Source organism: Caulobacter sp. 05L422 (genome assembly GCF_056397765.1).
Window position 1 is genome coordinate 52,600 of the sequence record NZ_JBFTOB010000013.1, and the last position, 53,241, is coordinate 105,840.

Here is a 53,241-nt window from a genome sequence, read left to right on the forward strand (position 1 = left end):
TCGATCAGGGTGGGTCGAGGACCGACGCGGTCGATCAGGCGGCGATACAGCGCCCAGACGGGCTCGGCGATCGGCGCGCCGTGGGTGTCGATCAGGAGGCTCGAGCCGCCTTCATCGACGCCGTGGCCGGCCAAGTGGACCTCGCCGATCACGTCGGCGGGCAGGGCGTCCAGATAGGTCTCGGCCGCGTAGCCCAGGTTGCTGGCGCTGACGAACACGTTGTTGACGTCGACCAGCAGGCCGCAGCCCGTGCGGCGGGTCAGTTCGATCAGGAAATCGGTCTCGTCCAGCTCGTGGCCGGTCAGCGGCAGGTACAGCGACGGGTTCTCGACCAGGATCGTCCGTCCAAGGACGTCCTGCGTGCGCCCGATGTTGCTGGCGATGCGGTTCAGGGCCGCTTGGGTCCGGGGGAAGGGCAGGAGGTCGGGCTGGTGGACGCCGCGGTGGGTGCTCCAGGCCAGGTGTTCGGAGACCACGAACGGCTTGAACCGGTCGGCCAAGGCCTTCAGGGCGGAGAGGTGCGCCGGGGCCGGATCGGCGTCGGCGGCCAGGGACAGGCCCACCCCGTGCAGCGACAGCGGGTGCTTCTCGCGGATCGCCTCCAGCCAACGCAGGCGCGGCCCGCCGGCGGCCATGTAGTTCTCGGGATGGACCTCGAACCACAGGCCCGCGTCCTCGGCCGCCAGGGCCTCGGCGTAGTGCTGCGATTTGAGGCCGAGGCCGACGGTGGGGGACATCGTCTCAATCCAAACCTGTCATCCCGAATGAAGCGAAGCGCAGATCCGGGATGACAGCGTAGGAGTGGCTTACATCGACTTCGGGGTCAGCGAGCCCGTACCGTTCGGCGTCTTGATCGTGGTGCAGGTGCCCTTGGCGACCTTCTTCCAGGCGTCGGCCTGATAGTCGGTCTTCGAGGTGCCCGCGCAGCTGGTGCCGGCGCCGGCCTTGCAGTCGTTCTGGCCGGCCTTGGCGACGCCGTAGCACTTTTCCATTTCGGTCTTGGCCGGCTTCATGTCGTCGCGGGCCATGGCGGCGCCGGCGCTCAGGGCGAACACGGCGGCGAGGGCGAGAGCGGGAGTGCGGTTCATGGGGACGTTTCCTTCGTCAGGGTCTGACCGGGCCCGGCGCCGTTCGTCGGCCCGTCCTGCGCGGTCAAGGGTGAGTTACGGACGGGTGCGACGAAAGGTTACACCGGTATCCGAACAAAAAAGCGGCGGACCAAAAAACACCGGACGATGTCGGGCCCCGGTTCCCGCCGTCCGCGACGCGGTGTAACCATCGGGCCGTCTCGCGCGAACAAGGGGGAGGCGTGACGGAAACCGAGGCCGCCCTGAAGGCGCTGATGCTGCTGGGCCTGGACGGCGACGCCCCGGCCTATCGGCTGTTGCTGTCTCAACTCGGTGGCCGGCTCCGCGTCTATTTCGAGCGTCGCATGCGCGACGCTCCCGGCGATGTGGAGGACCTGGTGCAAGAGACCCTGATGGCGGTGCATACGCGGCGCGCGACCTACGATCGCGCCCAGCCGTTCACCCCCTGGGCCTTCGCCCTGGCGCGCTACAAGCTGATCGACCACTGGCGGCGGCGGAAGGTGCGGGTGACCCTGCCCATCGACGACTATGTCGAGGTCCTGGCCGCCTACGCCCCCGAGCCCGGCTCGGCCATGGACCTGGACAAGGCGCTGGAGACCTTGCCCGAGCGCCAGCGCAATTTGGTGCGCGACGTCAAGATCGAGGGCCTCAGCCTGGCCGAGGCCGGCGAACGGGCCGGCGTGAGCGAGGGCGCGGCCAAGGTCGCCCTGCACCGGGCGCTGAAGAGTCTCGGAGAAAGGATGCGCGGTCGTGCGGACGGATGATCTGATCGATCAGCTGGCGGCCGAACCGCGCGCCATCCCGGCCGGGGCGGTGCAGCGCCGGTTCGTGGCCGTGGCCGTGGCCGGCGGCCTGGCCGCCCTGGTCATGGTGCTGGCCTGGCTGGGCACGCGGCAGGACCTGGCCCAGGCCATGACCGGCCGGATGTTCTGGATGAAGGCGATGTACACCGCCCTGCTGGGCGTGGCGGGCTTCTGGGCGCTGGAGCGCCTGGCGCGGCCGAACGGCGCGCCGCGCAAGGCGTTGCTGTTCGGGGCCCTGGTGCTGGCGCTGTTCGTCGGCATGGGCTTTGGCCAATGGCTGGTCGCCGACTGGGAGCATCGTCGGTCGATGATGATGGGCGGATCGTGGAAGGTCTGCTTCCGCTACATCCTCACCCTGGCCCTGCCGGGCTTGGCGGCGACGCTGGTGGTGCTGCGCGGCATGGCCCCCACCCGCCCGGGTCTGGCCGGCTTCGCGGCCGGGGCCTTCGCCGGCGGCTTGGCGGCCACGGTCTATGGCCTGCACTGCGGCGAGAGCACGATGGTGTTCGTGGGCACCTGGTACACCCTGGGGGTGCTGGGCACCGGGGCGCTGGGGGCGGTGGTGGGGAAGTGGGCGTTGCGGTGGTGACTCCTTCCTTCTCCCCTTGCGGGAGAAGGTGGCCGCCGAAGGCGGTCGGATGAGGGGTTTCTCGGCGGTTGAACGAAGAAGGGCCGCACGGCTTTCACCGGTGCGACCCCTCATCCGTCGGCTGGCGCCGACACCTTCTCCCGCAAGGGGAGAAGGAGGACTGATCGAAGCTTAGTCCTTGGCGCGTTCCTGGTACGAGCCGTCTTCCGTCAGGATGATCACCCGGGTGCCCGAGGCGATGTACGGCGGCACCATGGTGCGCACGCCGTTGCTGAGGATCGCCGGCTTGTACGACGACGAGGCGGTCTGGCCCTTCACCGACGGTTCGGTCTCGACGATCTCGAGCGTCACGGTGCGCGGCAGCTCCAGGGCGATCGGGACGTCGTTGTGGGTCGACAGGACGACGGTCATGTTTTCCTGCAGATAGGCGCCCAGGTCGCCGATCACCTCTTCGGTCGCCACGAGCTGGTCATAGCTTTCCGGGTTCATGAAGTGATAGCCCTCGCCGTCCTTGTACAGGAAGGTGTGGTCGCGCTGGTCGACGAAGGCGCGCTCGACCTGCTCGGTGGTGCGGTAGCGTTCCGACACCTTCACGCCGTCCGCGATGCGGCGCATGTTCAGCTGGGTGACCGGGGTGCCCTTGCCGGGGTGGATGTTTTCGACGTTGAGAACGACGTAGAGCTTGCCGTCCATATCGACGACAAAGCCTTTCCGGAGCGAGCTGGCGGCGACTTTGGTCACGTAGTGCGTCCTTGGATCTCGCGGCGGCCTTGGCCGCGAATTGCGTTAGATATCGCCCTCCTATAGCGATCCTCGCCAAGTTCGCCACCCCCCGACCGGAGCCTTTAGCCTCACGCGAAATCGCGTGAGGCGTCTAAAAGGCTCCTGTTTTAAAGTTTAGAGCGTGGCAGGCGCCGAAACCGCTCACACTTTCGGCTGCCACGCTCTAAGGGACGCCCCGTGCCGACAGCCTTTCCTTCGCCCTGGTGGCGGCCCGAAAACCACGCCGACCGGCGGCCGTTCCTGCTGGCCCGCAACCGGATCAAGAGCGCGTTCCGGGTCTGGTTCGAGGGGCAGGACTTCTTGGAGGTCGAGACCGCGGCCCTGCAGGTCTCGCCCGGCAACGAGGCCCATCTGCACGCCTTCGAGACGGCGGCCCTGACGCTTTCCGGCGAAAGCGCGCCGCTCTACCTGCACACCTCGCCGGAGTTCTCGTGCAAGAAGCTGCTGGCGGCGGGCGAGACCAGGATCTTCGATTTCGGCAAGGTCTGGCGCAACCGCGAGCGCGGGGCGCTGCACCATCCGGAGTTCACCATGCTGGAATGGTACCGGGTCGACGCGCCCTACCAGACCCTGATGGACGACTGCGCGGCGCTGTTGGCGCTTTCGGCGGAAACCGTGGGAACCCTCCAATTCCGCTTTCGGGGCCATGTCTGCGATCCGTTCGCCGCGCCCGAGCGGGTGACGGTGGCGGAGGCGTTCGAACGGCATGCACGCGTCGATCTGCTGGCCTCGATCGACGGGGCTGGGGCGACCGACCGTGACGCTCTCGCCGCTTCCGCGAAGGCCGCCGGCATCCGTGTCGCCGATGACGACACCTGGGCCGACGTGTTCAGCCGGGTCATCGTCGAGAAGGTCGAGCCGAACCTCGGCATCGGCCGCGCCACGATCCTCTGCGAATACCCGACCGCCGAGGCGGCTCTCGCCCGACCCAAGCCCGGCGACCCGCGCGTGGCCGAGCGGTTCGAGCTCTATGCCTGCGGGGTCGAGCTGGCCAACGCCTTCGGCGAGCTGACCGATGCCGGCGAGCAGCGCCGCCGCTTCGAGGCCGAGATGGACGAGAAGGCCCGGGTCTATGGCGAGCGCTATCCGCTGGACGAGGACTTCCTGGCCGCCCTGGCGATCATGCCCAACGCCTCGGGCTCGGCCCTGGGCTTCGACCGGCTGGTGATGCTGGCGGCGGGCGCCTCGCGGGTGGACCAGGTGCTGTGGACGCCGGTGGCGGGTTAGGCCCGCGCCCGCACCATCCAGCAGGCGGCGGTGAACCGCGCCTCGCCGTCGGTCAGGAAGGGCTGGAACCCACGCCATACGGCGTCGATCACCGCGCGGCGGCGATCTTCGTCCAGGTCAGGCAGCGCCAGGCTGACCGGTCCCACGCGGGTCATATAGGTTTCCAGGTCGTCCACCGTCATTGTGCAGGCGACGTCGAGCGGCTGGATGTCCACGTCCCGCCACCCGGCCGTCGATAAGATTCCTTCCACCCGGCCGGGGTCGGCGAAGGCGAACTGGCCCGGCGCGGCGGGATCGCGCGGCGGCGCTTCGGGCAGCAGCGGGGCGGCTGCCCGTTCGGCCGCGGTCATGAACGGGTTGTCCTCGCGGCCGCGCCAGGCGATGCACGCCAGGTCCGCGTCCGTCCGCGAGGCCCGCCGCAGGTTGGCGAAAGCGGCGACGGGATCGTCGAAGAACATCACCCCGAACCGCGAGATCACCGCGTCGAAGGTCTGGGACTGGAAGTCGTGGGTCTGGGCGTCGGCGAGCAGGAAGTCTGTATTCCCGGCGCCCGTCTCGCTCGCCCGCTGTCGGGCCCGCTCAATCAGCGGAACGGAAATGTCTGCGCCGGTGCAGCGGCCCCCCGGATCCAGGTTCCGGGCCACGGCGAAGGTGGTCGCGCCGGCGCCGCAGCCGACGTCGAGCACCGCTTGCGCGCCTTGCACCGCGTCGATCAATGGCCGCTCGAAGGGCGTGAACAGGCGATCGAGCAGGGCGTTCTGCTCGACCCAGTTGTGGCCGGCCTGGCTGTTCCAGAGTTGGGCCTGGGCCTGGTTCGCTTCCGTCACGCGCGGTCCTCCTTGCTTCAATGTGGGCTATCGACGAGGCTACGAATTCAAGCCGACTTGAGGTCAACCGTGAAACTTCTCGACATCGCGCAGGTGGCTCGGGGAACGGGCATGGCGGCCTCCAGGCTCCGTTACTACGAGGAAAAAGGCCTGATCGCCTCGATCGGCCGGCGAGGGCTGAAGCGATTGTTCGAGCCCAGCGTGCTGGAGCGCCTGTCGCTGATCGCCCTGGCCCAGACGGCCGGCTTCTCGCTGGACGAGATCGCCGGCATGTTCGACACGGCAGGCCGGGTCAGCCTCAAGCGCGTGCAGCTCTCGGCCAAGGCCGACGACCTGGACCGGACGATCCGCCGCCTCTCCGGGCTGCGCGACGGCCTGCGCCACGCCGTCGCCTGTCCCGCTCCCAGCCACATGGAGTGCCCGACCTTCCGGCGGCTGCTGAAAGGGGCGGTCGAGAGTCGGCGCCGGACCTTCGTCGAGGACCTCGGCTAGCCCGTCGCATTGCGCCAACGGGCCTAATCGGCCATATCCCGCGCCTCATGACCGCCGCCCGCACCCTCCGCAGCGCCGCCGCGCTGGCCGAAGCCGGCCTGATCGCTCCCGAGCGGCTGCCGGCGCTCGAGGCCGTGGCGGCCCGCTACGCCGTGGCGATCACCCCGGACATGGCCGACCTGATCGACCCGGCCAACGAGTCCGACCCGATCGCCCGCCAGTTCACGCCCAGCGAGGCCGAGCTGCTGGAAAGCCCCGGCGAGGTCGCCGACCCGATCGGCGACGAGGCCCACAGTCCGGTCGAGGGGATCGTCCACCGCTATTCCGACCGCGTGCTGCTGAAGCCCACCCACACCTGCGCGGTCTATTGCCGGTTCTGCTTCCGCCGCGAAATGGTCGGGCCCGAGGGCCTGGCCAACCTGTCGCCTTCAAGCCTGGACGCGGCCTTCGCCTACATCGCCGCCCACCCGGAGATCTGGGAGGTGATCGTCACCGGCGGCGACCCGCTGGTGCTGTCGCCCCGCCGGCTGCGCGACCTGGGCGAACGGCTGGCCGGGATCGACCATGTGAAGGTCGTGCGGTTCCACACCCGCATCCCGGTGGTCGACCCGGCGGCGATCACCGACGCGATGGTCCAGGCGCTGAAGTCCAGCGGCAAGACCGTCTATGTGGCCCTGCACGCCAACCACGCGCGCGAACTGACCGACGCGGCCCGCGCCGCGGTCGCCCGGATCGTCGACGCCGGGATCCCGATGCTGAGCCAGACCGTGCTGCTGAAGGGCGTCAACGACGATCCCGAGACGCTGGGCGCCCTGATGCGCGGCTTCGTCGAGAACCGCATCCGGCCCTACTACCTGCATCACGGCGACCACGCCCCCGGCACCGCCCACCTGCGCACCACGGTCGAGGAAGGCCGCGCCCTGATGCGCGCCATCCGCGGCCGGTTCTCAGGGCTCTGCCAGCCGACCTATGTCCTCGACATCCCCGACGGTCACGGCAAGGTTCCGATCGGGCCGGACTACCTGGCCGTCGAGGGCGAGGTCGAGGACCCGAACGGCGGCGCGCACGCCTATCCGCCCGGCTCGGCGACCTGACCAGAACGGCGTTCCGAACCTTCCGACCCGCAGGGTGTTTGGCTCACGTCGAGCACGTCTGGAGTCGGAGTCGTCGGAGTCCGCCATGTCCCGTCCCATCAGTCCGCCGTCTGCGTCCGGCCCGAGCGGTCGTGAACTGCCCGCCTATGTCAGCAACGGCCTGATCGGCCTGCGCGTGCGCTGTCAGCCTTTGCAGGCGGGCATGACGATCGTCAGCGGCTATGCCGGCGAGGACCCAGAGCGGCGGATCGAGGGCGCGACGCCCGCGCCCTATCCCCTGGCCGGCGACATCGCCATCGATGGGGCCTGGCTGTCCGATCTGCCCCATCAAGTCACCGATCTCGAACAGGCCTACGATTTCGCCGCGGGCGAGCTGACCAGCCGGTTCGTCTTCCAGGCCGGCGAGCGCCGCCTGACCTGCACGGTGCTGACCTTCGCCAGCCGCGAGGACCCGACCCTGGTCTGCCAGGAGACGACGCTCGAGGTCGACGGCGCCTGCGACCTGCAGGTTCGCGCGGGCGTCGAGACCACCGGCGTCCTGGGCCGGGCGCTGAGGTTCCTGCGCGACACGCCCGGCGAGGGGAAGGCCGACGTTGACGGCACCCTGCTGTGGGAGTCGGCGGGCGGCCTTGGCCGTCTTGGCCTGGCCTATGTCACCGAGATTTCCGGCGGCGCGGCGGCGGGCGTCGAGCCGGTGCGTCCGGCCCTGGACGGCAAGGGCCTGATCACCACCTACGCCTTCCGCGCCGGCGCGCGGACCCGCTATCGCCTGCGGCAGATCACCAGCCTCGTGCCCAGCGCCATGCACGGTCGCCCGGACGAGCAGGCGGGGCGGATGGCCGCCAAGGCCCGGCACGACGGCTTCGACGCCATCCGCGCCGAGAACCACGCGGCCTGGGACGAACTGTGGAAGGGCCGGGTGCGGCTGGTGGGGGCCGACGACCGCTGGCAGGCCCTGGCCGACGCGGCCTTCTTCTACCTGAACACCTCGGTCCACGCCTCGTCGTGCGCCTCGACCTCGATCTTCGGCTTGGCCACCTGGCACGACTATCACTACTATTACGGCCACGTGATGTGGGACATCGAGGCCTTCGCCGCGCCGGTCCTGACCCTGGTCCAGCCCCAGGCGGCCCACGCCCTGCTGGACTACCGCTTCCGTTACCTCGAGTCCGCGAAGACGAACGCCCGGCTGATGGGCCGGCAGGGCGCGCAGTTCCCGTGGGAGAGCTCGCCGTCGAAGGGGGAGGAGGCCGCGCCCTTGCCGGGCACGGCGTGCTGGCACGAGGATCACGTCTCGCTGGACGTGGCTCGGGCCTTCGCCCTGTTCGCGGACGCGACCGGCGAGGGCGAGTTTCGGCGCGAGAAGGCCTGGCCGGTCCTGGCCGGCGTCGCCGAGTGGATCGTCTCGCGCGCCCACAAGACCGCCGAGGGCTACGAGATCCGTGCCTCCATGGGCATCGCCGAGCGCGAGCAGCCGGTCGACAACGCCGCCTTCACCAACATGGCCGCCGTGGTGGTGCTGAACGACGCCGTCCGGGTCGGCGAGCGTCTTGGCCGGTCGGTCGACCCGCGCTGGCGGATCGTCGCCGACGGCATGGTCCTGCCGCGCCGCGACCGGGTGTTCGTCTCGCACGACGGCTATCGCAAGACCGAGGAGAAGGGCGGCACGCCCGACCCGCTGATGGGCGTGTGGCCGTTCGGTTACCGCCTGGACCCCGAAGACGAGCAGGCGACCCTGAGGTTCTATCTCGATCTGGCCGACACCTATGTCGGCAGCCCGATGCTGTCGGCCCTGTACGGCGCCTGGGCGGCGCGGACCGGCGACCGGGCGCTGGCGCTGAAGCTGCTGGACGACGGCTACGCCAAGTTCGAGAGCGGCCGCTTTGCCCAAATCCTTGAATACCGCCCCGACCGGTTTCCCGAACAGCCGCAAGCCGGCCCGTTCTTCGCCAACATGGGCGGCTTCCTGTCGAGCCTGGTGCTGGGCTTCCCGCGCCTGGAGCCGGGCGAGGGCGAGCCGGAAACCTGGTCCAAGGCGCCGGTGGTCCTGCCGGCCGGCTGGGAGGCGATCCAGATCGACCGGCTCTGGGTGCGCGGCCGGCCCATGCGCCTGGAGGCGCGACACGGCGAGCTGGCGCGCCTGACGCCGGCGGTGGAAGACTAGCGGCCAAACGAAAAGGCCTCCCAGGTCGCCCTGGGAGGCCTCGTCATTTCAGCGAAAGCGCGAAAGCCTACTCGGCCGCCGCCTTCTTCGCCGTGGCGCCGAACTTGGCGTGCAGCTCGCCCGACGTGTAGCGCTTGGCCATGGTCGCGGTCGACAGCGCCTTGATCTTGTCGGCGTGGCCGGCCGAGCCGAACTCGACGAACCGGGCCTGGCAGACCTTGCGCATCGCTTCCTTGGCGGGCTTGAGATAGGCGCGCGGGTCGAACTCGTGCGGGTGCTCGGTCAGGATCTTGCGGATCGCGCCGGTGATGGCCAGGCGGTTGTCGGTGTCGACATTGACCTTGCGCACGCCGTGCTTGATGCCGCGCTGGATCTCTTCGACCGGCACGCCCCAGGTCTGCGGGATGGCGCCGCCGTACTGGTTGATGATGTCCTGCAGGTCCTGCGGAACGCTGGACGAGCCGTGCATCACCAGGTGGGTGTTGGGCAGGCGCTGGTGGATCTCCTCGATCACGTTCATGGCCAGGACGTCGCCGTCCGGCTTGCGCGTGAACTTGTAGGCCCCGTGGCTGGTGCCCATGGCGATGGCCAGGGCGTCGACGCCGGTCTGCTGCACGAAGTCGACCGCCTGGTCGGGGTCGGTCAGCAGCTCGTCGTGCGAGAGGACCCCCTCGAAGCCGTGGCCGTCCTCGGCCTCGCCCATGCCGCTTTCCAGCGAGCCGAGGACGCCCAGTTCACCCTCGACCGAGACGCCGCAGCTGTGGGCCATCTGGACCACCTTGCGGGTGACCTCGACGTTGTATTCGTAGGTGGCGGGGGTCTTGGCGTCCTCCATCAGCGAGCCGTCCATCATCACCGAGGTGAAGCCGTACTGGATCGCCGTGGCGCAGGTCGCCGGGCCGTTGCCGTGGTCCTGGTGCATGCACACCGGGATGTTGGGATAGATTTCGGCCAGGGCGTCGATCATCCGGGCCAGCATGATGTCGTTGGCGTAGTTCCGCGCGCCGCGCGAGGCCTGGATGATGACCGGGGAGTTCACGGCTTCCGCCGCCTCCATGATCGCCAGGCCCTGTTCCATGTTGTTGATGTTGAAGGCCGGCAACGCGTAGTCATGCTCCGCCGCATGATCCAGCAACTGTCTTAGCGTGATCCTCGCCACGTGGTGTTCTCCTGCAAGCGTGAGTGAATTGGGTCGTTTCTTGTTGTTGGGGCCCGACGCTGATGCGTTCTTTGCCCAAGTTTTCCGGACCTCTGTGGTGTCCGTATTTTCGGTTCGGCGCGCCCTCCTGAGACGCGCCGCGAGCCGTTTCCTCCTTAGACTTCCAAGGCTGAGACACCCGGGAGCGTCTTGCCTTCCATCCATTCAAGAAACGCGCCGCCGGCGGTCGAGACGAAGGTGAAATCGCCCGACACGCCCGCGTGGTTCAAGGCCGCCACGGTATCACCGCCGCCGGCAACGGCGACGATCTTACCCGATTTCGCGAGTTTGGCGGCGTGTTTTGCCGCAGAAACAGTCGCTTCGTCGAAAGGCGGCACCTCGAAAACGCCCAGGGGGCCGTTCCAGATCAGCGTATTGCTCGATTCCATGGCTTCGATAAGCCGCTGGGCGCTCTTGGGACCGGCGTCCAGGATCAGGTCGTCGGGCTGGACGTCGGCCAGCTCGCGGGTCTCGGCGTCGACGCCGGGGGCGACCTTCTTGGCCACCACCACGTCGATCGGCAGCAGCAGTTCGCAGCCCGACTTCTGCGCCGTGGCGATGATCTGGCGGGCGGTGTCGGCCAGGTCCTTTTCACAGAGGCTGCCGCCGACGTCATGGCCCTGGGCGAACAGGAAGGTGTTGGCCATGCCGCCGCCGATCGCCAGGCGGTCCAGCTTGGCGACCAGGTTGTTGAGCAGGTCCAGCTTGGTCGAGACCTTGGAACCGCCGACGATGCCCAGCACGGGCTTGCGGGGATTGCCGAGGGCGGCGTCCAGGGCGTCCAGCTCGCGCTGCATGGCCAGGCCCGGATAGGACGGCAGGATGCGGGCCAGGGCTTCGGTCGAGGCGTGGGCGCGGTGGGCGGCGCTGAAGGCGTCGTTGACATAGAGGTCGCCGTTGGCCGCCAGCTGGGCGGCGAAGTCGGGGTCGTTCTTTTCCTCGCCGGCGTGGAAGCGGACGTTCTCCAGCAGGGCCACGCCGCCGTTCTCCATGGCGTCGACCACGGCCTTGGCCTTGGGGCCCACGCAGTCGGCGGCGAAGGCGACTTCCTGCTCCAGCAGCTTGCCCAGCGGCTCGGCCACGAAGGCCAGGCTCATCTCGGGGACCACCTTGCCCTTGGGCCGGTCGAAGTGGGCCAGCAGGATGACCTTGGCGCCCTTGGTCGACAGGTAGTGGATGGTCGGCAGGGCCGCGCGCAGGCGGGTGTCGTCCGTGATCTTGCCGCCGTCGACCGGCACGTTGAAGTCCACCCGGACCAGGGCGCGCTTGCCGGCGAGGTCGGCGGTGTCGAGGGTGCGGAAGGGCATGACGCTATCCAATCAGAGTGAGGTGCAGACATCGGCGCCGCGGAAGGCCAGCAGCGCGCTCAGCAGGAAAACCCCGGCCGGGACCAGGATGTGGAGAAGGCCCATGCGCCGTCGGCGCGAGGCGTAGGCATGCAGCCCCAAGGCGACGAGCCAGCCGAGGGCGAAGAACGGCATCATGGGTTGGGGGTCGTACGCGAAGTTGGAACCCAAAACCCGGACAGGCGGGATGGCCTGGCCGGGGGCATAGGCGCCGCCCAGCACATGGCATGTCGCCATGGCGCCGCCGAAGGCGCAGCCCAGCGCCGACAGGGTCAGGGCGATCGACACCACCCACGTCCAGAGGCGAGCGCGCCAGGAGGCTCTCAGCGGCGTCTGGACGGAGGTGGTCGACATCGATCCTCGGCGGTCTGGTGAAGAAAAACCCCCGCCCTCTGGAGGGGCGGGGGTTCTTTCGTCTTACAGGAACTTCGCCATCACCAGGGCCGTGTCGGCCATGCGGGTCGCGAAGCCCCATTCGTTGTCGTACCAGCTCAGCACGCGGACCAGCTTGCCCTCGATGACCTGGGTCTGAGGCAGGGCGGCCGTCGAGCTGGCGGCGATGTGGTTCAGGTCCGACGAGACCAGCGGGTCGGTGGTGGTGAACAGCACGCCGTTCATGTCGCCGTCGGCGGCGGCCTTCAGGGCGTTGTTCACTTCCTCGACCGTGGTGTCGCGCGACGGCACGACCTTCAGGTCGATGACCGAGACGTTCGGGGTCGGGACGCGGATCGACGAGCCGTCCAGCTTGCCCTTCAGGGCCGGCAGCACCAGGCCCAGGGCCTTGGCGGCGCCGGTCGAGGTGGGGATCATGCTCAGGGCCGCGGCGCGGGCGCGGTAGAGGTCCTTGTGCATGGTGTCCAGCGTGGGCTGGTCGCCGGTGTAGCTGTGGATCGTGGTCATGTAGCCACGCTCGATGCCGACCAGGTCGTGCAGGACCTTGGCCACCGGGGCCAGGGCGTTGGTGGTGCACGAACCGTTGGAGACGACGATGTCGTCGGCGGTCAGGGTCTCGTGGTTGACCTTGTAGACGATGGTCTTGTCGGCGCCGTCGGCCGGAGCCGAGACCAGCACGCGCTTGGCGCCGGCTTCCAGGTGCAGGGCGGCCTTGTCGCGGGCGGTGAAGATGCCCGTGCACTCGAACGCGATGTCGACGTTCAGGTCCTTGTGCGGCAGGTCCTTCGGGTCGCGGATCGCCGTGACCTTGATCTTGCCCATCCCGACGTCGATCCAGTCCTCGCCCGACGTGACGACGCCCGGGAAGCGGCCGTGGACGCTGTCGTAGCGCAGCAGGTGGGCGTTGGTCTCGACGGGGCCCAGGTCGTTGATGGCGACGACCTCGATGTCGCGGCGCGCGTGCTCGGCGATGGAACGCAGGACGAGACGTCCGATCCGGCCGAAGCCGTTGATGGCGACGCGAATGGCCATGAGGTCTTTCTCCTAACGAGCGTTCGGTCCAGGCGACCGACGTTACCTTGATTTTGCAGCGCGTTTTGCGGTGCGGGGCGGGGAAGTCAACCCCAAGAAACCTCCGCGAGCGCTCACATAGGATGACCTATTGTTATCCGCACGCTTTCATCGCCCAATTGTCGCCATGGCGGGTGGCGAAGCGGGTGGCAGTCTATATGTTGCGCTGCATGAAGTTTGGACGATGCCGATGACCCCGGGCGAAGGGAACGCCCTCGAACTGGCCGCACGGCGCCTGGAGCGCGCCGTCGGCCAGCTGGAACAGAAGATCACGGCCGAGCGCACCGCGCGCCTGGCCGCGTTCTCGGCCGCCGCCGCCGCCGCCGCCGCCGCGGCGTCGGGCGCCTCGAGCGGCGAGTCCGGCGATCCGGGCCTGTTCGATGTCGAGGCCGAGTCCCGGGCCGCGCGCCTGGCTGTCGACCTCGAGGCCGCGCGGGCCCGCGAAAAGGCCCTGGAAGAGGCCGGCGAGCAGGCCTCCGAGGCCCTGGGCCGCGCCATCGCCGAGATCCGCGCCGCCCTGGGCGACGAGAGCCTGATCACCGAAGGCGTCCATGACGACGACGAAGAGGATCCTGGGGAAGACCTCGGGGAAGACGAAGAGGGCGCGCCCGACGCCGAAGACGGGGCGGGCGACCTGTTCGGCGGCCTCGACGACGGCGTCACGGAAAGGGAGGCCTGAGCCATGGCCCAACTGACCATCCAGGTGAACGGCCGACCCTACACCGTCGGCTGCGAGGACGGGCAGGAAGCCCATCTGCTGGAAATCGCCCGCCTGTTCGACCGCCAGGTCCGCCAGGTCAGCCAGGACGTCGGCCAGCTGGGCGAGACCCGGCTGTTCCTGATGGGCGCCCTGCTGCTGGCCGACGAGCTGTCGGACCTGAAGCTGCGCCTGGCCCACGCCCAGTCGGAACTGGCCCGCCTGCAGACCGAACAGACCCGCGTCGAGATCCGCGCGATCAAGGCCCTGGACGCCGCGTCCGAGAAGATCGAGGCCCTGGTCCAGGGCTAGGGGCGGCGGGGGCGGTCCTCCGCCGGCCTCGGTTCAGGAGCGCCTCAGTTCAGGAACAGGGGCAGCTTCCAGCCCGTGCCGAAGCCTGCCACCAGCAGCCAGCCGATCAGGGCGACGGAAATGTCGACGATGCGGTTGGACAGCTTCTCGTTCTCGCCCCAGCCGGGGACGTACTTCTMGTAGAACTCCCAGCCCACCACCACGATGACCACCCACCACAGCGGCATGCACCAGGCGCCGAACGCCAGGCCGGCGCTGAAATGGGCCAGGGTGTAGTAGTCGAACGAGCCGCGATCGATGCCGGGCAGCACGTGCGCCCAGTCGTTCAGTATGGCGATCGTCAGGGTCACGACCCCGAAGCCGATTGTCACGCCCCAGCGCCACTCGGGCGAGATCTGCGTCCCGTGCAAGGGAATGACCGAAAGGCCCAGCCCGACGATGATGGCGAGCAGGCTGACGTAGGCGTACCAGGGGCGTTCAGTGAGCGTCATGGAGGCCTCCCTCGTCGATTGCATCCAGGATGCGCCCGGATGCAATGCTCGCATAGGTCGAGGCTAACACGTCCTGCGCGAACGTCCAGGGGCGGCGCCGCTCAACGTGCGCTGGGGGCGGTCACGTAGTCCATCACCTGCTGGAACGGCGCGACCCAGATGTCGGGGCTGCGCTTGAGATGCTCCAGAAGCTGATGGTGCGCCTCGGCCGAGACCTCGAGATAGTCGCCGCCCACCCCGTGGAACTGCAGCACGCCCAGGCCGCCGGCGGCGCGCACGCGCTCGACATAGGCGATCAGCTGGGCGCCGTCCGGGTGGTCGACGGGACCCCAACTGGGCACGGCGAAGGCGTCCAGCCCCGCCGCGTCCGTCACGACCGAGCGATAGGCGTCGCCGCCGGTCCGCGCGTAGCGGACCAGTCCCGAGCCGCGCAGGCCGTCGTGATAGTCCTCGCCGCCGACCAGGCTCTGGCTGCACGGATAAGCGTAAGTCCGCGCCGTGGCGCCGTCGACACCGAACAGCACGGCGTTCATCACCCCGATCTCGGCCAGCATCGACCGGGCGTCGTAGGTCTCGGTCACATAGTGCTCGGCGCGCGGCAGCATGGCGCGCGGGCAGGGGTGGTTCACCGAGTGGTTGCCCAGTTCGTGGCCGCTCCGCGCCGCGCCCCGCCACCGCAGGATCTCGGCCGGCGTCAGGCTGTCGGCGTCCAGGAAGAAGGTGCCTTTCAGTCCCGCCGCGTCCAGTTGCGGGATCGCGACCGCGAGTTGCGAGGGCATGGCGTCGTCATAGGTCAGCACGATGGCCGCGCGCTTGCCCTTCGGCCAGGCGAAGGGCTCCCGGGCTGCGGCCGGCGCGCCGGCGGCCAGGGCCAGCATCAGCGTGGCGAGCAGGGCCAGGCGCATGTCTTGTTCTCCGACTTGCGTCGTGGGTGACACGCTTTGTGTCGATCACCAAGTCGGAGACCGGCGTTCGGCCCCGCTAATCCCCTAGCAGTTCCGCCAGGATCGCCAGCCCCCGCTCGGCGGCCTCGGGCTCGGCGAGGCTGAAGTTCAGGCGGATCGTCGCGCTGGCGCCGCCCTCGGCCAGGAAGTGACTGCCGGGGGTGAACAGCACGCCGCGCTCGACCGATCGCTTCAGCAGGTCCTCGACGTCGACCTCGCCCGCCAGGGTCAGCCAGAAGAACAGCCCGCCCGGCGGCAGCGACCACGAGGCCCGGGCGCCCAGATGCCGGGTCAGGGCGTCGGCGAAGGCGTCGCGCTTGCGGCGGTAGAGGGCGGCGACCTGGGCCATCCGCTCGGCCCGGCCGGGGTCGTTCAGATATTGCAGCACCATCCATTGGCTGAGCCGGTTGGTGTGCAGGTCGGCCGCCTGCTTCAGCTGGACCAGCAGCGGGAACAGGTCGGGCGAGGCGGTCAGGTAGCCCAGGCGCAGGCCCGGTGCGACGGTCTTGGAGAACGAGCCTTGGTAGATCCACGAGCCGCCCGTCATGCCGGCGCAGACCGGCGTGCGGTCGCTGGGCTCGTAGACCAGGTCGCGATAGGGGTCGTCCTCGAACAGGATCACGTCGTTGGCTTGGCAGGCCGCCGCCATGGCCCGGCGCTCGTCGGCGCTCCAGCAGTGGCCGGACGGGTTCTGGAAGGTCGGGATGACGTAGGCCATCGAGGGCGGGGCGTCGGCCCAGCCGGCGCCGGGGGCGGCCCTATCAATGATCTCGAACTTCGCCCCGTAGAAGCGGAACACCTGCAGGGCGGCCAGGTAGGCGGGCGACTCCACGGCCAGGGTCGTGCCGGCGTCGACCACCAGCTTGGCGGCCAGGTCGATGCCCTGCTGCGAGCCCGACAGCACCATCACCCGGTCGGCCGAGGTGTCGAGCCCCAGGGCGGACAGGTCCTCGGCGATCCTGGCGCGCAGGGCCGGCTCGCCCTCGGTGGGGCCGTACTGCAGCAGGTCGCGGGGCGGCGGGGGCAGGTCCAGGCCGGCGAAGGTCTCGGGCGAGGGCAGGCCGCCGGCGAACGAGATCATGCCCGGGCGCTGCGCCACGTTGAGCATGTCGCGCACCGGCGAGGGCTTGATATCCGCACTTCGCATCGACAGCCGCGCCATCGCCGACCTCCACCGGTGTCCCAAAAACGTGTCAAAGACCTTGACCTATCGACAAGATGCGACCGGGCGACCTATTGTGTCAATATGCTTGACCTAGATAATCCTGCCCCTTCGGACGATATTCGTGACGCGATCGAGCAATTCTATTTCGCCTATCGCGGCTTTACTGATCGTCCTGACCGGATTTTGGAAAAGCGCGGCCTGGGGCGGGTGCACCACCGCATCCTCTATTTCCTGGGTCATCGCCCAGGCGTGTCGGTGCGCGGCCTGCTCGACCTGCTGGCTGTCAGCAAGCAGGCCCTGAACGCGCCGCTGCGCCAATTGATGGAGATGGGCCTGGTCCGCGCCGAGGCCGGGACCGAGGACCGCCGGGTCAAGAACCTTCGCCTGACCCCGCAGGGCGAGAAGCTGGAAGCCGAACTCACCGAAGCCCAGACCCGCCATCTGCGCGCGGCGTTCGATCGGGCGGGGGCGGAGGCGGAGCAGGGCTGGCGGGCGGTGATGGGAGAGATGGTGAAGGGCTGAGGCTCACCCACTTGCCCCCACCTGACCGCTTCGCGGTCTGTCCACCCCCATAGGGGGAGGAGGACGCGCCTCTTCCCCCTCTGGGGGAAGACGGTCGCGAAGCGACCCGTAGGGGGCAAGTGCGACAACGCCCCACTGGCGCAACGCCCCCCGAACGCCTATCTTGTTCAACGGCGGGTCAGCTGTGGCCCTCGTCGAAGATTTCTATTCCCAGGGACCTTAATCTCTCTATCGGGACCTGTTCCCTCCCGTGGCCGTGGCTGCGGGAACACGGGGCCCACCTGTAACTAACAGGTTCGAGTGGATTGAAACGTCTTCACGGTTCTTCACGGCGCCGCCACCTTCCCCCATTCTCGTCCGATCCGAACGCTCCGAGCGCGGGATCCGCATGCAAAAATCCAAGGCCCTGATTGGCAGCGCCGTGTTCCTGGTCGTCGCCCCCGGCGTGGTGGCGGGGCTGGTTCCCTGGCTGCTGACCCATTGGCGGTTCGCGCCGCCGCTGCTGGAGCTGGAGGCCGGGCGCTGGCTGGGCGGGGTGCTGATCCTGGCGGCCGCCCCGGTGCTGCTGGAGGCCTTCGTCCGTTTCGCCCTGGAGGGCCGCGGCACGCCCGCGCCGGTGGCCCCGACCAAGACCCTGGTGGTCGGCGGGGCCTACCGCTTCGTCCGCAACCCGATGTACGTGGCCGTCGTCGCCCTGATCCTGGGTCAGGCGCTGCTGCTGGGCCAGGCCGTGCTGCTGGCCTATGGCGCGGCCGCCTGGCTGACCATGCATCTGTTCGTGGTGTTCTATGAAGAGCCCCGGCTGCTGGCCGACTACGGGCCCGCCTACGAGACCTTCCGCCGCCACGTGCCGCGCTGGCTGCCGCGCCTGCGCCCCTGGCGGCCCGCCGCCTGAGGTGGCAGAGGAAGGCTCATGACGATCGTCGATCCCGCCGCCGCCAAGACCGCCCTGCGCGTGTTCGTCCGCAACCGCCGCAAGGAACTGGCCCTCGAACACCCCGAGGCCGACTGGATGATCGTGGACGTGGCCCGCGCGCCATTGACGCAACGGTTTCCCGATCCGCACGGCAAGGTCGCGGCCGTCTATCACGGGCTGGGCTCGGAGATTCCGGCCCGCGCCCTGGCCGACTGGCTGGCCGAGGCTGGGTGGACCCTGGCCCTGCCCAGCGTGGAGGGCGCCGATCCCGAAGGCCGCGGCGGCCACATGGTGTTCCGGCGCTGGACGCCGGGCGAGGCGCTGGTCCGCGACGCCATCGGCCTGGTCGCCCCGCCGCGCGAGCACCCGCTCGTCCAGCCCGACCTGGTGGTCACGCCCCTGCTGGGCTTCGACCGCGAGGGGCGGCGCCTGGGCCAGGGCGGCGGCTACTACGACCGGGCGCTGGAGGCCCTGCGCGCCCGCAAGAGCGTCTTCGTGCTGGGCCTCGCCTATGTGGGACAGGAGACACAGGGCCTGCCCGATGAGCCCCACGACCAACGATTGGACGCCATCCTGACGGAAAGCGAGTATATCGCCGTCCAAGAGGACTGAAATTCATGCGTTTTGCTTTCTTCGGCGACGTCGTGGGCAAGTCGGGCCGCGATGGCCTGGCCGACCACCTTCCCGCCCTGCGTCGCCAACTCGGGCTCGAGTTCGTGATCATCAACGCCGAGAACGCCGCCGCCGGCTTCGGCATCACCGAGAACACCGCCCGCGAGCTGTTCGAGGCCGGGGCCGACTGCCTGACCCTGGGCAACCACAGCTGGGACCAGCGCGAGGCCCTGACCTACATCGTGCGCGAGCCGCGCCTGATCCGGCCAGCCAACTATCCGATCCTGTCGGACGCGCCGGGCCGGGGCAGCCACCTGTTCCAGACCGAGGGCGGCCGCACCATCATGGTGATCAACCTGCTGGGCCGGGTGCACATGGACGCCATGGACGACCCGTTCGCCGCCGCCGACCGCGAGCTGGACAAGGCCCCGCTGGGCCAGGTGGCCGACGCGGTGGTGGTCGACATGCACTGCGAGGCTACGTCCGAGAAGATGGCCATGGGCCACTATTGCGACGGCCGCGCCTCGCTGGTCGTCGGCACCCACACCCACGTGCCGACCGCCGACGCCCAGATCCTGCCGGGCGGCACGGCCTACCAGACCGACGCCGGGGCCTGCGCCGACTACGACAGCGTGATCGGCAACCAGAAGGAGGAGCCGCTGCGGCGGTTCACCACCAAGATCAGCGGCGGCCGCTACACCCCCGCCTCGGGGCCGGCCACGGTCTGCGGCGTGTTCGTCGAGACCGACGACCGCACCGGCCTGGCCGTCCGCGTCGAGCCGATCCGCGTCGGCGGACGGCTGAAGGAGACTATCCCGGAGGTCTAGGCTTGCGGGACGGCGGGCAGGCTTCGCTGACATGACCCATGGCCCAGAACGTCGGACAGAACCGGGCCATGACCTGATCGTTGAACGACTCCATTCGTCCAGCCAGGCCCGCGTCCACGACCTCGACGGTCCGCGCCGTCGCCGCGCGAAGACGCGCCACGGCGGCCTCGTCCAGACCGGGCGTCTGCTTCATGATCTCGAAGTCGTCGGGAAGGGCGCCGGTCGTGACAACCTGCTGACCTAGCGGGCTCTCATAGAAGGAAACCAGGCGCGTGAGGTCCTCGGGCGTCAGGGTCTGGACGTAGAGGCGGGCCATGTCGTCCATCACCGCGCCGATCAACCACGCCTTCGGCGCCTCCGTCGCGCTCGCGTAAGCATCCAGCATTTCGCGTCGCCGGTTCGAAGGATACGCTTTCGCGTCTTCGGCGAAGCCAGCCTGCGCCTCCTTCAAGTTCCGGTCGAACAGGGTGTCCAGGCCGCGCCTCACACCCAGCGCCACGCCCAAGCGGCGGCCGAGCGCCAATGCTTCGGGCGTGATGGCGGCCTGCGGCGCGAGCGCCGGCTCCGCCGCCTGGGTCGGTCGCGACGTCGCCGTCAGCGCGATTAGCGTCGCCGCAGCGACGGCGCACCAGATCCCATGGCGATCGAGCATCGTGCGCCCCGCGAACGTTCCCGCCGCAGTCATGCCGGGCGCATCGCAAGGGAGCAAGCCTTCGTCTTGCGCCTGTCACGCGTTGGGCCGCAAGATCGCGCCACGACCTCATCCCCGAAGGAGCACCCCCATGCCAGCCATCTACACCGCTCGCTCGCACGCCGTCGGCGGCCGCGAAGGCACCGCCAAGACCGACGACGGCCACCTGGACGTCAAGCTGGGCTACCCCAAGTCGATGGGCGGCAACGGCGAGGGCACCAATCCCGAGCAGCTGTTCGCGGCCGGCTACGGGGCCTGCTTCCTGGGCGCGCTGGGCGTGGTCGCCCGGAGCGAAGGCGTCAAGCTGGGCGAGCACAGCCTCGACGTCGAGGTCGACCTGTTCAAGGAGGAGGCCACCGGCTTCCACATCGGCGCCCGCCTGACCCTCAACGCTCCGGACCTCGACGCCGAGACGGCCGAAAAGCTGCTGCACGCCGCCCACCAGGTCTGCCCGTATTCGAAGGCCACGCGCGGCAATATCGAGGTCGATCTGAAGGTCGCCTAGGCCGGGATACGATTGGGGACAGGCGCATGCGCCTGTCCCCAGCCCTAGCGCCGCGGTTTGGGCTCCGACACGCGGCGCACGATCAGCTCGTCGATCTCCAGCCGTCGGATCCGGGCCTTGCCGATCGACAAGCGTCCGATCGCCAGCGCGCCGATGGCCAACGCCCCCACCGCCAAGGCCCCGACCGCCATGCCGCCCAGCGCGGCCGCGCCCGTCGACAGCGCTCCGGTCGCGGCGGCGCCCGTCGAGATCGCCGAGGGCTTGTGGGCCGCGTGGATCGCGTCCTGGTCCTGCGCCTCGAGAGCCCCGAGGCGAGCCGGATCGAACGGTTCGGACAGAAAATCGGACGGGGTCATCAAACGTCTCCAACGCGGGCCTGCAGCTTGGAGGATGACAATATGGGGCGCCAAGCGCTAGAAGCGCGCCCTACCTTTCACTTCGCAGATCAGAGAAGAGCCTCCGAATGGCCGGCCACTCGAAATTCAAGAACATCATGCACCGCAAGGGCCGCGCCGACGCCGCGCGCTCCAAGCTGTTCTCCAAGCTGTCGCGGGAAATCACCGTGGCGGCCAAGGCGGGCCTGCCCGATCCGAACATGAACCCGCGCCTGCGCCTGGCCGTGAACAACGCCAAGGCCGAAAGCCTGCCCAAGGACGTCATCGACCGCGCGATCAAGAAGTCGCAGATGGGCGACGCGGCCGACTATTCGGAAATCCGCTACGAGGGCGTGGCCGCCGGCGGCGTCGGGATCATCGTCGAGGTGCTGACCGACAACAAGAACCGCGCCGCCGCCAACGTCCGCTCCTACTTCACCAAGATGGGCGGCAACATGGGGGCCACCGGCTCGGTGACCTTCAACTACGACCGCGTCGGCCAGGTCAGCTATCCGGCCAAGGCCGCCAGCGAAGACGCCATGATGGAAGCCGCCATCGAGGCCGGCGCCGACGACGTGGTGTCGGACATGGACGAGGAGGGCGAGGGCCACACGGTCTACACCGCCTTCGAGGACCTCAACGAGGTGGCCGCCGCCCTGGAAGCCAAGTTCGGCCCGGCGTCGAACACCAAGATCGCCTGGCGTCCGAAGATGCAGGTCCCGGTCACCGGCGACGCCGTGGCCACCTTGATGAAGCTGCTCGACGCGCTGGACGACGACGACGACGTCCAGGCCGTCTACTCGAACGAAGAGATCAGCGACGAGGACGCCGCGAAGCTGGGCTAGGTCCTTTCCTTCTCCCCTTGCGGGAGAAGGTGTCGGCGCAGCCGACGGATGAGGGGTCTCTCAAACACTGACGCCGCGCTCAGCCTGACCGCTGGCGCGGCGTTTGCGTTCATCGACCCCTCACCCGACCTCCTTCGGAGGCCACCCTCTCCCGCAAGGGGAGAGGGAGCGAGAGGGCGATTCATCCGTTCACGCCCTATGGACACGCCCCTGCAGCTCGCCATGCCCATCCTCGGCGCCCTGGTCGCCGGCGGGGCGATCGGGTTCGAGCGGGAGTATCGGGCCCGGCCGGCGGGGTTGCGCACCCACATGCTGGTGGCCCTGGCCTCGGCCCTGCTGATGCTGGGCGCGGTGCACCAGATCACCTGGCTGGAGGGCGCGCCCAACGAGGTGGTGCGGATCGATCCGGTCCGCATGGCCCACGGCATCCTGACCGGGGTCGGCTTCCTGTGCGGCGGGGTGATCTTCCAGCAGGGCGCCTCGGTGCACGGCCTGACCACGGCGGCGTCGCTGTGGATCACCTCGGCGATCGGCACCCTGTTCGGCGTGGGCCTCTACGAGTTGGCGGTCGGCGGCACGGTGCTGTCGCTGGTGGTGCTCAGCAGCGCCCGCTGGCTGGACCGCCACATGCCGCAGAAGAACTTCGCCGAAATCACCGTGCGCTCGCGCCGCGAGGCCTTGATCGACGAGCCCGAGCTGCGGCGCCTGCTGGACGGTTTCGACCTGGAAGGCGCCCGGATCTGCCAGAAGCTGGCCGACGGCGGAGCGGTGTTCGAGCTGTCGGGGCCGTTCTCCGGCAGGGGCGTGCTGCGCCTGGACGCCCTCTCGGACGTCCTGCGTCGCGACCCGCGCGTGTTGGAGTTCGACATTCAACCCCGGAAAGACTGAAAATCAGGGATTCCCTGATTTTCTTCTCGGCCGCCCACCTGGCCCTGAGCGGATTCCTCAAGCTGGAGTGTTTGGTTCCGGGGCTGTCAGGGCTGGGGAACGTCATGGAACGTCTTCGCTTCCGAACGATGGGGGAAATCCTCTACGAGGTGATGACCGGGCTGCTGTTTTACCCGCGCACCCTGTGGCGGGTGCTGTTGTGGCCGGCCGAGGCCCTGACCCCCTCGCAGGCGGGACGGGATGAGGCCGGCGCGAACGCCGCGGGGGCGCCGCCCGACCTGATCAGCCCGCCGCTGTTCCTGGTGATCTCCATCCTCCTGGCCCACGCCCTGGACCTGTTCCTGCGCGGCCAGCTGGGCGAGGCGGCGGTGTCCTCGGGGCTCGGCCCGCTGCTGTTCCGCGCCCTGGCCTTCAGCCTGTTCCCGCTGGTGATGGCGGCGGGCACGCTGCGGCGCCAGGGCCGGCCGATCGACCACGCGACGCTGCGCGAACCGTTCGAACTGCAATGCCTGTGCGCCGCGCCCTTCGCCCTGTCGCTGTCGGTGGCCGTCATCCTGATCGGCTCGTCGACCGCCTCGACCCGACTGGCGGGCGTGGCGATCGGTCTGGCGGCGGTCGCCTGGTACCTCAGCGTCCAGACCCGCTGGCTGCACCATCGCCTGGCCGTGGGCGGTTTCCAGGCTTTCCGGACGGCGACCTGGCTGTTCGTGGTGGCCTCGTTCTGCTGCCTGCCGCCCGCCCTGCTGATCCTGGGGCCGCCTCATCCGGAAGGGGGCTGAAAACCCGCGCTCCGAACGGCGGAGCGGCTTCCCGGCGCCCGTCCGGCCGCGCTATGCTGGGTCCATGCCGCTGCGCTTGCACATCGATACGGACTGCGGCGTGGACGACGCCCTGGCCCTGGCCATGCTGGCGCGCTCTCGCGACGCGGTGGAGATCGTTTCGGTCTCGGCGGTGTTCGGCAACACGTATGTCGATCAGGCCGCCGCCAACGCCCGGGGCGTGCTGCGCCTCGCGGGCTGTCCGGCCGAGGTCTATATCGGAGCCGGTTCCGGGGTGGCCAAGCGACGCGTCGAGCGGATGCGGCCGGCCCACGGCGTCGACGGCCTGAACGGCGCCGGCTTTTCCCAACGCTGGAAGCTGCCCGAACTGGACCGGGGGCAGGGCGGCTCCCTGCTGGCCTTCCGGGCCCGGGCCAAGGTGGCGGGATTGTTCCTGGGTCCCTTGACCAACCTGGCCCAGGGCCTGCTCGAGGATCCCGGCGCCTTTCGCGGCTGGCGGCCGACCGTGATGGCCGGGGCCTTCGCCGTCGAGGGCAAGGCGGCGGGCGGGGCCGACTTCAACAGCTGGAGCGACGCCGAGGCCCTGGCCCGGGTGCTGGAGCGCGGGGTCATGCCGCGCCTGGTGCCGCTGGACGTCAGTTCCCAGGTCGCCCTGACCGCCCAGGCCATGGCCGAGGGCGCGGCCACGTGCGGTTCGCCGCTGTCGGCGCGGCTGAACAAGGCCATGGGGCCGTACATGGCCTTCCACCGCCGAGCCTGGGGCATCGAGGCCGCCTGCCATCCGCACGACGCGGTGGTCGCCGCCAGCCTGGTGGCCCCCTCGCTGTTCGTGTTCGAGCCCGTGCGCCTGCGGGTGATGACCGACGGCGAGCACCAGGGCCGCATCGAGCGGATCGACGGCGAGCCCAACGCCGAGCTGTGCGTCTCTGTCGACGTCGCGGCCGTCGAGGCCCTGCTGCTGGCCCGGCTGTTCTGCGCCCCGGCCCTGAACCCCGCCTGAGGGACCAAGCTTAAGGTTTCGTTAGCTAAGTCGCGTGTTTTGCTGGATCGCGCCTCCGCCTTTTCTTCGGGCGGTTTCCAGGCGATGGTGCGAGAACACATGATGAACGCGAATCGCATCCCGATCCGGATCCTGGGGCTCGACCCCGGCCTGCGCCGCACCGGCTGGGGCGTGGTCAGCGTCGAGGGCTCGCGCATGAGCCACGTCGCCCACGGGGTCATTGTCCCCGACGAGAAGGCCGACTTCGCCTCGCGCCTGCTGCACCTGTTCGAGGGCATCTGCGCGGTGATCGACGAGCACAAGCCCGACGAGGCGGCGGTCGAGGAGGTGTTCCTCAACACCAACGCCCAGTCGACGCTGAAGCTGGGCCATGCCCGCGCCGCCGCCCTGATCGCGCCCGCGCGCGCCGGTCTGTTGGTGGCCGAGTATTCAACCCGCCTGGTCAAGAAGGCGGTGGTCGGCACCGGGGCGGCCGACAAGGCCCAGATCGGCTTCATGATCGCCCGCCTGCTGCCCACCGCCGGCAAGACCACGGCCGACTGCGCCGACGCCCTGGCCGTCGCCATCACCCACGCCAACCTGCGCGTCGCCAACCGGAGAGTGGCATGATCGCCAAAAAACTATGATTGGGCGCTTACGTGGGGCCGTCGCCGAGGTCGGCGAGGAAGAGGCGCTGATCGACGTGATGGGCGTTGGCTATGTCGTGCGCTGCGGGTCGCGGACCCTGCAACGACTGCCGGCCCTGGGCGAAGAGGCCCTGCTGCATATCGAGAGCCAGTGGAGCGAGAGCGCCGGCCTGCGCCTGTACGGCTTCGGCACGCGCGAGGACCGCAAGGCGTTCGTGCTGCTGCAGGCCATCCAGGGCGTGGGCCCCAAGGCGGCCATGGCGGTGCTGGACGTGCTGTCGCCGGCCGAGCTGGCCAGCGCCGTGGCGCGCGAGGACAAGGCCGCGGTGGGCCGCGCCTCGGGCGTGGGGCCCAAGCTGGCCCTGCGGATCGTCACCGAGCTGAAGGACAAGCCGATCACCGACGGTCCGGTGTTCATGGGGGCGCCGACGGCCGCTCCGGCGCCCGCCAAGCCGGCCCCGACCGGCGACGCCGTGGCGGCGCTGATGGGCCTGGGCGTGGCAGAGGTGAACGCGCGGCGGGTGGTGGAAGCCGCCGCCGCCAAGCTGGGTGACGAGGCGACGGTCCAGGCGCTGATCAAGGCCGGGCTTCAGGAGTTGGGGCGGTGACCATGAAGCACTTGCCCCCTACGGACCGCTTCGCGGTCGTCTTCCCCCATAGGGGGAAGAGGTCGCGCGCATGTCGTCCTCCGCCCCCTATGGGGGCGGACAGACGGCGAAGCCGTCAGGTGGGGGCAAGTCGGCCATGACCCGGATCATTTCTGGCGAGGCCCAACAGGGCGAAGCCATTCCGACGTCGTCCGACCGCGCCATGCGCCCCCAGACCCTGGCCGAGTTCGTCGGTCAGGAGCAGGCCAAGGGCAATCTGCGGATCTTCATCGAGGCGGCCAAGGGCCGGGGCGAGGCCCTGGACCACGTGCTGCTGTTCGGCCCGCCCGGCCTGGGCAAGACCACCCTGGCCCAGATCGTCGCCCGCGAGCTGGGCGTGAACTTCCGCGCCACCTCCGGCCCGGTGCTGAACAAGGCCGGCGACCTGGCGGCGATCCTGACCAATCTGGAAGCCAACGACGTCCTGTTCATCGACGAGATCCACCGCTTGCCCTCGACCGTGGAGGAGATCCTCTATCCGGCCATGGAGGACCACGTGCTGGACCTGGTGATCGGCGAGGGGCCCTCGGCGCGGTCGATCCGCATCGACCTGGCGCCGTTCACCCTGGTGGCGGCCACGACGCGGGCCGGCATGCTGGCCACGCCCTTGCGCGACCGTTTCGGCATCCCGATCCGCCTGGAGTTCTACACCCCGGCCGAGCTGCGCCACGTGCTGCTGCACGCCGCCCGCAAGATGGGGACGCCGCTGTCGGACGACGGGGCCGACGAGATCGCCAAGCGGGCCCGGGGCACGCCCCGCGTCGCCGGCCGCCTGCTGCGCCGCGTCCGCGACTTCGCCGCCGCCGACGGGGCTCCGATCATCGACCGCAAGGCCGCCGGCCTGGCTCTGGCCCGGCTCGAGGTCGACGAGAGCGGCCTGGACAGCCTGGACCGCCGCTACCTGCGGGCCATGATCGACAACTACGGCGGCGGCCCGGTGGGCGTCGAGACAATCGCCTACGCCATCGCCGAGGCCCGCGACGCGGTCGAGGACGTGATCGAGCCCTATCTGATGCAGCAGGGCTTCATCCAGCGCACCCCGCGCGGGCGGATGGCCTGCGGCAAGGCCTATCTGCACCTGGGCCTGACCGAACCGGTCTCGGCCCCGAAGATCGTGCAGGGCGGGCTGTTCGGGGAGGACTGAATGAGCTGGATTGATCGACGTTGGCGGTTCGAAACGACCCTGACGCCCGAGGAATGCTCGGCGCGCCTGCGCCCGGCCATCGACGGCTACTTCTCGCTGTTCGGCGGCAAGGCCGTGATCGGCCACGCCAACATCTCGGGCGCGGGCCTGCACAAGCGGATCTGGTACAACAACTCCTTCCGAACCGTGCTGACCGCCCGCTTCCAACGCAACGGGACCAAGACACTCGTCGAATGCCGCACGGGCATGAGCGTCTTCACCATCGGCTTCATGGTCGTCTGGTGCGGCGGGGTCCTGTTGATCGGCGGGGGCATCGCCTTCAGCGCGCTAAGCGATCCAAGCCTTGGCGCGGGAAGCTTCGGATTGGCCTTGTTTCCAGTCGCCATGATCGGGTTCGCCGCGGCGATCGTCGCCTTTGGCCGCTGGCTTGCCAGGGACGAGGCCGAGTTCCTGGACGCGTTCCTGCTGAGGAGGCTCGATGCCGCTCGCACCTGAACCCACCGCCGGCGTCTTCGACGGCCGCGAGCACCAGCTTCCGGTCCGCATCTACTACGAGGACACCGACTTCTCCGGCATCGTCTACCACGCCAACTACCTGCGCTATTTCGAGCGGGGGCGCAGCGACTTCTTCCGGATGATCGGGATCTCGCACACCGCCCTGCACGCGGCCGACACCGCCTTCGCGATCGTCCGCATGGAACTGGACTTCAAGCGGGCGGCGCGGATCGACGACGCCCTGGTGGTGCGCACCACCTACGACCGCGTGAAGGGCCCGCGGCTGTTCGTCAGCCAGAGGATCACCCGCGGCGAGGAGCTGATCTGCCAGGCGGCGGGGGAGGCGGTCTGCATCACCCTGGACGGCCGGCCGCGCAAGCCGACGGCGCAGATGCTGGCCCAGATGGCGCCTTGGCTTGAGGCCTAGGGCCGCCCCCGAGCCCGTCATCCTCGGATTTGTTCCGAGGACCCCAGGTCCGCCGCGCTGTCGTTTGGAGTTTGCTCGGGACCTCACCGCTCCACGGATCTTCTTCTTCGCCACCGAAGCAGCGGTCTTCGGAACAAGTCCGAGGATGACGGGCGTTTTGGGCGTTGAGGAGGGCGAAGGGCGGAACGCGGTGAAGCTCAGGGCTTCACCATCAAAAAACCCGCTCCCCCGCCGATTGTCATAGTTTCACCATTGCCCCGCTTCATGTCAGTAAGGGCGCAACGGAACCCCGGAAGGTGCGCTATCAACCTTCCACGATACTGACGCCCCAACGGAGCAGGACCCCCGCATGGACGCCGCCGCAGACCCGCAGAGCTTTTCCTTCATTTCGCTGTTCATGCAGGCCGACTGGGTCGTGAAGGGCGTGATGGTCGGTCTGATCCTGGCCTCGCTGGGGTCGTGGGCGGTGATCATCGACAAGCTGTTCCGCTTCTCGTCGCTGAACAGCGCCGCCAACCGATTCGAGGATCAGGTCGGTTCGGGCCAGGGGCTGGAGGAGGTCGCGGCCCAGGCCGGCGCCAATCCGCGCCATCCGCTGCCGCGCATGCTGCAGCTGGCGCTGAAGGAATGGCGCGACGCCAAGACCAAGGGCCCCGTGGGCGAGGCCCAGGCCGCGTTCCTGATCCAGCGCATCGACCGGATGATGGACACCCTGATCTCGCGCGAGACCGGCAAGGTCGAGGAAGGCCTGGGCAGCCTGGCCATCGTCGCCACCGCCAGCCCGTTCATCGGCCTGTTCGGCACGGTCTGGGGCATCATGCACGCCTTCCAGAACATCGCGATCTCGAAGAACACCTCGCTGGCCGTGGTCGCCCCGTCGATCGCCGAAGCGCTGTTCGCCACCGCCATCGGCCTGATCGCCGCCATCCCGGCCTATATCGCCTACAACAAGTTCTCGACCGACGCGGGCAAGTTCGCGGGCCGGCTGGAGAACTTCGCCGACGACCTTTCGACGGCCATCCAGCGCCGCCTGAGCGAGCGGGTCTAGTCGCATGGCGATGTCAGCCAACGACGCCTTCGCCACCGGCGGCCGTCGCGGCCGCCGTCGTCGCGGCCGCCGCGGCAAGGGCGCCCTGTCCGAGATCAACGTCACCCCGCTGGTCGACGTGATGCTGGTGCTGCTGATCATCTTCATGATCAGCGCCCCGCTGCTGACCGCTGGCGTGCCGCTGGAGCTGCCCAAGACCGAGGCCGCCGCCCTGCAGAACCAGCAGGAGCCGATCACCGTCTCGATCAAGGCCGACGGCGCGGTGTTCATCGGCGAGGGCGAGGTCCCGTTCGCCGAACTGGCCCCGCGTATCTCGGCGATCGCCGGCGAAGGCTACGACAAGCCGATCTTCGTGCGCGCCGACGGCAAGGCCAATTACGCCACCGTCGCCCAGGTGATGGCGGCGCTGTCCAACGCCGGCTTCGCCAAGATCAACCTGCTGACCGACACCGGCGGCCCGTCCTCGGGCACGGCCCCCAAGGCGGCGGCCGGAGCCGAGGGTTCGGACGCGGGCGCCCTGCGTCCGGCGCAGTAAGGGTGGACTCGGTGAGGCGCGAGCGCACCAATTTCTCCCCGGCCTTCGTCGGGTCGATCGGCCTCCACGTCCTGGTGGTGGCCGCGATCCTGATCGGCCCGTGGAAGCCGTCCAAGCCGCTGGTGATCGGCGAGAGCGTGCCGGTGACCATCGTCACCGAGGGGCCCACCAACGTGCGGCCGGCGATCGAGGACGTCGTCGACCAGACGGCCCAGACCGAGGACCCGACGCCCGAGGCCGATCCGCAGCCGCCGGCTCCGGTTCCCGCCCCGGTCCCGACCCCGGCCCCCGCGCCGCCCAAGACCGCCGCGCCCGTTCCGAGCCCCAAGCCGACCCCGACCAAGCCGGCCAAGGCCAAGCCCGAGCCCGACTTCTTCGCCTCGCTGGAAAAGACCTTGGCCAAGACGCCCAAGGCGGCCGGCAAGCCGGTGGCGAACGCGGCCCGAGGCCCGACCCGTCCGGAGACCGCCACTCAGGCCCGTCCGGGCGCGGGCGCCATGACCGGCCTGCAGGCCTCGGCGATCAACGGCATGAAGGACGAGATCCAGCGCCGCTGGAATCCCAACTGCGAGGTCGAGGGCGGCTCCAGCGTGGTCGTGACCCTGAGCTTCCGTCTGGCGGCCGGCGGCCGCGTCGCCGGCCAGGTCACGGCGGGCGGCAAGGAACATTCGTCCGACCCGGTGGTTCGTACGGCGGCGGAGCGCGCCATCCGCGCGGTCTACCAGTCGGCCCCTTTCCCCAATCTTCCCCCCGAATACTATGCCCAGGAGTTGTCGCCGACGTTCAAGGCGAAGGACGCCTGTGGCGGCTAGCAGGAGACAGAGATGAGAACCCTATTTCGCGCGATCGTCGTCGCCGTCGCGGTCTTTCTCGGCTCCTCGACGGTGGTCCAGGCCCAGATCGCCTTCGACATCGACAAGGGCGCGGTCAAGCCGCTGCCCGTGGCCATCCCCGCCTTCTCGGGCGGCGGGCGCGGGGCCGAGATTTCGCAGGTCATCGCCGCCAATCTCGAGCGCTCGGGCCTGTTCCAGCCGCTGAACGTCAGCAACGTGGCCGACAAGCTGACCGACGCCAATGTCCAGCCGCGTTTCCCCGACTGGCAGGCGACCGGGGCCCAGGCCCTGATCAACGGCCAGGTGACGGTCGGCGCCGACCGCGTGCTGCGCGTCGACTTCCGCCTGTGGGACGTCTTCAGCCAGCAGCAGCTGCTGGGCTTGCAGTTCACCTCGACCGAGGAGAACTGGCGGCGCGTGGCCCACAAGATCAGCGACGCGGTCTATGAGCGGCTGACCGGCGAGAAGGGCTATTTCGACACCCGCGTGGTGTTCGTCGCCGAGAGCGGCAGCAAGGTGGCCCGGGTCAAGAAGCTGGCGATCATGGACCAGGACGGCGCCAACCCGCAGTACCTGACCGACGGCTCCTACATCGTCATGACCCCGCGCTTCTCCTCGACCAGCCAGGAGATCACCTACATGGCGCTGCGGCCCACGGGGTCGAGCATCTACCTGACCAACCTGGAGACCGCCCGCACCGAGACCATCGGCAAGTTCCCGGGCATGGTCTTCGCCCCGCGCTTCTCGCCGGACGGCAGCAAGGTGGCCTTCTCGGTCGAGAAGGGCGGCAATTCCGACATCTACGTGATGGACCTGCGCAGCCGGCAGTCGACGCGGATCACCACCGACCCGGCCATCGACACCTCGCCGTCGTTCTCGCCGGACGGCAGCCGGATCGTGTTCAACTCCGACCGCGGCGGCCAGGCCCAGATCTATGTGATGAACCTGGACGGCAGCGGCGTGCGGCGCATCTCGTACGGCGGCGGCCGCTACACCACCCCGGTGTGGAGCCCGCGCGGCGACTTCATCGCCTTCACCAAGCAGACCGGCGGCGAATTCCACATCGGCGTGATGCGGGCCGACGGCGGCGACGAGCGCCTGCTGACCACCAGCTACCTGGACGAGGGCCCCACCTGGGCCCCCAACGGCCGGGTGCTGATGTTCTCGCGCGAGAGCTCCAGCGGCAATTCGCGGCTGTGGACGGTGGACATCACCGGCCGGATCCTGCGCCCCGCCGCCTACCAAGGCGCCGCTTCCGACCCTGCCTGGTCTCCCTTGCTGGATTGATTCACGCGACTTTTTGGCAACCTTCACCGTAAAGGCGCGTTGCCCTAGAGTCGTTCATCCGACGTTCACCCGGCAGGTGAAAACAGGTGGGTGTGCGACATTCTGACGCCATTGTGAGGCGATAGGTACGATTTGGCGCGGCGCCGCAAAGGCTTCACGCGCTAGAAGTATGAACCTTGGCCGTGGACTTGAGGAGAAACTGGATGAGCTTCGACACCCAACGCGTTGCTAGACTGGCGATGATCGGTCTGGCGGCCGCCTCGCTCGCCGCCTGTGCTTCGCGGCCGAAGCCCGCGGGCCCCGCGGCTCCGCAGCCGCAGCCGGAGCAACCCATGCCCCCGGCCCAACAGCCGCAGGTCCCGCAGTCGCCGGTCAACCAAGGCCCGCTGCCGGGCACGGTGCAGGACTTCGTGATCAACATCGGCGAGCGGATCTATTTCGCCACCGACAGCTACGACGTCACCACCGACGCCCAGGCCGTGCTGGCGGCCCAGGCCCAGTGGCTGAACCGCTATCCGGCCGTGCGCGTGCGCATCGAAGGCAACGCCGACGAACGCGGCACCCGCGAATACAACCTGGCCCTGGGCGCCCGCCGCGCCAACGCCGTCCGCGAATTCCTGGTCGGCCAGGGCGTCTCGGGCTCGCGCATCGAAAGCCTGTCGTACGGCAAGGAACGCCCGATCGATCCGGGCACCAGCGAAGACGCCTGGGCCAAGAACCGCAACGCCCGCACCGCCATCACCGACGGCGCGCGGTAAGTGACTGAGCGCCCTTCCCTCGCGGGAAGGGCCGGCTACCCTGTCACCCCGGATCGTCCTTGCGGGCCGTCCGGGGTGACAGTCGTTTTCAGCGGTCGCGATCCGGCCGCACTTTTGTCCGCAACCGGGGCATAATCGTCGACATGAAGCTGAAAACCGCTCTGCTCGTCTCCGTCCTGGCGCTCACCGCTGTCCCGGCCGTGACCTCGATCGCCCTGCCTTCGGCGGCCATGGCCCAGACCGCCATGCCCGATCCGCTGGATGACCGCTCGGTCAAGCGGCTGGACAAGATGGAGAAAGTGGTCCGCGAACTGCGGGCGATCGTCTTCCAGGGCCGCGACACCGGCAAGCCGGTCGTCGTCCAGGCCGCCGAGACCGACGCCCAGATCGCGGCGCTGTCGGAAAAGCTGACCGATCTCGAACAGACCCTGACCCGGCTGAACGGCCAGAACGAGACCCTGACCCACGACCTGGACCAGGCGCGCCGGAACGGCGAAGGCGAAAAGGCCCGCGCCGACGCGCTGGACCAGCGCCTGGCCGCCCTGGAAAAGCGCATCGCCGACCAGGAGGCCGCCGCGGCCGCCGTCGTCGCCGCCGCGCCGGTCGCCGCCGCGGCCCCCGCCTCGACCGATCCGAACACCGCCTTCAAGTCGGCCCGCCAACTGCTGCTGGACGGCGACTACGGCGCCGCCGAACAGGCCTTCGCCGGCTATGTCGAGGCCTTCCCCGACAGCGCCAAGGCGCCCGAGGCCCGCTACTGGCTGGGCGAGACCCAGTTCGTCCGCGAAGCCTATTCCGATGCAGCGGGAAGTTATCTGGGCGCGGTGCGCGGCTGGCCGCAGACCAGCTGGGCGCCCGACGCGGTGCTGAAGCTGTCGCGCTCGCTGGTGGCCCTGAAGAAGCCCGCCGACGCTTGCAAGACCCTGGACGAACTGACCCGCCGCTACCCCAAGGCCCCGACCGCCGTCACCGCCAAGGCCACGAGCACCCGCGTCCAGGCCAAGTGCGCGACGTAGGCGTCGTGCTGATCTGGTGAGGGAAGGGGCAGGCATGACCTTCCCATCCTTCACCGCCGCTCTCGATCGCCGCCTGCGCCCCGACACCGCCGCGCCGCTGGCCGTGGGCTTCTCGGGCGGCGGCGACAGCCTGGCCCTGCTGATCCTGACGCTGGACTGGGCCCGGGCCCATGGCCGCGCCGTGGTGGCGCTGACCGTCGACCACCAGCTCAATCCCGCCAGCGCCGCCTGGACCGTCGACGCGGTCGTCAAGGCCCGCGCGCTGGGCGCCGAGGCCCGCGCCTTGGCCTGGACCGGACCCAAGCCGATCACCGGCCTGTCCGCCGCCGCTCGCACCGCCCGCCACGCCCTGCTGGCTGACGCCGCCCGGGCGGCCGGAGCGCGCGTCCTGCTGCTGGGCCACACCGCCGACGACCTCGCCGAGGCCGCGCTGATGCGGGGGGAAGGCTCGACCGTGTCGGACCCTCGCGAATGGTCGCCGTCGCCCGCCTGGCCCGAGGGGCGGGGCGTGTTCGTGCTGCGGCCGCTGCTGGCGGCGGGGCGCGGCGAGATTCGGGACTGGCTGGCGGCGCGGGGCGAGGCCTGGCTGGACGATCCGGCCAACGAGGATCCGAGGTCGGTCCGGGCGAGGGCGCGACGTGATCTTCAACAAAACGGGCTGTCATCCCGGATGAGCGCGCAGCGCGAAGATCCGGGACCGCCGGAAGCGCCGCGCTCCGCATCGATCCCGTATCTTCGCTTCGCTACGTCCGGGATGGCAGAGCACGGCTATGTCGTCCTCCCGCGCACCGCCCCCGCCGCCCATGTCGCCGCCGCGTGCCTGTGCGCGGCCGGGACGTCGCAACCGCCGCGCGGCGAGCGGCTCCAGCGGCTGGTCGAGCGGATCCGGGGCGGCGAGAGCTTCACCGCCACCCTGGCCGGGGCGCGGATCGAGGCGGCGGGGGAGGGGGTAAGCTTCTTCCGCGAACCCGGCGAAGCGCGCAGATCAGGTCCTCCCCCCACCGATCCTTCGGATCGCCTCCCCCACGGGGGGAGGGTCTTGGAAACGCCCTTGCCGCCCAACCGGACGATCGTCTGGGACGGCCGCTACGAACTCACCGCCGCCGCGCCAGGCCTGACCATCCGCCCCCTGCAGGGCCTCGCCGCCCGCCTGCCCGCGGCGCAACGCCAGGCGCTGAAAGGCCTTCCGGCCGCCGCCCGACCGGGCCTGCCGGCGGTGCTGGCCCCCGATGGGACGTTGACTTGCCCGATCCTTGCAGAGGCGAAAGCGACGCGAGCGCGTTGTCTTGTCATGGATCGTTTTGAGGCGGCGACGGGCCGTGTCGATCAAGAACCCGCGACATGATATCCCGCGCGTGGCGAAATCGGCCGGACCATCCTATCTTGGAAGGTCAGAGACTATCGTTGGGAAGACAACGCGTATGAATTTCAAGACCCTGGGCATCTGGGCGACGATCGTGGTGGTGCTGGTCATGGCCTACACCGTCGTGAGCCAGGGCGGTAAGCCCGGCGGCAACGGCGAGGTCAGCTACTCGCAGTTGCTCAAGAACATCGACAGCGGCGAGGTCAAGAAGGCCGACATCAGCGGCGACGTCGTCAAGGTCGAGCCCAAGACCGGCAAGCCCTACAACGTCAACGTCCCGCCGAACTCCGAGGACCTGGTCAAGCGCCTCGAGGCGCGCGGCTCGACGATCGTCTATCAGCGCAACACGTTCAGCCTGCTGGGCCTGCTGTTCCAGATGCTGCCGATCCTGCTGCTGATCGGCGTCTGGATCTTCTTCATGCGCCAGATGCAGGGCGGCACCAAGGGCGCCATGGGCTTCGGCAAGTCCAAGGCCCGGCTGCTGACCGAGAACAAGAACCGCGTGCTGTTCGACGACGTCGCCGGCGTCGACGAGGCCAAGGAAGAGCTGCAGGAAGTCGTCGAGTTCCTGAAGGACCCGGCCAAGTTCCAGCGCCTGGGCGGCAAGATCCCCAAGGGCGCCCTGCTGGTCGGCCCTCCCGGCACCGGCAAGACCCTGATCGCCCGCGCCGTCGCGGGTGAGGCCGGCGTGCCGTTCTTCACCATCTCCGGTTCGGACTTCGTCGAGATGTTCGTCGGCGTCGGCGCCAGCCGCGTGCGCGACATGTTCGAGCAGGCCAAGAAGAACGCCCCCTGCATCATCTTCATCGACGAAATCGACGCCGTCGGCCGCCATCGCGGCGCCGGCCTGGGCGGCGGCAACGACGAGCGCGAGCAGACCCTCAACCAGCTGCTGGTCGAGATGGACGGCTTCGAGGCCAACGAAGGCATCATCCTGATCGCCGCCACCAACCGCCCCGACGTTCTGGACCCGGCCCTGCTGCGTCCGGGCCGCTTCGACCGCCAGGTCGTGGTGCCCAACCCGGACGTGATGGGCCGCGAGAAGATCATCCGCGTGCACATGAAGAACGTGCCGCTGGCCGCCGACGTCGACGTCAAGACCCTGGCCCGCGGCACCCCCGGCTTCTCGGGCGCCGACCTGGCCAACCTGGTCAACGAGGCGGCCCTGACCGCCGCGCGCAAGAACCGCCGCATGGTCACCATGCACGACTTCGAGCACGCCAAGGACAAGGTCATGATGGGCGCCGAGCGTCGCTCGATGGCCATGAGCGAGGACGAGAAGAAGCTGACGGCCTATCACGAGGGCGGCCACGCCCTGGTGGCCCTCAACGTCGCCGTCGCCGACCCGGTCCACAAGGCCACCATCGTGCCGCGCGGCCGCGCCCTGGGCATGGTCATGCAGCTTCCCGAGGGCGACCGCTACTCGATGAGCTTCGACATGATGACCTCGCGCCTGGCCATCATGATGGCCGGCCGGGTGGCCGAGGAGCTGATCTTCGGCAAGCACAAGATCACCTCGGGCGCCTCCAGCGACATCAGCGCCGCCACCAGCCTGGCCCGCAACATGGTCACCCGCTGGGGCTTCTCCGACGAGCTGGGCACCGTGGCCTATGGCGACAACCAGGACGAGGTGTTCCTGGGCCACTCGGTGGCCCGCACCCAGAACGTCTCGCCCGAGACCATGATGACGATCGACGCCGAGGTCCGCCGCCTGGTCAAGGGCGGCGAGGACGAGGCCCGCCAGATCCTGACCGAGAAGCTCGCCGAGCTGCACCAGGTGGCCAAGGCCCTGCTGGAGTTCGAGACCCTCAGCGGCGACGAGATCATCAACGTGATGAAGGGCATCCCGCCCGTTCGCGTCGAGGACGAGAGCAACAAGATGCCGACCGGTCCGACAGCCTCGGTGCCGGTGTCCACGGGCGTCACCGCCTAGGGCTTCCGTCGAAACGGAGTTGGAAAAGCCGGACCGGTTCGCCGATCCGGCTTTTTCTTTGCGTGTCACATCGGGCGGACTAACCTGAGCCTTGGCCGCGACGCGCGGCGGGGAGGCATGACATGAACAAGAAGGCGATCATCGCCCTGGCGGCCGCTGCGGCGTCCCTGGCCCAATTCTCTTTGGGGAGCGCGGCCCACGCCCAGGCCATCGACAAGGAAGGCATGACCGGCCCGGAAGTGTCGGCCTGGCTGCAGAAGGGCGGCTACAAGGCCGAGCTGACCAAGGACGACGGCGGCGATCCGCTGATCAACAGCGCCGCCGACGGCCAGACCTTCAAGATCTATTTCTACGACTGCAACGAGGCCAAGCGCTGCAAGGCCCTGCAGTTCTCGGCCGGCTTCGACCTGAAGACCCCGCTGGCGCTTGAGAAGGCCAACGAGTGGAACCGCAAGAACCGTTATCTGAAGGTCTATCTCGACGACGACGGCGACCCCTACGTCCAGTACGACGTCAACGTGAACGCCGGCCGCACGATCTCGGGCCTGGACGACGACTTCGGAGTCTGGACGGGGATGATCGGCGATTTCACCAAGTTCATCGACTGGTAGGCGGGCTGCTTTCGGATTCCCACAAAACCCCGCTCATCCCGGCGAATGCCGGGACCCGGATCCCTTAGCGGTGTGGATGATTGGAAGCGCTCAGCGCCCTTGGCGTCAGCCACCCCGCCATTCCATCTGGGTCCCGGCATTCGCTGGGATGAGCGGATCGGTGGGAGCGAGAGCAAACCTGTTCTAGAACCCCATCCATGACCGCCGCCCACCCCCGCCCCCGCGTCATGGGGATCGTCAACGTCACGCCCGACAGCTTCTCGGACGGCGGGCGGTTCTTCGATCCGGCCGCGGCCCTGGACCAGGCGCGGCGGCTGATCGACGAGGGGGCCGACATCCTCGACATCGGCGGCGAAAGCACCCGGCCCGGCGCGACGCCTGTGCCGGCGGCCGAGGAGATCGCCCGGGTCGTCCCGCTGATCGAGGCGATCCGCGCCGCCAGCGACGTCGCGATCTCCATCGACACCATGAAGCCCGCCGTGGCCCGCGCCGCCGTCGCCGCCGGGGCCAGCCTCTGGAACGACGTCGCCGCCCTGCGTTTCGCTCCGGATGCCCCCGAAGTCGCGGCCGAGCTGGGCTGCGAGGTGGTGCTCATGCACATGCTGGGCGAGCCCGGGACGATGCAGGACGCCCCGCGCTACGACGACGTGGTCGCCGAGGTCGAGGCCTTCCTGCTGGCCCGGGCCTTCACCGCCATGGCCGCCGGGGTCGAGCGCGAGAAGATCTGGCTGGATCCGGGCATCGGCTTCGGCAAGACGCCCGCCCACAACGTGGCCCTGCTGGCCGCCCTGCCGCGCTTCGTCGCCCTGGGCTATCCGATTTTGCTGGGCGCCAGCCGCAAGCGCTTCATCGCCTCGCTGGATCCGTTGGGCGCCGAGCCGACGGCGCGCCTGGGCGGTTCGCTGGCCGCCCACCTGCACGGCGCGGCGGCCGGCGTGGCGGCGGTGCGGGTGCACGACGTTCGCGAGACCGCCCAGGCGCTGACGGTGTGGAGCGCGATCGGGGGCAGGGTTTAGGCCGCTCGCGAGCCTAGCCGGGCGCCTGGCGTMGCAGGATCTTCTCCATCGCCTTGCCCTTGGCCAGTTCGTCGATCAGCTTGTCCAGGTAGCGGATCTCCCGCATCAGCGGCTCGGCGATCTCTTCGACGCGAATGCCGCAGATCAGGCCCTTGATCTCGGTCCGCGCGGGATTCAGTTCGGGCGCCTGGGCGAAGAAGGTCTCGAAGTCCGTCTTCTCCGCGAGATGGGACTCGAACTCCGCCTGGGTGAAGCCGGTCAGCCAGAGGATGATCTGGTCGACCTCGGCGTTGGTGCGCCCCTTCCTCTCCACCTTGGCGATGTAGAGCGGATAGACGCTGGCGAAGCTCATTGTGTAGATGCGGTGCTTGGTCATCACGATCTGGTCCGCTTGCGACGGGGCGCGCCGGCTGGAGATCGCTAGCATTTCCCGTCCTCCGGCGCAGGTCTAGACCCGCGCCAGCCCCGCCCGCTCCGGCAAGGTCTCCGGCGTGCGCACGTCCCACGCCAGCCCCAGCCGCTCCAGCAGGCGGATGAACATGAAGCCCCAGTCGGCTTGGCCCGGATAGAGCCCCAGCTTGGCCGAGCCGGGCCAGGCGTGATGGTTGTTGTGCCAGGCCTCGCCCATGGTCGGGATCGCCGCCCAGGGCACGTCGTGGGCCTGGATGCCCGAGGCCTCGACCAGCCAGCGCTGCGGCCCGGCGCGATGGGCCAGGCGGCCGACGAACCAGTGGCCGGTCACCGACACGCAGACCCTCGCGCAGACGCCCCACAGCAGCCAAGGCCAGCCGCCCAGGGCGAACAGCGCCACGGCCACCGGCAACTGCTGCAGCATCCAGGTCCGTTCCAGGAAGCGGTAGAACCGGTCGCCGGCGATCCGCGCGGGGATCTCGACGCGCGGCGGCGAGGCCAGCACCAGCCGGCCGTGCAGGTTCCAGGCGTAGTCGGTCCAGAAGCCGGCGCGGTTGGACAGATAGGGATGGCAGTCGGACTGGCGCTGACCCCAGTCGCGCAGGTCGTGGCTCCGGATCATCGCCAGCGGCCCGCTCATGCCCACCAGCGTGCCGGCGTACATCATCAGATGGTCCAGCCAGAGCGGGCTCTGGAAGCTGCCGTGGATCAGCCGCCGGTGGAAGCCGATCGAGTGGCCGACCAGCAGGGTGGCGCCGGTCAGCGCGACGAAGACGGCCAGGCCGCTCCAGCTGAAGAACCACGGTGCGGCAAGGGCCCCGGCCAGCATCGCGCCCTGCCAGAGCGAGGTCGCCGGCGCCCAGACCACGCGGCCGGTCACGGCGTCGTCGGCGGGCGAGGGGATGATGGAATGGACGGCGTAGGGATCGTCGTGGTCGGGATGACTGTCAGTCATTGGCCGGTCCTTTCGGCGCGATAGGCGCTCCTGGCCACGGTCCAGCCGACGACCGCCCCGATGGCCACCAGGGGGGCGATGATCAACAGGACCCCGAACCCTTCACCGCCCTCGGGGGCGGCGTCGGTCAGCGTGAAACCGCCTCCGACCACCAGGAGGACCAGGGTCGCGCCGGCCGCCGAGGAGACGGCCCGCGACCGCAGGCCCAGGCGATGCAGGACCCACCAGACCGGGCCGCCGACCACCAGGATGCCGGCGAACCAGATCGGCGTGGCGAAGGCCAGGCTCATGAGGCCGACCCAGAAGGCGAGGGGGCCCGCGCCCGTCACGACCATCACCACGACCGTGACGGCCGCGACCAGCAGGCCGCCGTACCCGGCGCCGGTCAGCATGGCGAACAGCACGCGATCCGGCGGGAGCGAGGCGGTGGGCCGTGGAATCAGGAGGCAAGCCATGGTCGCGTCTCCGGCATTGAGTAAGCTATTCCTTAAATACCTCATCACCTATTTGCAAGCGGTTAGCGAACAGCTTAAATACCCTCGCATGCAACGCGTGTTCGAAGCCCTCTCCTCGACGGTCCGCCGGAAGATCCTCGCCTATCTGGCCCATGCCGAACTGACGGCGGGCGAGATCGCCTCGCGGTTCCAGATCTCCAAGCCGGCGGTGTCGCAGCACCTGTCGATCCTGGAGGCGGCGGGTCTGGTGCGCAGCGAGAAGCGCGGCCAGTTCGTGCACTACAGCCTGGTGCGGGACAGCCTGGTCAACACGCTGAACGACTTCGTCCAGGAGGTCTGCCCGGTGTCCAAGCCGTTGAAGACCGAGAGCGCGCGGCTGAAGGACGAGCGGGAGGACTAGCCGCCCGGCAGGGCGTCCATCAGGTGGCAGGACTTTCCGGCCGTGAGGTTTTCCAGGCCGATCACGTCCAGGGCATGGCCGTCCTCGCCCTCGATCTCGGCGTATTCGCCGAGAACCTCGACATAGACCGGCGCCTTCAGGGTCTTCAGGCGTTCGCGCAACCGGGCGACCGGCTTTTCGGACTCGCCCGCGCGGTCGCGCAGGACGTAGCGGTTCTGGGCCAGGTCGCAGCGAGTCAGCACCACTTGGTCCTTCCGGACGTCCAGCGTGCCGATGAACAGGTCCTGGGCCAGGACCGGCGCGGCGGTCGCCATGGCGGCGAGGCCGCAGAGCGCGGCGAGGGGCAGGTTACGGAGCGGCATTTTCGATCATCTCGAAGGTGTAGCTGCAGCCCGCCAGCGTCTTGCCCGGATGGGAGGTGACGGTGGAGACGTTGAGGGTGACATGGGTCTTGTAGGTGAAGCCGCCGGCCTCGCCCTTGTCGGTGGTGGTCGCCATCTCGCGCTCGCCCAGGAACTTGGCGGGCACGTCGATGGCCGGCTCGATCTTCAACTCCCGGGCCAGCGGATGCGGGTCGGCCTCGTCGAGCACGGCCATCGGGCCGGAGCTGTTGAAGACGATGTGGCGGGTCTGACGGCCGAACACCGTGATCGGGGCCCTCAGCGCATAGGCCCTCAGCAGGAAGTTGGCCGACTTTTCCTCGGTGAGGCCCAAGGCGGCCCGCGCCTTGGGCGCCTCGTCGCCGACCAGCCAGAAGGCCAGGGCGTTGTAGGTCGGCACGTCGTAGGTCCGGCATTCGATCAGCTTGGCCAGGTCGATGGTCGCCGGATCGATCTCGGCGTCGTCGCGGGCCCAGGCCGAAGCCGGCGCGAGACAGGCGGCGGCGATCAACGCGACGCAAAACGATTTTCTCATACGGAGATCCCGACCACGCAACCTGACAACGGATAAGCGCCGGTTGCGGTGAAGGTTCCGCTGAGGGCGTCGTTTCAAACCGCCTACCCCAGACCCCCGACTCCCCGCTAGAACCACCTCATGACCCAAGCCTCGCATCAAGGCCGCGTGCTCGTCCTCGCCGGATCGGATTCCGGCGGCGGGGCGGGGATCCAGGCCGACATCAAGACCATCACCGCCCTGGGCGGCTACGCGGCCACGGCGATCACCGCGATCACCGTGCAGAACACCCTGGGCGTGACCGGCGTGCATCCGATCCCGCTGGATATCGTCGAGGCCCAGGCCCGCGCCGTGCTCGACGACATCGGGGCCGACGCCCTCAAGACCGGCATGCTGGGCGACGCCGCCATGGTCGAGGTCGTGGCGCGGGTGCTGGACAGCGCCAAAGGGATTCCGGCGGTCATCGACCCGGTGATGATCGCCAAGGGCGGGGCCTCGCTGCTGGCCCAGGAGGCGATCGGCGCCTTGAAGAGTCTGCTGATCCCCCGCGCGGCCCTGCTGACCCCCAACGCCCCCGAGGCCGCCGCCTTGACGGGCCTGAGCGTCGAGACCACCGACGACCTGCGCCGGGCCGGCGAGGCGCTGCTGGAGCTGGGCGCCCACGCGGTGCTGATGAAGGGCGGCCATGTGTCGGGAGAGCGGGTCGTCGACCTGCTGATCACCCGCCAGGGCGAAACGGCTTTCGAGGGCGAGCGGATCGAGACCCGCCACACCCACGGCACCGGCTGCACCCTGGCCAGCGCCTGCGCCACGGGCCTGGCCCAGGGCCTGAGCCTGACCGAGTCGGTCGCCCGGGCCTGGAACTACGTCCACGAGGCCATGCTGCGCGCGCCGGGGTTCGGGGCCGGGCATGGACCGTTGGATCATGCGTGGGTGATGCGTAAATGAGTGATCTGGAATCCCGCCTCGTCGACATCGTCCGCGGCGTGCCGACCACCATGCAGGTGCTGCGGACGATCCGCGAGCTGGACCTGCCCGACGCGATGATCTTCTCCGGCGCGATCTACCAGCCGGTCTGGAACCACCTGACCGGCCGGACGCCCGATTACGGGATCAAGGACTACGACGTGGCCTATCACGACGATTCCGACACCTCGTACGAGGCCGAGGACGTGGTGATCCAGCGGGTGGCGGCCCAGTTCGACGAGCCGCTGAAGAGCCTGGTCGAGGTGCGCAACCAGGCCCGGGTGCACCTGTGGTTCGAGAAGAAGTTCGGGGCCGACGAGCCCTATCCGCCGCTGCTGAACAGCGCCGACGCCCTGAAGCGCTTCGTGGCCACGGCCTTCTGCGTGGGCGTGCGGATGGAGGCCGACGACAGCCTGTCGGTGTTCGCGCCGTTCGGGCTGGACGACCTGTTCGCCCTGCACCTGCGGCCCAACCCTCTGAGGGTGAAGGGCGCGGGCGGCTGGGCGCGCACCACGGGCTCGGCCCAGGCCCGGTGGCCGGAGATCACGGTGGAGGGGCAGTAGGCCCGGGGCAGAGCTGGGGACAGGCGCGTGCGCCTGTCCCCGTCCGCATCCGAAAACATTGTCACCCGAGACAATGTTGCCTTTGATCCAGGGACGCCTTGATCCTACGACCGCGAGATCGACCGATCGTTCGGAGCCTCGCCATGCGCCAGTGGACCATCGACGCCTTCGCCTCGGGCCCGTTCAAGGGCAATCCGGCCTGCGTGGTCGAGCCGTTCGAGACTTGGCCTGACACCGCCTGGATGCAGGCCCTGGCCGCCGAGAACAACCAGGCCGAGACCGCCTTCCTGCTGAAGACCGCCGATCCGGCGCGGTTCGGCCTGCGCTGGTTCACGCCCACCGTCGAGGCCCCGATCTGCGGCCACGCCACCCTGGCCAGCGCCCACGCCCTGTTCGAGGAACTGGGCGTCGACGCGCCGCTGCTGACCTTCGACACCCTGGCGGGCGACCTGACCGTGCGCCGGGCCGGCGAGGTGTTGGGCGGGCCGGGGCTGGAAATGGACTTCCCGGCCGATCCGCCGCGCCGGGTCGAGGCCGGGCCGGACCTGGCCAAGGCCTTGAACGTGACGCCGCTGGAGGTCTGGGCAGGGCAGTACCTGCTGGCCGTGGTCGCCGACGAGGCGACGGTCCGCGGGCTGTCGCCCGATCTGGCGCTGCTGAACACGATTGGGGCTGACCTGGCCAAGGGCGGGGCGGGGCAGGTGATCGTCGCCGCCCTGGCCGATGCGGGCCGCGACTACAGCGTGATCAGCCGGTTCTTCGCCCCGGGCTGCGGCATCCCCGAAGACCCGACCACGGGCTCGGCCCACTGCATCCTGATGCCGCTCTATGGTGAGAAGCTGGGCGCGGCGACCCTGCGCTTCCATCAGGCCTATCCCGGCCGGGGCGGGGACCTGGAATGCGAAAACCGCGGCGCGCGCGTTCTCCTGCGCGGCCGCGGCTTCACGATGGTCGAGAGCCGGCTGAGGGGGGGACCGGCTCTCGATTAGGTCTCTAGACCTTAGTAGCGACGGCCGTAGCCATAGTCGCGGTCGTGACGCTCGTAGCGGATCTGGGCGCTGATGCGGTCGTAGCGACGATCCAGGTCGGCGCGTTCCCAGCCGCTCAGGCCGCCGCGACGATAGCGGCTTTCCAGGCGGGCGGTTTCACGCAGGTCGCCCTTCAGGCGCCAGGCTTCGTTGCGGGTCAGGGCGCCGTTTCGGATGCCCACGTCGATACGCTGGTCGAGGCGGGCGACGCGGTCGCCGCCGACATCCTGGTAACCGCCACGGCCATAGCCGCGATCATAGGACTGGGCCGAGGCGACGGCGGGAACGGCGGCGGCGACGGCCGAGACCGCGGCGATCGAAAGCAGAATCTTTTTCATCGGTACGGTTCCTCTCGAAATGTTTTCCGACGCCCGACGGGACGACGTTGACCTCAAGAGACCACACCCAACCTGAAACGGTTCTGAGCCGCTCGTTATGTTCTGTTCAGGTACCTGAACCCCTGCGCCCCCTTTTGGCGGAGGGTTAAGCCGCCGCGACCTTGGACCCGTCGCGCCGCGCGGCGGCCACGGCGGTTTCGATCGCGTCATAGAGCTTGGTCACCTCGATCGGCTTGGCGACGTGGCCGTCCATGCCGGCGGCCATGTAGCCCTCGACCTGGTGGACCAGGGCGTTGGCGGTGACCGCCACGATGGGGATGCGCTTGCGGTTCTCGCTGACCTCCAGCGAGCGGATGGTGCGGGCCGCCTCGACGCCGTCCATCACCGGCATGTGGATGTCCATCAGCACGATGTCGTGGCCGCCGCGCTTCCAGGCTTCGACGCAGGCCGCGCCGTCGGCCACCAGCTCGACCTCGGCGCCCAGCGGGGCCAGGACCGCGGCGATGACCTTCTGGTTGGTCGGATTGTCATCGGCGGCCAGCACCCGCAGGCGGCGTTCGGACTCGATCGGCGGCGGGGCGGCTTCAATCTGGGCGGGGACGGTGGCCTCGCCGCGCGGCATGGCCACCACGACGGTGAAGGTCGAGCCCTGGCCCTCGCGGCTCTGCACATGGACGCCGCCGCCCATCAGGGTGGCCAGCTCGTTGCAGATCGACAGGCCCAGGCCCGAGCCGCCGAACCGGCGGGTGGTCGAGCTGTCGGCCTGGACGAACTTGTCGAACAGGCGCGGCAGGGTCTCGGCGTCGATGCCGATGCCGGTGTCGACCACGTCGATGCGCAGGCCGCTGCCGTCGTCGGCCGAGGCGAAGCGCACCGAGACGCTGCCTTCCAGCGTGAACTTCAGGGCGTTGGAGACCAGGTTGCCCAGGATCTGGCGCAGGCGGTCGGCGTCGCCGCGCCACGAGCCCAGGGCTTCGGGGGCGACGAAGACGCCGAACTCCAGGTTCTTGGCCCGGGCCTGGGTGGCGTAGGATTCGCGGACCGACAGGGCCAGGCTGGCCAGGTCGAAGTCGCGCTCCACCAGGTCCAGGCGCCCAGCCTCGATCTTCGACAGGTCGAGCACGTCGTTGAGCACCGACAGCAGCAGCGCGCCGGACTCGCGGATCACCGACAGGCGCTCGCGCTGGGCGGCGCTCAGCTCGCCCATGGCCATCACCTCGGTCATGGCCAGCACGCCGTTCAGCGGGGTGCGGATCTCGTGGCTCATATTGGCCAGGAAGTGCGACTTAAGGACGTTGGCGGCGTTGGCGTCGTCGCGCGCCTTGACCAGTTCGGCCATCGCGCCGCGCAGGTCGTGGTCGTTGATCTCCAGCCGCGAGACCAGGTGGTTGAAGCTGTCGGTCAGGCTCTGGAAGACGTCGTCATCGGCCGCCTGCTCCACGGGCTTGAAGCGGCCGTCGGCAGCGACCTYGCGCATGGCCTGGGACAGGCGCTCCATCGGCTTGGTCATGCGGCGGGCCAGGCCGTTGGCCAGCAGGATCGCCAGGCCGGCCGAGCCGAAGAACAGGGCCCCGGTCAGGGCTAGGTCGCGCGTCAGGATCTCGGCGATGCTGGGCTGGCGCACCACCAGCACGACCCGCCCCACGCGCTTGCCGGCCAGGTACACGGGTTGAACGATCTGACCGACGTTCTTGACGTTGAGGGCGCCGACCTGGGCGACAACTTGGTTGTCCATGTCGATCAGCCGGACGGCGGCCACGTGCTGGGCCTTGCCGACCGCCTCAAGCGCCCGGTTGGCGCCGACCGCGTCGTGGTCGGCCAGGGGCACGGCGGCGCCGGCGGCGACCATCTGGGTCAGGATCTCATGATTGGCCCGGGCTTCCTGGCGCGCGACGCTCCATTGCTGCAGCATGAAGCACAGACACGCGGCGACCAACGCCACCACGGTCGTCAGCAAGGCCACGCCAGCGATTCGCGCCTGCAGGGGCGCGTGCGGCATTCCTTCGAAGTCGCGGCTTTCGTCGATCATGACCCGTCCGGGGTGGTTTATCGGCCTTATTCTCGCGCGATCTTCCTAACGGATCGCTTCCACGAACGCGCTTGTCCACGCCAAACTAACGCTAATGGTTGTTTTTCTTTCCCCGCCCTTAACATTTGGTTTACCCTCTATCTTAGGTTTTCGTTAAGGGAGATGGGCGTGGAAAAGGCTTTCGTTGCTCAACGTGTCGCCAATAAGCTGTTTGCTACGGAAGCAGCTGTGGACGCCGCGATGGTTGAAACCATGGAAATGATGGCGGAGCTGATCCAGGCCCGTAAGGACCTGGGCCTGTCAGCCACCGTCGGTAACGGCGTCAGCGCCAAGCTCGGCGACGCCGTCTCGGCCCTCGCCGCCGCCCGCACCGCCGTCGTCGAAGCTCACCTCGAGCTGGACGAAGTCCGTCAGCGCATCGGCATCCGCACCAAGCTGATCGGCGTGATCGGCAAGGAAGGCTCGCTGGTCCAGCACGACATGCGCGCCGCCAGCTAAGCCACATTGCGATAGTTTAATACCTTGGGTCTCTAATTTCGGTTAGAGACCCAAGACATGCACCTAGAGCTCCTGATCCTGTTCGGTTGGATGCTGATCCTGGGCGTCAGCCTTTTGGCATGGCGTTTGGGCGGCCAGGTGGAGCGGCAAGTCGCGGCTCTGGTGGTGATCATGTCTCTCGCCATCACCCTTATCGGCCTGATGCCGGACAAGGGGATGCAGAAACCCAGCTACTTCCTGGTCGACGGCCTGTTCGGGGCCGGACTGCTGATCCTGGCCCTGCGCTACACGACCGCCTGGCTGGGCGTCGCCGTTCTCCTGCAGGCCGCGCAGTTCAGTCTTCACGCCTACTATCTGGTGGCGGGCAAGATGTACGACACCTTCTACGCCATGGTGAACAACCTGGTCAGCCTCGGCGTGCTCCTGTGCCTGGTCGCCGGATGTCTGTTGGCCTGGCGCAAGCGCCAGCGCGCCGCGGGAAAATAATTTCCGCAATCGGACGATTTGTCCGACGCGCGGCAAAATCTCTCCTTGCCTTCGCCGCCGAAACGAGGTTTCTCGCCGGCGGGCCACATCCCCCCAACGGGATGCAGTCCATCTGTAAGGATGGGAGACATCGATATGACGACCCTCGCCAAGCCGGCGATCCGCCCGGCTCGCCCCGAGTTCTCTTCCGGCCCCTGCGCCAAGCGCCCAGGCTGGACCCCCGAAAATCTCAGAAACGCCGTATTGGGCCGGTCGCACCGCTCCAAGCTGGGCAAGGGCCGCCTGAAGGCCGCCATCGACCAGACGCGCGAAGTCCTGGAAGTCCCCGCCGACTTCCTGATCGGCATCGTCGCCGGTTCGGACACCGGCGCCGTCGAGATGGCGATGTGGTCGATGCTGGGCGCTCGCCCGGTTCAACTGCTGGCCTTCGAGTCCTTCGGCAAGGACTGGGTCACCGACGTCACCAAGCAACTCAAGCTGCCGAACGTCGAGGTGCTCGACGCGCCCTACGGCCAGCTGCCCGACACCTCCAAGGTCGATCCGGCCAAGGACCTGGTCTTCACCTGGAACGGCACCACCTCGGGCGTCCGCGTCCCGAACGCCGACTTCATCTCGGCCGACCGTGAAGGCATCACCATCTGCGACGCCACCAGCGCCGCCTTCGCCCAGGACCTGGACTGGACGAAGCTGGATGTCGTGACCTTCTCCTGGCAGAAGGCCCTGGGCGGCGAAGGCGCGCACGGCGTGCTGATCCTGTCGCCCCGCGCCGTGGCCCGCCTGGAGAGCTACACTCCGGCCTGGCCGATGCCGAAACTGTTCCGCATGACCAAGGGCGGCAAGATCGCCGCCGACATCTTCGAAGGCGCGACCATCAACACGCCGTCGATGCTGTGCGTCGAGGATGCGCTGGACGCCCTGAAGTGGGCCGCCTCGATCGGCGGCCTGGAAGCCATGCAGGGCCGCGCCGACCAGAACCTGGCCGTCCTGGCCGACTGGGTCGAACGCACCCCGTGGGTCGAGTTCCTGGCGGCCACGCCGGAGATCCGCTCCAACACCTCGGTGTGCTTGAAGGTCGTGGACCCCAAGATCAGCGCCCTGTCGGACGACGCCCAGGCCGACTTCGCCAAGAAGCTGGCCGGCCTGCTCGAGAAGGAGGGCGCGGCCCTCGACATCGGCGGCTATCGCGACGCCCCGGCCGGCCTGCGCATCTGGTGCGGCGCCACCGTCGAGGCCTCGGATCTCGAGGCCCTGACGCCGTGGCTCGACTGGGCCTTCGCCTCGGTCTCGGCCGAACTGGCCGCCGCCTAAAAGCCTGTAACGCGCCTTCCCTCTCCCCTCGGAGGGGGAGGGATCAGCGGCCCAGCCGCTTCAGCACACACCCCCATTCCGTCCTTCCCGCAGCCGGAAGGCCCGAAAACAAGAGAGCTCCCATGACCGCTCCTCGCGTCCTCATCGCCGACAAGCTTTCCCCCGCCGCCGTCGACATCTTCAAGAACCGCGGCCTGGACTTCGACATCAAGGTCGGCCTGACCAAGGACGAACTGATCGCCGTGATCGGCGACTATGACGGCATCGCCATCCGCTCGGGCGCCAAGCTCGACAAGGACGTGATCGCCGCCGCCAACCGCCTGAAGGTCATCGCCCGGGCCGGCATCGGCGTCGACAATGTCGACATCCCGGCCGCCACCGCCAAGGGCGTGGTGGTGATGAACACCCCGTTCGGCAACTCGATCACCACGGCCGAGCACGCCATCGCCATGATGTTCGCCCTGGCCCGCCAACTGCCGGCCGCAGACGCCAGCACCCAGGCCGGCAAGTGGGAGAAGAACCGCTTCATGGGCGTGGAGCTGTACGCCAAGACCCTGGGCCTGATCGGGGCCGGCAACATCGGCGGCATCGTCGCCGACCGGGCTCTCGGCCTGAAGATGAAGGTCGTGGCCTACGACCCCTTCCTGTCGCCCGAGCGCGCCGTGGAGATGGGCGTGGAGAAGGTCGAGCTGGAAGACCTGCTGGCCCGCGCCGACGTCATCACCCTGCACACCCCGCTGACCGACAAGACCCGCAACATCCTGTCGGCCGAGAACCTGGCCAAGACCAAGAAGGGCGTGATGATCGTCAACTGCGCCCGCGGCGGCCTGGTCGACGAAGCCGCCCTGCGCAAGCTGCTGGACGACGGCCACGTGGGCGGCGCGGCCTTCGACGTGTTCGTCACCGAGCCGGCCAAGGAAAACCCGCTGTTCGGCTCGGACAAGGTCGTGGCCACCCCGCACCTGGGCGCCAGCACCAACGAGGCGCAAGAGAACGTCGCCCTGCAGGTCGCCGAGCAGATGAGCGACTACCTGCTGACCGGCGCGGTCACCAACGCCCTGAACAGCCCGTCGATCACCGCCGAAGAAGCCCCCAAGCTGAAGCCGTTCGTGGCCCTGGCCGAGAAGATCGGCGCCCTGGCCGGCCAGATGGTCGACTTCGGCATCTCCGCCATCGACATCGCCTTCGAGGGCGAGGTCTCCAAGCTGAACGTCAAGCCGATGACCTCGGCGGCCCTGGCCGGGATCCTCAAGCCGATGCTGGCCGAGATCAACATGGTCTCCGCGCCGGCCGTGGCCAAGGAGCGCGGCATCACCGTCTCCGAGAGCCGCCAGGAAGTCAGCCCCACCTATGACAGCCTGATGCGCGTGACCATCACCACCGAGAAGGGCAAGCGCGCCTTCGCCGGCACGGTGATCGCCGGCGCCCCGCGCATCGTCGAGGTCAAGGGCATGGAGCTGGACGCCGGCTTCTCGCCGGCCATGCTCTACATCAACAACCTGGACAAGCCGGGCTTCATCGGCGCGCTGGGCATGCTGCTGGGCGAGGCGGGCGTCAACATCGCCACCTTCAACCTGGGCCGGCTGTCGGCGGATGAGGACGCGATCGCCCTGGTCGGCGTCGACCAGGCCCCGGACGAGGCCCTGCTGGCCAAGATTCAGGCCCTTCCGCACGTCAAGGAAGCCCGCGCCCTGACGTTCTGATCCTGAAACCTTCTCCCCTTGCGGGAGAAGGTGTCGGCGCAGCCGACGGATGAGGGGTCTCTCAGACCTGATCGCCGTGTCCAGCCTGACCGCTGGGCGCGGCGGTTTCGTTTCGTGCGCCCCCTCACCCGACCCGCTTCACGGGCCACCCTCTCCCACAAGGGGAGAGGGAAGTTGGTGCAGGCCGCGTGCAGACAACGACAGGATACGGCCGAGACGCCGTCTCGCCATTTTCAAGCCTCACCGGACCGGCTAGGTGCGGAGGACCCAGCCTGGAGCTTCGATGTCCATCCGCGCCCGCAAGATCAACCGCCTGGTCTTCATCGTCTTCCTGGCCGCGTCGGCCTACGCCCTGGCCCGGGCCCTGCTGCCGGACAACGACAGCATCGGCCTGATCCCGTGGGACAAGGCCAAGCACTTCATCGTCTTCTACGTGCTCAGCGTCCTGGCCAGCCTGGCCCTGCCCAACAGCCGGCTACACCGCATCGGCCTGGTGATCCTGGCGTTCGGCGGGGGGATCGAGATCCTTCAGGGCTTCGTCGGCCGCGACGCCTCGTGGTTCGACCTGTTCGCCGACGCCTGCGGCATCAGCGCGGCGTTCGGACCGATGCTGGTCAGCCAGTGGTGGCGGGCGAAGGCTCGGTTCTAGCTCTCTATCGGGTTGTCATCCCGGGCGTAGCGCAGCGAAGGCCCGGGACCGCCGGAAGCTCTGAGTTCACGCGTCGGTCCCGGATCGGCGCGCTGCGCGCTTTTCCAGGATGACATGATTTGGAGCTGAAGGGCTTATTTGGGCTCTTCGAACTTTCCCCCGCGCCCTTCGCCGTCCTTGAACCGCGCGGCGCCGGCCCGGGCCTCGCGGCGCAGCGGCTCCAGCCCGCCGATCCCCTCGACCTTCAGCGCCGCCTCCAGCGAGACGTCCCACTGGGCGAAGGCCGAGGCGCGGTCGGCGCGCAGGCAGACCTGCGGGAAGGCGGCGATCTGGGCGGCCAGGCCTTGCGCGGCGGTCAGCGCCTCGCCCGCCGGGACCACGCGGTCGGCCAGGCCCCAGCTCAGCGCCTCGGCCGCCTCGACCGCCCGGCCGGTCAGGATCATGTCCAGCGCCCGGCCCTGGCCGACGATCCTCGGCAGGCGCACCGTGCCGCCGTCGATCAGCGGCACGCCCCAGCGGCGGCAGAACACCCCGAAGATCGCGCTTTGCGACGCCACCCGCAGATCGCACCACAGGGCCAGCTCCAGCCCGCCGGCCACCGCGTGGCCCTCGACGGCGGCGATCACCGGCTTGGACAACAGCCGCCGCGTCGGCCCCATCGGACCCTCGCCGACCGGGTCGTAGCGCTCGCCCTCGCCCGAGGCGGCGACGGCCAGGTCGAACCCGGCGCAGAACGTACCGCCCGCCCCGGTCAGCACGGCGACGGCGGCGGCCGGATCGGCCTCGAAGGCGTCGAACGCGGCGCGCAGCTGCAGGGCGGTCTCCGGGTTCACCGCGTTGCGCTTTTCGGGGCGGTTGATCGTGACGGTCCAGACCGGGCCGTCGGTGTGGAGTTCGACTTCGGTCATCTCAAGCCTCCCGACCCGGGCCGCGTCATTCCGCCGCCGCGCCAGGCCGCGCCACCATGACGGGCTCCGCTTGACTCTCCAACCCCGGAGGATCAGAACAAAAGTGGAACATTGGAGAGTGGAGCATGCCCGGGGCGAAACCCGCCCTTTCGGCTTTGAGAGCCCAGATCGCCGCCCTGGAAGCGGGGACTCGGACTCCGCCTCCCGTCCTGCCGTTCGGCGATCCACGCATCGACGGCTGCTTCCCGGCCGGCGGCCTGCAACGCGGCGGCTGGCACGAGGTGGGCGGTTCGGGGCTGGAGGAGGAGACCGGCGCCGCCCCCGCCGCCTTCACCGCCCTGATGCTGCGCCCGCTGGCCGCCAAGGGCGCTGTGGTCTGGGTGATGCGGCGCGACGACCTGCACGCGCCGGGCCTGGTGAACCTGAGCTTTCCGGTCGAGCGCCTGATCCAGGTCCGCGCCCGCGACGAGGCCGAGGTGCTGGCCGTACTGGAGGACGCCCTGGCCACGGTCGGCGTCGCCGCGGCGATCGGCGAGGCCGAGACTCCCGACCTCAAGGCCGGCCGCCGCCTGCAACTGGCCTGCGAGCGGCGCGGCTCGACCGGGGTGCTGCTGCGACGACGGCCGTATGGCGGTCCGGCCGGCAAGGTTCGCGAGGTGTCGGGCGCGGCGGCCCAGACCCGCTGGCGCGTCGCCGCCGCCCCCAGCCAGCCGCCGCCGGGCGAGCCGGGGCTGGGCCCGCCGCGCTGGCGGGTCGAACTCGAACGCTGCCGGGGCGGCCGTCCCGGCGCCTGGATCCTCGAACAAGCGGAGGCCGCCGATGGCCCGCATCCTTTCCGTCTGGTGTCGCAACTGGCCGATCACGACGTGGCGGCGAACGAACCCCCTCCAGAGCGTATCCGCGCCGCCTAGGCCCTCCCCCTGTGGGGGAGGCGGTCGCGAAGCGACCGGTGGGGGGAGTGATCGGAAGGTCGATCCTGCCACGGGCCGGCGGCCCAAGACTCCCCCCACCGTCGGCTTCGCCGACACCTCCCCCACAGGGGGAGGGCCGATGCCCCTGGTCCCCCCCGTCACCCTGGTCGCCACCGAGGGTGGAACCCGCCGCCTGGCCGCCGTCGACGACGCGGCCGCGGCCCTCGGCCTGCATGTCGGCCAGAAGGCCGCCGACGCCGCGGCTCTGGTTCCCGACCTGGTCACCGCCGACCACGACCCCGAGGGCGACCGCGCGGCGCTGGAGATCCTGTGCGACTGGTGCGTGCGGTTCTCGCC

General features: G+C 69.2%; 64 protein-coding genes (2 of these 64 cut by a window edge). 43 read left to right on the forward strand and 21 right to left on the reverse strand.

The genetic code is table 11. The features are described 5' to 3' along the window. Positions 1–737, reverse strand: partial view of an MNIO family bufferin maturase gene (bufB, locus tag AC1DMQ_RS13720; RefSeq protein ID WP_477034113.1) — the 5' portion only. The gene continues 94 nt to the left of window position 1, outside the view; 737 of the gene's 831 nt are visible here — the first part of the coding sequence; the start codon lies at positions 735–737; the stop codon falls past the left edge of the window. Between the two features lie 69 nt (positions 738–806). After that, entirely contained in the window at positions 807–1,088 is a 282-nt protein-coding gene (locus AC1DMQ_RS13725) for a BufA1 family periplasmic bufferin-type metallophore (RefSeq protein WP_477034114.1), read from the reverse strand. A gap of 221 nt (positions 1,089–1,309) precedes the next feature. Here AC1DMQ_RS13725 and AC1DMQ_RS13730 point away from each other — a divergent pair, with 221 nt between their 5' ends. Together AC1DMQ_RS13730 and AC1DMQ_RS13735 are read left to right on the forward strand one after the other, a co-directional pair. After that, positions 1,310–1,852 (forward strand): sigma-70 family RNA polymerase sigma factor, encoded by a 543-nt coding sequence (locus AC1DMQ_RS13730; RefSeq protein WP_477034115.1) that lies wholly within the window; start codon positions 1,310–1,312, stop codon positions 1,850–1,852. Then, positions 1,839–2,480: an NrsF family protein gene (locus AC1DMQ_RS13735; protein WP_477034116.1), complete on the forward strand. Its 642-nt coding sequence runs from the start codon at positions 1,839–1,841 to the stop codon at positions 2,478–2,480. Before AC1DMQ_RS13730 ends, AC1DMQ_RS13735 begins: the two co-directional genes overlap by 14 nt. Positions 2,481–2,651: 171 nt before the next feature. On the opposite strand, the gene efp is transcribed toward AC1DMQ_RS13735, so the two are convergent. Continuing rightward, a complete protein-coding gene (efp, locus tag AC1DMQ_RS13740; protein WP_477034117.1) occupies positions 2,652–3,221 on the reverse strand; it encodes an elongation factor P in 570 nt (189 codons plus the stop codon). A gap of 219 nt (positions 3,222–3,440) precedes the next feature. Here efp and epmA point away from each other — a divergent pair, with 219 nt between their 5' ends. Next, positions 3,441–4,490 (forward strand): EF-P lysine aminoacylase EpmA, encoded by a 1,050-nt coding sequence (epmA, locus tag AC1DMQ_RS13745; protein WP_477034118.1) that lies wholly within the window; start codon positions 3,441–3,443, stop codon positions 4,488–4,490. Here the strand turns inward: epmA and AC1DMQ_RS13750 are convergent. After that, positions 4,487–5,317, reverse strand: a complete 831-nt coding sequence (locus AC1DMQ_RS13750) for a class I SAM-dependent methyltransferase (protein ID WP_477034119.1) — start codon at positions 5,315–5,317, stop codon at positions 4,487–4,489. The two genes, epmA and AC1DMQ_RS13750, sit on opposite strands and share 4 nt — an antisense overlap. Positions 5,318–5,386: 69 nt before the next feature. On the opposite strand from AC1DMQ_RS13750, the gene AC1DMQ_RS13755 reads away from it, so the two are divergent. The 3 genes from AC1DMQ_RS13755 to AC1DMQ_RS13765 all read left to right on the forward strand — a co-directional run bounded on the left by AC1DMQ_RS13755 (position 5,387) and on the right by AC1DMQ_RS13765 (position 9,067). After that, a complete protein-coding gene (locus AC1DMQ_RS13755; protein WP_477034120.1) occupies positions 5,387–5,809 on the forward strand; it encodes a helix-turn-helix domain-containing protein in 423 nt (140 codons plus the stop codon). Positions 5,810–5,856: 47 nt separating this feature from the next. Then, the gene (locus AC1DMQ_RS13760) at positions 5,857–6,903 is read left to right on the forward strand and encodes a lysine-2,3-aminomutase-like protein (RefSeq protein ID WP_477034121.1); all 1,047 of its coding nucleotides are present in this window, start codon (positions 5,857–5,859) and stop codon (positions 6,901–6,903) included. 85 nt (positions 6,904–6,988) lie between these two features. Beyond that, positions 6,989–9,067 carry a glycoside hydrolase family 65 protein gene (locus AC1DMQ_RS13765; RefSeq protein WP_477034122.1) on the forward strand — a complete coding sequence of 693 codons (2,079 nt, stop codon included), beginning with the start codon at positions 6,989–6,991 and terminating at the stop codon, positions 9,065–9,067. Between the two features lie 67 nt (positions 9,068–9,134). Here the strand turns inward: AC1DMQ_RS13765 and fba are convergent, their stop codons facing one another. From fba to gap, 4 genes are all read right to left on the reverse strand, one after another. Then, entirely contained in the window at positions 9,135–10,226 is a 1,092-nt protein-coding gene (gene fba, locus AC1DMQ_RS13770; protein ID WP_477034123.1) for a class II fructose-bisphosphate aldolase, read from the reverse strand. A 155-nt stretch (positions 10,227–10,381) separates the two neighbouring features. After that, the gene (locus tag AC1DMQ_RS13775; protein WP_477034124.1) at positions 10,382–11,572 is read right to left on the reverse strand and encodes a phosphoglycerate kinase; all 1,191 of its coding nucleotides are present in this window, start codon (positions 11,570–11,572) and stop codon (positions 10,382–10,384) included. A gap of 12 nt (positions 11,573–11,584) precedes the next feature. Continuing rightward, on the reverse strand, positions 11,585–11,899 hold the full coding sequence (locus AC1DMQ_RS13780; RefSeq protein WP_477034125.1) for a hypothetical protein: 315 nt from the start codon (positions 11,897–11,899) through the stop codon (positions 11,585–11,587). A 129-nt stretch (positions 11,900–12,028) separates the two neighbouring features. After that, complete coding sequence (gene gap, locus AC1DMQ_RS13785; protein ID WP_477034126.1) at positions 12,029–13,036, reverse strand: type I glyceraldehyde-3-phosphate dehydrogenase; 1,008 nt, start codon at positions 13,034–13,036, stop codon at positions 12,029–12,031. A 229-nt stretch (positions 13,037–13,265) separates the two neighbouring features. On the opposite strand from gap, the gene AC1DMQ_RS13790 reads away from it, so the two are divergent. Together AC1DMQ_RS13790 and AC1DMQ_RS13795 are read left to right on the forward strand one after the other, a co-directional pair. After that, positions 13,266–13,754 (forward strand): hypothetical protein, encoded by a 489-nt coding sequence (locus tag AC1DMQ_RS13790; RefSeq protein ID WP_477034127.1) that lies wholly within the window; start codon positions 13,266–13,268, stop codon positions 13,752–13,754. Positions 13,755–13,757: 3 nt separating this feature from the next. Beyond that, positions 13,758–14,084 (forward strand): cell division protein ZapA, encoded by a 327-nt coding sequence (locus AC1DMQ_RS13795; RefSeq protein ID WP_012284839.1) that lies wholly within the window; start codon positions 13,758–13,760, stop codon positions 14,082–14,084. A gap of 44 nt (positions 14,085–14,128) precedes the next feature. On the opposite strand, the gene AC1DMQ_RS13800 is transcribed toward AC1DMQ_RS13795, so the two are convergent. The 3 genes from AC1DMQ_RS13800 to AC1DMQ_RS13810 all read right to left on the reverse strand — a co-directional run bounded on the left by AC1DMQ_RS13800 (position 14,129) and on the right by AC1DMQ_RS13810 (position 16,666). Then, positions 14,129–14,575, reverse strand: coding sequence for a hypothetical protein (locus AC1DMQ_RS13800; protein ID WP_477034128.1), 447 nt, complete (start codon positions 14,573–14,575; stop codon positions 14,129–14,131). A 101-nt stretch (positions 14,576–14,676) separates the two neighbouring features. Beyond that, positions 14,677–15,480: a polysaccharide deacetylase family protein gene (locus AC1DMQ_RS13805; protein ID WP_477034129.1), complete on the reverse strand. Its 804-nt coding sequence runs from the start codon at positions 15,478–15,480 to the stop codon at positions 14,677–14,679. Positions 15,481–15,556: 76 nt separating this feature from the next. After that, complete coding sequence (locus AC1DMQ_RS13810; protein WP_477034130.1) at positions 15,557–16,666, reverse strand: aminotransferase-like domain-containing protein; 1,110 nt, start codon at positions 16,664–16,666, stop codon at positions 15,557–15,559. Between the two features lie 99 nt (positions 16,667–16,765). On the opposite strand from AC1DMQ_RS13810, the gene AC1DMQ_RS13815 reads away from it, so the two are divergent. The 4 genes from AC1DMQ_RS13815 (at position 16,766) to AC1DMQ_RS13830 (ending at position 19,561) form a co-directional block, all read left to right on the forward strand. Next, entirely contained in the window at positions 16,766–17,206 is a 441-nt protein-coding gene (locus tag AC1DMQ_RS13815) for a MarR family winged helix-turn-helix transcriptional regulator (RefSeq protein ID WP_477034131.1), read from the forward strand. A gap of 388 nt (positions 17,207–17,594) precedes the next feature. Beyond that, positions 17,595–18,101, forward strand: a complete 507-nt coding sequence (locus AC1DMQ_RS13820; protein WP_477034132.1) for a methyltransferase family protein — start codon at positions 17,595–17,597, stop codon at positions 18,099–18,101. Between the two features lie 18 nt (positions 18,102–18,119). Next, the gene (locus tag AC1DMQ_RS13825) at positions 18,120–18,734 is read left to right on the forward strand and encodes a 5-formyltetrahydrofolate cyclo-ligase (protein WP_477034133.1); all 615 of its coding nucleotides are present in this window, start codon (positions 18,120–18,122) and stop codon (positions 18,732–18,734) included. A 5-nt stretch (positions 18,735–18,739) separates the two neighbouring features. Continuing rightward, the gene (locus AC1DMQ_RS13830) at positions 18,740–19,561 is read left to right on the forward strand and encodes a TIGR00282 family metallophosphoesterase (protein WP_477034134.1); all 822 of its coding nucleotides are present in this window, start codon (positions 18,740–18,742) and stop codon (positions 19,559–19,561) included. Here the strand turns inward: AC1DMQ_RS13830 and AC1DMQ_RS13835 are convergent. Continuing rightward, a complete protein-coding gene (locus AC1DMQ_RS13835; RefSeq protein WP_477034135.1) occupies positions 19,545–20,213 on the reverse strand; it encodes a DUF2059 domain-containing protein in 669 nt (222 codons plus the stop codon). The two genes, AC1DMQ_RS13830 and AC1DMQ_RS13835, sit on opposite strands and share 17 nt — an antisense overlap. A gap of 130 nt (positions 20,214–20,343) precedes the next feature. Between AC1DMQ_RS13835 and AC1DMQ_RS13840 the strand changes: the two genes are divergently transcribed. Further along, positions 20,344–20,757, forward strand: a complete 414-nt coding sequence (locus AC1DMQ_RS13840; protein WP_477034136.1) for an organic hydroperoxide resistance protein — start codon at positions 20,344–20,346, stop codon at positions 20,755–20,757. A gap of 44 nt (positions 20,758–20,801) precedes the next feature. Here AC1DMQ_RS13840 and AC1DMQ_RS13845 read toward each other — a convergent pair whose 3' ends face one another. Further along, positions 20,802–21,113, reverse strand: a complete 312-nt coding sequence (locus AC1DMQ_RS13845) for a hypothetical protein (RefSeq protein ID WP_477034137.1) — start codon at positions 21,111–21,113, stop codon at positions 20,802–20,804. Positions 21,114–21,220: 107 nt separating this feature from the next. On the opposite strand from AC1DMQ_RS13845, the gene AC1DMQ_RS13850 reads away from it, so the two are divergent. From AC1DMQ_RS13850 to folP, 19 genes are all read left to right on the forward strand, one after another. Beyond that, a complete protein-coding gene (locus AC1DMQ_RS13850; RefSeq protein ID WP_477034138.1) occupies positions 21,221–21,976 on the forward strand; it encodes a YebC/PmpR family DNA-binding transcriptional regulator in 756 nt (251 codons plus the stop codon). Between the two features lie 222 nt (positions 21,977–22,198). Further along, positions 22,199–22,864, forward strand: coding sequence for an MgtC/SapB family protein (locus tag AC1DMQ_RS13855; protein WP_477034139.1), 666 nt, complete (start codon positions 22,199–22,201; stop codon positions 22,862–22,864). Between the two features lie 104 nt (positions 22,865–22,968). Next, positions 22,969–23,643, forward strand: coding sequence for a hypothetical protein (locus tag AC1DMQ_RS13860; RefSeq protein WP_477034140.1), 675 nt, complete (start codon positions 22,969–22,971; stop codon positions 23,641–23,643). 64 nt (positions 23,644–23,707) lie between these two features. After that, positions 23,708–24,643 (forward strand): nucleoside hydrolase, encoded by a 936-nt coding sequence (locus AC1DMQ_RS13865; protein WP_477034141.1) that lies wholly within the window; start codon positions 23,708–23,710, stop codon positions 24,641–24,643. 87 nt (positions 24,644–24,730) lie between these two features. After that, positions 24,731–25,252 carry a crossover junction endodeoxyribonuclease RuvC gene (gene ruvC / locus AC1DMQ_RS13870; protein ID WP_477034213.1) on the forward strand — a complete coding sequence of 174 codons (522 nt, stop codon included), beginning with the start codon at positions 24,731–24,733 and terminating at the stop codon, positions 25,250–25,252. A gap of 13 nt (positions 25,253–25,265) precedes the next feature. Next, positions 25,266–25,877 (forward strand): Holliday junction branch migration protein RuvA, encoded by a 612-nt coding sequence (gene ruvA / locus AC1DMQ_RS13875; protein WP_477034142.1) that lies wholly within the window; start codon positions 25,266–25,268, stop codon positions 25,875–25,877. A gap of 136 nt (positions 25,878–26,013) precedes the next feature. Then, the gene (gene ruvB / locus AC1DMQ_RS13880; protein ID WP_477034214.1) at positions 26,014–27,060 is read left to right on the forward strand and encodes a Holliday junction branch migration DNA helicase RuvB; all 1,047 of its coding nucleotides are present in this window, start codon (positions 26,014–26,016) and stop codon (positions 27,058–27,060) included. Further along, positions 27,061–27,555 (forward strand): hypothetical protein, encoded by a 495-nt coding sequence (locus tag AC1DMQ_RS13885; protein ID WP_477034143.1) that lies wholly within the window; start codon positions 27,061–27,063, stop codon positions 27,553–27,555. Continuing rightward, positions 27,539–27,982 carry a YbgC/FadM family acyl-CoA thioesterase gene (locus AC1DMQ_RS13890; RefSeq protein ID WP_477034144.1) on the forward strand — a complete coding sequence of 148 codons (444 nt, stop codon included), beginning with the start codon at positions 27,539–27,541 and terminating at the stop codon, positions 27,980–27,982. Before AC1DMQ_RS13885 ends, AC1DMQ_RS13890 begins: the two co-directional genes overlap by 17 nt. 349 nt (positions 27,983–28,331) lie before the next feature. Further along, on the forward strand, positions 28,332–29,030 hold the full coding sequence (gene tolQ / locus AC1DMQ_RS13895; RefSeq protein ID WP_477034145.1) for a protein TolQ: 699 nt from the start codon (positions 28,332–28,334) through the stop codon (positions 29,028–29,030). A gap of 4 nt (positions 29,031–29,034) precedes the next feature. Beyond that, entirely contained in the window at positions 29,035–29,565 is a 531-nt protein-coding gene (locus AC1DMQ_RS13900) for an ExbD/TolR family protein (RefSeq protein ID WP_477034146.1), read from the forward strand. A gap of 11 nt (positions 29,566–29,576) precedes the next feature. Then, positions 29,577–30,377, forward strand: coding sequence for an energy transducer TonB (locus AC1DMQ_RS13905; protein ID WP_477034147.1), 801 nt, complete (start codon positions 29,577–29,579; stop codon positions 30,375–30,377). Positions 30,378–30,389: 12 nt separating this feature from the next. Further along, entirely contained in the window at positions 30,390–31,685 is a 1,296-nt protein-coding gene (gene tolB, locus AC1DMQ_RS13910) for a Tol-Pal system beta propeller repeat protein TolB (RefSeq protein WP_477034148.1), read from the forward strand. Between the two features lie 188 nt (positions 31,686–31,873). Continuing rightward, positions 31,874–32,443 (forward strand): peptidoglycan-associated lipoprotein Pal, encoded by a 570-nt coding sequence (gene pal / locus AC1DMQ_RS13915; RefSeq protein ID WP_477034215.1) that lies wholly within the window; start codon positions 31,874–31,876, stop codon positions 32,441–32,443. Between the two features lie 143 nt (positions 32,444–32,586). After that, positions 32,587–33,459 carry a tol-pal system protein YbgF gene (gene ybgF, locus AC1DMQ_RS13920; RefSeq protein ID WP_477034149.1) on the forward strand — a complete coding sequence of 291 codons (873 nt, stop codon included), beginning with the start codon at positions 32,587–32,589 and terminating at the stop codon, positions 33,457–33,459. A 34-nt stretch (positions 33,460–33,493) separates the two neighbouring features. Further along, entirely contained in the window at positions 33,494–34,804 is a 1,311-nt protein-coding gene (gene tilS / locus AC1DMQ_RS13925; RefSeq protein ID WP_477034150.1) for a tRNA lysidine(34) synthetase TilS, read from the forward strand. A 76-nt stretch (positions 34,805–34,880) separates the two neighbouring features. Continuing rightward, the gene (gene ftsH / locus AC1DMQ_RS13930; RefSeq protein ID WP_477034151.1) at positions 34,881–36,755 is read left to right on the forward strand and encodes an ATP-dependent zinc metalloprotease FtsH; all 1,875 of its coding nucleotides are present in this window, start codon (positions 34,881–34,883) and stop codon (positions 36,753–36,755) included. A 122-nt stretch (positions 36,756–36,877) separates the two neighbouring features. Beyond that, positions 36,878–37,366 (forward strand): YbjN domain-containing protein, encoded by a 489-nt coding sequence (locus AC1DMQ_RS13935; RefSeq protein WP_477034152.1) that lies wholly within the window; start codon positions 36,878–36,880, stop codon positions 37,364–37,366. Positions 37,367–37,563: 197 nt separating this feature from the next. Then, the gene (folP, locus tag AC1DMQ_RS13940) at positions 37,564–38,382 is read left to right on the forward strand and encodes a dihydropteroate synthase (protein WP_477034153.1); all 819 of its coding nucleotides are present in this window, start codon (positions 37,564–37,566) and stop codon (positions 38,380–38,382) included. Positions 38,383–38,395: 13 nt separating this feature from the next. On the opposite strand, the gene AC1DMQ_RS13945 is transcribed toward folP, so the two are convergent. Genes AC1DMQ_RS13945 through AC1DMQ_RS13955 form a run of 3 tightly spaced genes read right to left on the reverse strand, consistent with a single transcriptional unit; the run spans position 38,396 to position 40,203 of the window. Beyond that, positions 38,396–38,809, reverse strand: coding sequence for a DUF2200 domain-containing protein (locus AC1DMQ_RS13945; RefSeq protein WP_477034154.1), 414 nt, complete (start codon positions 38,807–38,809; stop codon positions 38,396–38,398). A 21-nt stretch (positions 38,810–38,830) separates the two neighbouring features. After that, on the reverse strand, positions 38,831–39,748 hold the full coding sequence (locus AC1DMQ_RS13950) for an acyl-CoA desaturase (protein ID WP_477034155.1): 918 nt from the start codon (positions 39,746–39,748) through the stop codon (positions 38,831–38,833). Beyond that, complete coding sequence (locus AC1DMQ_RS13955) at positions 39,745–40,203, reverse strand: hypothetical protein (protein WP_477034156.1); 459 nt, start codon at positions 40,201–40,203, stop codon at positions 39,745–39,747. The genes AC1DMQ_RS13950 and AC1DMQ_RS13955 overlap by 4 nt, the downstream gene beginning before the upstream one ends. 88 nt (positions 40,204–40,291) lie before the next feature. Here AC1DMQ_RS13955 and AC1DMQ_RS13960 point away from each other — a divergent pair, with 88 nt between their 5' ends. Then, complete coding sequence (locus AC1DMQ_RS13960) at positions 40,292–40,603, forward strand: metalloregulator ArsR/SmtB family transcription factor (RefSeq protein WP_477034157.1); 312 nt, start codon at positions 40,292–40,294, stop codon at positions 40,601–40,603. Here AC1DMQ_RS13960 and AC1DMQ_RS13965 read toward each other — a convergent pair. Beyond that, positions 40,600–40,965: a hypothetical protein gene (locus AC1DMQ_RS13965; RefSeq protein ID WP_477034158.1), complete on the reverse strand. Its 366-nt coding sequence runs from the start codon at positions 40,963–40,965 to the stop codon at positions 40,600–40,602. The two genes, AC1DMQ_RS13960 and AC1DMQ_RS13965, sit on opposite strands and share 4 nt — an antisense overlap. Next, positions 40,952–41,518, reverse strand: coding sequence for a hypothetical protein (locus AC1DMQ_RS13970; protein WP_477034159.1), 567 nt, complete (start codon positions 41,516–41,518; stop codon positions 40,952–40,954). Before AC1DMQ_RS13970 ends, AC1DMQ_RS13965 begins: the two co-directional genes overlap by 14 nt. A gap of 120 nt (positions 41,519–41,638) precedes the next feature. On the opposite strand from AC1DMQ_RS13970, the gene thiD reads away from it, so the two are divergent. The 3 genes from thiD to AC1DMQ_RS13985 all read left to right on the forward strand — a co-directional run bounded on the left by thiD (position 41,639) and on the right by AC1DMQ_RS13985 (position 44,015). Next, the gene (thiD, locus tag AC1DMQ_RS13975) at positions 41,639–42,445 is read left to right on the forward strand and encodes a bifunctional hydroxymethylpyrimidine kinase/phosphomethylpyrimidine kinase (RefSeq protein WP_477034160.1); all 807 of its coding nucleotides are present in this window, start codon (positions 41,639–41,641) and stop codon (positions 42,443–42,445) included. Next, positions 42,442–43,026, forward strand: a complete 585-nt coding sequence (locus AC1DMQ_RS13980; protein ID WP_477034161.1) for a nucleotidyltransferase family protein — start codon at positions 42,442–42,444, stop codon at positions 43,024–43,026. Before thiD ends, AC1DMQ_RS13980 begins: the two co-directional genes overlap by 4 nt. 143 nt (positions 43,027–43,169) lie before the next feature. Beyond that, positions 43,170–44,015, forward strand: coding sequence for a PhzF family phenazine biosynthesis protein (locus AC1DMQ_RS13985; protein WP_477034162.1), 846 nt, complete (start codon positions 43,170–43,172; stop codon positions 44,013–44,015). An 11-nt stretch (positions 44,016–44,026) separates the two neighbouring features. Here AC1DMQ_RS13985 and AC1DMQ_RS13990 read toward each other — a convergent pair whose 3' ends face one another. Together AC1DMQ_RS13990 and AC1DMQ_RS13995 are read right to left on the reverse strand one after the other, a co-directional pair. Then, positions 44,027–44,392 carry a hypothetical protein gene (locus AC1DMQ_RS13990; RefSeq protein WP_477034163.1) on the reverse strand — a complete coding sequence of 122 codons (366 nt, stop codon included), beginning with the start codon at positions 44,390–44,392 and terminating at the stop codon, positions 44,027–44,029. A 145-nt stretch (positions 44,393–44,537) separates the two neighbouring features. After that, positions 44,538–46,421 carry an ATP-binding protein gene (locus AC1DMQ_RS13995; protein ID WP_477034164.1) on the reverse strand — a complete coding sequence of 628 codons (1,884 nt, stop codon included), beginning with the start codon at positions 46,419–46,421 and terminating at the stop codon, positions 44,538–44,540. A 240-nt stretch (positions 46,422–46,661) separates the two neighbouring features. On the opposite strand from AC1DMQ_RS13995, the gene AC1DMQ_RS14000 reads away from it, so the two are divergent. The 5 genes from AC1DMQ_RS14000 to AC1DMQ_RS14020 all read left to right on the forward strand — a co-directional run bounded on the left by AC1DMQ_RS14000 (position 46,662) and on the right by AC1DMQ_RS14020 (position 51,065). Then, positions 46,662–46,919, forward strand: coding sequence for a hypothetical protein (locus tag AC1DMQ_RS14000; protein WP_477034165.1), 258 nt, complete (start codon positions 46,662–46,664; stop codon positions 46,917–46,919). Positions 46,920–46,976: 57 nt separating this feature from the next. Further along, positions 46,977–47,405, forward strand: coding sequence for a hypothetical protein (locus AC1DMQ_RS14005; protein WP_477034166.1), 429 nt, complete (start codon positions 46,977–46,979; stop codon positions 47,403–47,405). Positions 47,406–47,540: 135 nt separating this feature from the next. Then, positions 47,541–48,713, forward strand: coding sequence for a phosphoserine transaminase (locus tag AC1DMQ_RS14010; RefSeq protein WP_477034167.1), 1,173 nt, complete (start codon positions 47,541–47,543; stop codon positions 48,711–48,713). Positions 48,714–48,835: 122 nt separating this feature from the next. Beyond that, positions 48,836–50,416 carry a phosphoglycerate dehydrogenase gene (gene serA / locus AC1DMQ_RS14015; RefSeq protein ID WP_477034168.1) on the forward strand — a complete coding sequence of 527 codons (1,581 nt, stop codon included), beginning with the start codon at positions 48,836–48,838 and terminating at the stop codon, positions 50,414–50,416. Between the two features lie 283 nt (positions 50,417–50,699). Beyond that, positions 50,700–51,065 carry a VanZ family protein gene (locus AC1DMQ_RS14020; RefSeq protein ID WP_477034169.1) on the forward strand — a complete coding sequence of 122 codons (366 nt, stop codon included), beginning with the start codon at positions 50,700–50,702 and terminating at the stop codon, positions 51,063–51,065. 134 nt (positions 51,066–51,199) lie between these two features. Here AC1DMQ_RS14020 and AC1DMQ_RS14025 read toward each other — a convergent pair whose 3' ends face one another. Further along, a complete protein-coding gene (locus tag AC1DMQ_RS14025) occupies positions 51,200–51,973 on the reverse strand; it encodes a crotonase/enoyl-CoA hydratase family protein (protein ID WP_477034170.1) in 774 nt (257 codons plus the stop codon). 125 nt (positions 51,974–52,098) lie between these two features. Here AC1DMQ_RS14025 and AC1DMQ_RS14030 point away from each other — a divergent pair, with 125 nt between their 5' ends. Both AC1DMQ_RS14030 and AC1DMQ_RS14035 read left to right on the forward strand, forming a co-directional pair. After that, entirely contained in the window at positions 52,099–52,884 is a 786-nt protein-coding gene (locus tag AC1DMQ_RS14030) for an ImuA family protein (RefSeq protein WP_477034171.1), read from the forward strand. Between the two features lie 139 nt (positions 52,885–53,023). Next, a protein-coding gene (locus AC1DMQ_RS14035; protein ID WP_477034172.1) for a Y-family DNA polymerase crosses the window boundary here: on the forward strand, positions 53,024–53,241 show its beginning. It continues 1,237 nt past the right edge of the window; the window shows 218 of its 1,455 coding nt (coding positions 1–218); it begins with the start codon at positions 53,024–53,026; its stop codon lies off the right edge, out of view.

Bases quoted from the DNA above. Each gene is read 5' to 3' on its own strand.
- AC1DMQ_RS13725 (WP_477034114.1), bottom strand. From the start codon at position 1,088: ATGAACCGCACTCCCGCTCTCGCCCTCGCCGCCGTGTTCGCCCTGAGC.
- AC1DMQ_RS13760 (WP_477034121.1), top strand. From the start codon at position 5,857: ATGACCGCCGCCCGCACCCTCCGCAGCGCCGCCGCGCTGGCCGAAGCC.
- AC1DMQ_RS13765 (WP_477034122.1), top strand. From the start codon at position 6,989: ATGTCCCGTCCCATCAGTCCGCCGTCTGCGTCCGGCCCGAGCGGTCGT.
- AC1DMQ_RS13775 (WP_477034124.1), bottom strand. From the start codon at position 11,572: ATGCCCTTCCGCACCCTCGACACCGCCGACCTCGCCGGCAAGCGCGCC.
- gap (WP_477034126.1), bottom strand. From the start codon at position 13,036: ATGGCCATTCGCGTCGCCATCAACGGCTTCGGCCGGATCGGACGTCTC.
- AC1DMQ_RS13790 (WP_477034127.1), top strand. From the start codon at position 13,266: ATGACCCCGGGCGAAGGGAACGCCCTCGAACTGGCCGCACGGCGCCTG.
- AC1DMQ_RS13795 (WP_012284839.1), top strand. From the start codon at position 13,758: ATGGCCCAACTGACCATCCAGGTGAACGGCCGACCCTACACCGTCGGC.
- AC1DMQ_RS13805 (WP_477034129.1), bottom strand. From the start codon at position 15,480: ATGCGCCTGGCCCTGCTCGCCACGCTGATGCTGGCCCTGGCCGCCGGC.
- AC1DMQ_RS13810 (WP_477034130.1), bottom strand. From the start codon at position 16,666: ATGCGAAGTGCGGATATCAAGCCCTCGCCGGTGCGCGACATGCTCAAC.
- AC1DMQ_RS13815 (WP_477034131.1), top strand. From the start codon at position 16,766: ATGCTTGACCTAGATAATCCTGCCCCTTCGGACGATATTCGTGACGCG.
- AC1DMQ_RS13820 (WP_477034132.1), top strand. From the start codon at position 17,595: ATGCAAAAATCCAAGGCCCTGATTGGCAGCGCCGTGTTCCTGGTCGTC.
- AC1DMQ_RS13825 (WP_477034133.1), top strand. From the start codon at position 18,120: ATGACGATCGTCGATCCCGCCGCCGCCAAGACCGCCCTGCGCGTGTTC.
- AC1DMQ_RS13830 (WP_477034134.1), top strand. From the start codon at position 18,740: ATGCGTTTTGCTTTCTTCGGCGACGTCGTGGGCAAGTCGGGCCGCGAT.
- AC1DMQ_RS13835 (WP_477034135.1), bottom strand. From the start codon at position 20,213: ATGCTCGATCGCCATGGGATCTGGTGCGCCGTCGCTGCGGCGACGCTA.
- AC1DMQ_RS13840 (WP_477034136.1), top strand. From the start codon at position 20,344: ATGCCAGCCATCTACACCGCTCGCTCGCACGCCGTCGGCGGCCGCGAA.
- AC1DMQ_RS13845 (WP_477034137.1), bottom strand. From the start codon at position 21,113: ATGACCCCGTCCGATTTTCTGTCCGAACCGTTCGATCCGGCTCGCCTC.
- AC1DMQ_RS13850 (WP_477034138.1), top strand. From the start codon at position 21,221: ATGGCCGGCCACTCGAAATTCAAGAACATCATGCACCGCAAGGGCCGC.
- AC1DMQ_RS13855 (WP_477034139.1), top strand. From the start codon at position 22,199: ATGCCCATCCTCGGCGCCCTGGTCGCCGGCGGGGCGATCGGGTTCGAG.
- AC1DMQ_RS13860 (WP_477034140.1), top strand. From the start codon at position 22,969: ATGGAACGTCTTCGCTTCCGAACGATGGGGGAAATCCTCTACGAGGTG.
- AC1DMQ_RS13865 (WP_477034141.1), top strand. From the start codon at position 23,708: ATGCCGCTGCGCTTGCACATCGATACGGACTGCGGCGTGGACGACGCC.
- ruvA (WP_477034142.1), top strand. From the start codon at position 25,266: ATGATTGGGCGCTTACGTGGGGCCGTCGCCGAGGTCGGCGAGGAAGAG.
- ruvB (WP_477034214.1), top strand. From the start codon at position 26,014: ATGACCCGGATCATTTCTGGCGAGGCCCAACAGGGCGAAGCCATTCCG.
- AC1DMQ_RS13885 (WP_477034143.1), top strand. From the start codon at position 27,061: ATGAGCTGGATTGATCGACGTTGGCGGTTCGAAACGACCCTGACGCCC.
- AC1DMQ_RS13890 (WP_477034144.1), top strand. From the start codon at position 27,539: ATGCCGCTCGCACCTGAACCCACCGCCGGCGTCTTCGACGGCCGCGAG.
- tolQ (WP_477034145.1), top strand. From the start codon at position 28,332: ATGGACGCCGCCGCAGACCCGCAGAGCTTTTCCTTCATTTCGCTGTTC.
- AC1DMQ_RS13900 (WP_477034146.1), top strand. From the start codon at position 29,035: ATGGCGATGTCAGCCAACGACGCCTTCGCCACCGGCGGCCGTCGCGGC.
- tolB (WP_477034148.1), top strand. From the start codon at position 30,390: ATGAGAACCCTATTTCGCGCGATCGTCGTCGCCGTCGCGGTCTTTCTC.
- ybgF (WP_477034149.1), top strand. From the start codon at position 32,587: ATGAAGCTGAAAACCGCTCTGCTCGTCTCCGTCCTGGCGCTCACCGCT.
- tilS (WP_477034150.1), top strand. From the start codon at position 33,494: ATGACCTTCCCATCCTTCACCGCCGCTCTCGATCGCCGCCTGCGCCCC.
- ftsH (WP_477034151.1), top strand. From the start codon at position 34,881: ATGAATTTCAAGACCCTGGGCATCTGGGCGACGATCGTGGTGGTGCTG.
- AC1DMQ_RS13935 (WP_477034152.1), top strand. From the start codon at position 36,878: ATGAACAAGAAGGCGATCATCGCCCTGGCGGCCGCTGCGGCGTCCCTG.
- folP (WP_477034153.1), top strand. From the start codon at position 37,564: ATGACCGCCGCCCACCCCCGCCCCCGCGTCATGGGGATCGTCAACGTC.
- AC1DMQ_RS13950 (WP_477034155.1), bottom strand. From the start codon at position 39,748: ATGACTGACAGTCATCCCGACCACGACGATCCCTACGCCGTCCATTCC.
- AC1DMQ_RS13955 (WP_477034156.1), bottom strand. From the start codon at position 40,203: ATGGCTTGCCTCCTGATTCCACGGCCCACCGCCTCGCTCCCGCCGGAT.
- AC1DMQ_RS13960 (WP_477034157.1), top strand. From the start codon at position 40,292: ATGCAACGCGTGTTCGAAGCCCTCTCCTCGACGGTCCGCCGGAAGATC.
- AC1DMQ_RS13965 (WP_477034158.1), bottom strand. From the start codon at position 40,965: ATGCCGCTCCGTAACCTGCCCCTCGCCGCGCTCTGCGGCCTCGCCGCC.
- AC1DMQ_RS13970 (WP_477034159.1), bottom strand. From the start codon at position 41,518: ATGAGAAAATCGTTTTGCGTCGCGTTGATCGCCGCCGCCTGTCTCGCG.
- thiD (WP_477034160.1), top strand. From the start codon at position 41,639: ATGACCCAAGCCTCGCATCAAGGCCGCGTGCTCGTCCTCGCCGGATCG.
- AC1DMQ_RS13980 (WP_477034161.1), top strand. From the start codon at position 42,442: ATGAGTGATCTGGAATCCCGCCTCGTCGACATCGTCCGCGGCGTGCCG.
- AC1DMQ_RS13985 (WP_477034162.1), top strand. From the start codon at position 43,170: ATGCGCCAGTGGACCATCGACGCCTTCGCCTCGGGCCCGTTCAAGGGC.
- AC1DMQ_RS13990 (WP_477034163.1), bottom strand. From the start codon at position 44,392: ATGAAAAAGATTCTGCTTTCGATCGCCGCGGTCTCGGCCGTCGCCGCC.
- AC1DMQ_RS14000 (WP_477034165.1), top strand. From the start codon at position 46,662: ATGGTTGAAACCATGGAAATGATGGCGGAGCTGATCCAGGCCCGTAAG.
- AC1DMQ_RS14005 (WP_477034166.1), top strand. From the start codon at position 46,977: ATGCACCTAGAGCTCCTGATCCTGTTCGGTTGGATGCTGATCCTGGGC.
- AC1DMQ_RS14010 (WP_477034167.1), top strand. From the start codon at position 47,541: ATGACGACCCTCGCCAAGCCGGCGATCCGCCCGGCTCGCCCCGAGTTC.
- serA (WP_477034168.1), top strand. From the start codon at position 48,836: ATGACCGCTCCTCGCGTCCTCATCGCCGACAAGCTTTCCCCCGCCGCC.
- AC1DMQ_RS14020 (WP_477034169.1), top strand. From the start codon at position 50,700: ATGTCCATCCGCGCCCGCAAGATCAACCGCCTGGTCTTCATCGTCTTC.
- AC1DMQ_RS14025 (WP_477034170.1), bottom strand. From the start codon at position 51,973: ATGACCGAAGTCGAACTCCACACCGACGGCCCGGTCTGGACCGTCACG.
- AC1DMQ_RS14030 (WP_477034171.1), top strand. From the start codon at position 52,099: ATGCCCGGGGCGAAACCCGCCCTTTCGGCTTTGAGAGCCCAGATCGCC.